The organism is Halomonas salsilacus (assembly GCF_051216275.1).
Taxonomy (GTDB): domain Bacteria; phylum Pseudomonadota; class Gammaproteobacteria; order Pseudomonadales; family Halomonadaceae; genus Halomonas.
Genome location: NZ_JBPKAQ010000013.1, coordinates 1 through 57,671 on the forward strand (window position 1 = coordinate 1; position 57,671 = coordinate 57,671).

47 protein-coding genes (1 of these 47 running past the window's edge) are annotated in these 57,671 nt (G+C 68.1%); 30 read left to right on the top strand and 17 right to left on the bottom strand.

All coding sequences use genetic code 11. From position 1 onward, the window contains the following. Positions 1-23: 23 nt before the first annotated feature. From ACR80S_RS15765 to ACR80S_RS15775, 3 genes are read right to left on the bottom strand one after another with little or no spacing between them, the layout of a single operon-like run. Positions 24-1,217 (bottom strand): SET domain-containing protein, encoded by a 1,194-nt coding sequence (locus ACR80S_RS15765; protein ID WP_435403782.1) that lies wholly within the window; start codon positions 1,215-1,217, stop codon positions 24-26. Beyond that, complete coding sequence (locus ACR80S_RS15770) at positions 1,217-1,843, bottom strand: condensin complex protein MksE (RefSeq protein ID WP_435403820.1); 627 nt, start codon at positions 1,841-1,843, stop codon at positions 1,217-1,219. Before ACR80S_RS15770 ends, ACR80S_RS15765 begins: the two co-directional genes overlap by 1 nt. A gap of 41 nt (positions 1,844-1,884) precedes the next feature. Continuing rightward, the gene (locus tag ACR80S_RS15775; protein WP_435403783.1) at positions 1,885-5,565 is read right to left on the bottom strand and encodes an ATP-binding protein; all 3,681 of its coding nucleotides are present in this window, start codon (positions 5,563-5,565) and stop codon (positions 1,885-1,887) included. A gap of 429 nt (positions 5,566-5,994) precedes the next feature. Here ACR80S_RS15775 and ACR80S_RS15780 point away from each other — a divergent pair, with 429 nt between their 5' ends. Continuing rightward, on the top strand, positions 5,995-6,954 hold the full coding sequence (locus ACR80S_RS15780; protein ID WP_435399601.1) for a zinc metalloprotease HtpX: 960 nt from the start codon (positions 5,995-5,997) through the stop codon (positions 6,952-6,954). 79 nt (positions 6,955-7,033) lie between these two features. Here the strand turns inward: ACR80S_RS15780 and ACR80S_RS15785 are convergent, their stop codons facing one another. Then, positions 7,034-7,513, bottom strand: a complete 480-nt coding sequence (locus ACR80S_RS15785) for a Spy/CpxP family protein refolding chaperone (RefSeq protein ID WP_435399600.1) — start codon at positions 7,511-7,513, stop codon at positions 7,034-7,036. Positions 7,514-7,684: 171 nt separating this feature from the next. Between ACR80S_RS15785 and nfo the strand changes: the two genes are divergently transcribed. The 6 genes from nfo to ACR80S_RS15815 all read left to right on the top strand — a co-directional run bounded on the left by nfo (position 7,685) and on the right by ACR80S_RS15815 (position 11,876). Next, positions 7,685-8,533 (top strand): deoxyribonuclease IV, encoded by an 849-nt coding sequence (gene nfo, locus ACR80S_RS15790; RefSeq protein WP_435399599.1) that lies wholly within the window; start codon positions 7,685-7,687, stop codon positions 8,531-8,533. Beyond that, a complete protein-coding gene (locus tag ACR80S_RS15795; RefSeq protein WP_435399598.1) occupies positions 8,530-8,688 on the top strand; it encodes a hypothetical protein in 159 nt (52 codons plus the stop codon). Before nfo ends, ACR80S_RS15795 begins: the two co-directional genes overlap by 4 nt. A gap of 94 nt (positions 8,689-8,782) precedes the next feature. After that, on the top strand, positions 8,783-9,778 hold the full coding sequence (locus tag ACR80S_RS15800) for a TRAP transporter substrate-binding protein (RefSeq protein ID WP_435403784.1): 996 nt from the start codon (positions 8,783-8,785) through the stop codon (positions 9,776-9,778). A gap of 66 nt (positions 9,779-9,844) precedes the next feature. Further along, on the top strand, positions 9,845-10,333 hold the full coding sequence (locus ACR80S_RS15805) for a TRAP transporter small permease (RefSeq protein ID WP_435400075.1): 489 nt from the start codon (positions 9,845-9,847) through the stop codon (positions 10,331-10,333). After that, complete coding sequence (locus tag ACR80S_RS15810; RefSeq protein WP_435403785.1) at positions 10,330-11,589, top strand: TRAP transporter large permease; 1,260 nt, start codon at positions 10,330-10,332, stop codon at positions 11,587-11,589. Before ACR80S_RS15805 ends, ACR80S_RS15810 begins: the two co-directional genes overlap by 4 nt. A gap of 89 nt (positions 11,590-11,678) precedes the next feature. Further along, positions 11,679-11,876 carry a hypothetical protein gene (locus ACR80S_RS15815; RefSeq protein WP_435403786.1) on the top strand — a complete coding sequence of 66 codons (198 nt, stop codon included), beginning with the start codon at positions 11,679-11,681 and terminating at the stop codon, positions 11,874-11,876. Positions 11,877-11,944: 68 nt separating this feature from the next. Here ACR80S_RS15815 and ACR80S_RS15820 read toward each other — a convergent pair whose 3' ends face one another. After that, positions 11,945-13,393 carry a sigma-54 interaction domain-containing protein gene (locus ACR80S_RS15820; RefSeq protein WP_435403787.1) on the bottom strand — a complete coding sequence of 483 codons (1,449 nt, stop codon included), beginning with the start codon at positions 13,391-13,393 and terminating at the stop codon, positions 11,945-11,947. A 157-nt stretch (positions 13,394-13,550) separates the two neighbouring features. On the opposite strand from ACR80S_RS15820, the gene speB reads away from it, so the two are divergent. The 4 genes from speB (at position 13,551) to ACR80S_RS15840 (ending at position 19,131) form a co-directional block, all read left to right on the top strand. Continuing rightward, complete coding sequence (gene speB / locus ACR80S_RS15825) at positions 13,551-14,501, top strand: agmatinase (protein WP_435399593.1); 951 nt, start codon at positions 13,551-13,553, stop codon at positions 14,499-14,501. Positions 14,502-14,584: 83 nt separating this feature from the next. After that, positions 14,585-15,967: a YjiH family protein gene (locus ACR80S_RS15830; protein ID WP_435399592.1), complete on the top strand. Its 1,383-nt coding sequence runs from the start codon at positions 14,585-14,587 to the stop codon at positions 15,965-15,967. Between the two features lie 9 nt (positions 15,968-15,976). After that, a complete protein-coding gene (locus tag ACR80S_RS15835) occupies positions 15,977-17,593 on the top strand; it encodes a 5-guanidino-2-oxopentanoate decarboxylase (protein WP_435403788.1) in 1,617 nt (538 codons plus the stop codon). 86 nt (positions 17,594-17,679) lie between these two features. Further along, a complete protein-coding gene (locus ACR80S_RS15840) occupies positions 17,680-19,131 on the top strand; it encodes an aldehyde dehydrogenase family protein (RefSeq protein ID WP_435403789.1) in 1,452 nt (483 codons plus the stop codon). Here the strand turns inward: ACR80S_RS15840 and ACR80S_RS15845 are convergent. The 3 genes from ACR80S_RS15845 to ACR80S_RS15855 all read right to left on the bottom strand — a co-directional run bounded on the left by ACR80S_RS15845 (position 19,128) and on the right by ACR80S_RS15855 (position 20,982). Then, complete coding sequence (locus ACR80S_RS15845) at positions 19,128-19,733, bottom strand: DUF938 domain-containing protein (RefSeq protein ID WP_435403790.1); 606 nt, start codon at positions 19,731-19,733, stop codon at positions 19,128-19,130. The genes ACR80S_RS15840 and ACR80S_RS15845 overlap by 4 nt on opposite strands. Before the next feature lie 33 nt (positions 19,734-19,766). Then, positions 19,767-20,807: a 23S rRNA pseudouridine(2604) synthase RluF gene (rluF, locus tag ACR80S_RS15850; protein ID WP_435403791.1), complete on the bottom strand. Its 1,041-nt coding sequence runs from the start codon at positions 20,805-20,807 to the stop codon at positions 19,767-19,769. 103 nt (positions 20,808-20,910) lie between these two features. Next, positions 20,911-20,982, bottom strand: a complete 72-nt coding sequence (locus tag ACR80S_RS15855; RefSeq protein WP_435403821.1) for an SEC-C metal-binding domain-containing protein — start codon at positions 20,980-20,982, stop codon at positions 20,911-20,913. Positions 20,983-21,257: 275 nt separating this feature from the next. On the opposite strand from ACR80S_RS15855, the gene ACR80S_RS15860 reads away from it, so the two are divergent. Next, positions 21,258-24,017, top strand: a complete 2,760-nt coding sequence (locus ACR80S_RS15860) for a cation-translocating P-type ATPase (RefSeq protein ID WP_435403792.1) — start codon at positions 21,258-21,260, stop codon at positions 24,015-24,017. A gap of 4 nt (positions 24,018-24,021) precedes the next feature. On the opposite strand, the gene hrpB is transcribed toward ACR80S_RS15860, so the two are convergent. Then, a complete protein-coding gene (gene hrpB, locus ACR80S_RS15865; RefSeq protein ID WP_435403793.1) occupies positions 24,022-26,454 on the bottom strand; it encodes an ATP-dependent helicase HrpB in 2,433 nt (810 codons plus the stop codon). 114 nt (positions 26,455-26,568) lie between these two features. Between hrpB and ACR80S_RS15870 the strand changes: the two genes are divergently transcribed. Both ACR80S_RS15870 and arsJ read left to right on the top strand, forming a co-directional pair. Next, a complete protein-coding gene (locus tag ACR80S_RS15870) occupies positions 26,569-27,585 on the top strand; it encodes an ArsJ-associated glyceraldehyde-3-phosphate dehydrogenase (protein ID WP_435403794.1) in 1,017 nt (338 codons plus the stop codon). Then, positions 27,582-28,784 (top strand): organoarsenical effux MFS transporter ArsJ, encoded by a 1,203-nt coding sequence (gene arsJ / locus ACR80S_RS15875; RefSeq protein WP_435403795.1) that lies wholly within the window; start codon positions 27,582-27,584, stop codon positions 28,782-28,784. Before ACR80S_RS15870 ends, arsJ begins: the two co-directional genes overlap by 4 nt. Here arsJ and ACR80S_RS15880 read toward each other — a convergent pair. Continuing rightward, on the bottom strand, positions 28,756-29,439 hold the full coding sequence (locus ACR80S_RS15880; protein WP_435403796.1) for a TetR/AcrR family transcriptional regulator: 684 nt from the start codon (positions 29,437-29,439) through the stop codon (positions 28,756-28,758). The two genes, arsJ and ACR80S_RS15880, sit on opposite strands and share 29 nt — an antisense overlap. On the opposite strand from ACR80S_RS15880, the gene ACR80S_RS15885 reads away from it, so the two are divergent. The 5 genes from ACR80S_RS15885 to guaD all read left to right on the top strand — a co-directional run bounded on the left by ACR80S_RS15885 (position 29,438) and on the right by guaD (position 35,922). Further along, positions 29,438-29,608, top strand: coding sequence for a hypothetical protein (locus tag ACR80S_RS15885; protein WP_435399577.1), 171 nt, complete (start codon positions 29,438-29,440; stop codon positions 29,606-29,608). The genes ACR80S_RS15880 and ACR80S_RS15885 overlap by 2 nt on opposite strands. A gap of 3 nt (positions 29,609-29,611) precedes the next feature. Further along, a complete protein-coding gene (gene xdhA / locus ACR80S_RS15890) occupies positions 29,612-31,129 on the top strand; it encodes a xanthine dehydrogenase small subunit (RefSeq protein WP_435403797.1) in 1,518 nt (505 codons plus the stop codon). Further along, positions 31,113-33,524, top strand: coding sequence for a xanthine dehydrogenase molybdopterin binding subunit (gene xdhB, locus ACR80S_RS15895; RefSeq protein WP_435403798.1), 2,412 nt, complete (start codon positions 31,113-31,115; stop codon positions 33,522-33,524). The genes xdhA and xdhB overlap by 17 nt, the downstream gene beginning before the upstream one ends. Next, a complete protein-coding gene (xdhC, locus tag ACR80S_RS15900) occupies positions 33,524-34,396 on the top strand; it encodes a xanthine dehydrogenase accessory protein XdhC (RefSeq protein WP_435403799.1) in 873 nt (290 codons plus the stop codon). The genes xdhB and xdhC overlap by 1 nt, the downstream gene beginning before the upstream one ends. 188 nt (positions 34,397-34,584) lie before the next feature. Next, positions 34,585-35,922 carry a guanine deaminase gene (gene guaD, locus ACR80S_RS15905; protein ID WP_435403800.1) on the top strand — a complete coding sequence of 446 codons (1,338 nt, stop codon included), beginning with the start codon at positions 34,585-34,587 and terminating at the stop codon, positions 35,920-35,922. Positions 35,923-35,925: 3 nt separating this feature from the next. Here guaD and ACR80S_RS15910 read toward each other — a convergent pair whose 3' ends face one another. Next, positions 35,926-36,267: a c-type cytochrome gene (locus tag ACR80S_RS15910; protein ID WP_435403801.1), complete on the bottom strand. Its 342-nt coding sequence runs from the start codon at positions 36,265-36,267 to the stop codon at positions 35,926-35,928. A gap of 409 nt (positions 36,268-36,676) precedes the next feature. On the opposite strand from ACR80S_RS15910, the gene ACR80S_RS15915 reads away from it, so the two are divergent. Then, positions 36,677-37,630 (top strand): cytochrome-c peroxidase, encoded by a 954-nt coding sequence (locus ACR80S_RS15915; RefSeq protein WP_435400073.1) that lies wholly within the window; start codon positions 36,677-36,679, stop codon positions 37,628-37,630. Between the two features lie 90 nt (positions 37,631-37,720). Here the strand turns inward: ACR80S_RS15915 and ACR80S_RS15920 are convergent, their stop codons facing one another. From ACR80S_RS15920 to ACR80S_RS15945, 6 genes are all read right to left on the bottom strand, one after another. Beyond that, positions 37,721-38,716, bottom strand: coding sequence for an adenosine deaminase (locus tag ACR80S_RS15920; protein ID WP_435399571.1), 996 nt, complete (start codon positions 38,714-38,716; stop codon positions 37,721-37,723). 99 nt (positions 38,717-38,815) lie between these two features. After that, entirely contained in the window at positions 38,816-40,597 is a 1,782-nt protein-coding gene (gene cydC, locus ACR80S_RS15925; RefSeq protein WP_435399570.1) for a thiol reductant ABC exporter subunit CydC, read from the bottom strand. Continuing rightward, complete coding sequence (gene cydD / locus ACR80S_RS15930; protein ID WP_435399569.1) at positions 40,590-42,275, bottom strand: thiol reductant ABC exporter subunit CydD; 1,686 nt, start codon at positions 42,273-42,275, stop codon at positions 40,590-40,592. Before cydD ends, cydC begins: the two co-directional genes overlap by 8 nt. 3 nt (positions 42,276-42,278) lie before the next feature. Beyond that, complete coding sequence (cydB, locus tag ACR80S_RS15935) at positions 42,279-43,280, bottom strand: cytochrome d ubiquinol oxidase subunit II (protein WP_435399568.1); 1,002 nt, start codon at positions 43,278-43,280, stop codon at positions 42,279-42,281. 3 nt (positions 43,281-43,283) lie between these two features. Continuing rightward, the gene (locus ACR80S_RS15940) at positions 43,284-44,702 is read right to left on the bottom strand and encodes a cytochrome ubiquinol oxidase subunit I (RefSeq protein WP_435403802.1); all 1,419 of its coding nucleotides are present in this window, start codon (positions 44,700-44,702) and stop codon (positions 43,284-43,286) included. A 227-nt stretch (positions 44,703-44,929) separates the two neighbouring features. Next, positions 44,930-45,913 carry a calcium/sodium antiporter gene (locus ACR80S_RS15945; protein ID WP_435399566.1) on the bottom strand — a complete coding sequence of 328 codons (984 nt, stop codon included), beginning with the start codon at positions 45,911-45,913 and terminating at the stop codon, positions 44,930-44,932. Between the two features lie 201 nt (positions 45,914-46,114). Here ACR80S_RS15945 and ACR80S_RS15950 point away from each other — a divergent pair, with 201 nt between their 5' ends. The 10 genes from ACR80S_RS15950 to ACR80S_RS15995 all read left to right on the top strand — a co-directional run. Then, on the top strand, positions 46,115-47,530 hold the full coding sequence (locus ACR80S_RS15950) for a PqiA/YebS family transporter subunit (protein WP_435400072.1): 1,416 nt from the start codon (positions 46,115-46,117) through the stop codon (positions 47,528-47,530). Continuing rightward, on the top strand, positions 47,527-49,200 hold the full coding sequence (pqiB, locus tag ACR80S_RS15955; protein ID WP_435403803.1) for an intermembrane transport protein PqiB: 1,674 nt from the start codon (positions 47,527-47,529) through the stop codon (positions 49,198-49,200). Before ACR80S_RS15950 ends, pqiB begins: the two co-directional genes overlap by 4 nt. Before the next feature lie 50 nt (positions 49,201-49,250). Beyond that, positions 49,251-49,841, top strand: a complete 591-nt coding sequence (locus ACR80S_RS15960; RefSeq protein ID WP_435399564.1) for a PqiC family protein — start codon at positions 49,251-49,253, stop codon at positions 49,839-49,841. Between the two features lie 85 nt (positions 49,842-49,926). After that, positions 49,927-50,481, top strand: coding sequence for a helix-hairpin-helix domain-containing protein (locus tag ACR80S_RS15965; protein WP_435399563.1), 555 nt, complete (start codon positions 49,927-49,929; stop codon positions 50,479-50,481). 152 nt (positions 50,482-50,633) lie between these two features. Then, complete coding sequence (locus tag ACR80S_RS15970) at positions 50,634-51,938, top strand: DEAD/DEAH box helicase (RefSeq protein WP_435399562.1); 1,305 nt, start codon at positions 50,634-50,636, stop codon at positions 51,936-51,938. Between the two features lie 94 nt (positions 51,939-52,032). After that, the gene (locus ACR80S_RS15975; RefSeq protein WP_435399561.1) at positions 52,033-52,584 is read left to right on the top strand and encodes a hypothetical protein; all 552 of its coding nucleotides are present in this window, start codon (positions 52,033-52,035) and stop codon (positions 52,582-52,584) included. A 55-nt stretch (positions 52,585-52,639) separates the two neighbouring features. Then, on the top strand, positions 52,640-53,797 hold the full coding sequence (locus tag ACR80S_RS15980) for an MFS transporter (RefSeq protein ID WP_435403822.1): 1,158 nt from the start codon (positions 52,640-52,642) through the stop codon (positions 53,795-53,797). Between the two features lie 91 nt (positions 53,798-53,888). After that, positions 53,889-54,620, top strand: coding sequence for an ABC transporter ATP-binding protein (locus ACR80S_RS15985; protein WP_435403804.1), 732 nt, complete (start codon positions 53,889-53,891; stop codon positions 54,618-54,620). Positions 54,621-54,624: 4 nt separating this feature from the next. Further along, entirely contained in the window at positions 54,625-56,988 is a 2,364-nt protein-coding gene (locus tag ACR80S_RS15990; RefSeq protein ID WP_435403805.1) for an ABC transporter permease, read from the top strand. 58 nt (positions 56,989-57,046) lie between these two features. Continuing rightward, positions 57,047-57,671: the 5' portion of an efflux RND transporter periplasmic adaptor subunit gene (locus ACR80S_RS15995; RefSeq protein WP_435403806.1), read on the top strand. 587 nt of this gene lie beyond the right edge of the window; the window shows 625 of its 1,212 coding nt (coding positions 1-625); it begins with the start codon at positions 57,047-57,049; its stop codon lies off the right edge, out of view.

Genomic DNA, 57,671 nt, shown 5'->3' on the forward strand with positions numbered 1-57,671 from the left:
ACGCTTGGCGAGGATGACGACCTCTACACGCTGCTGCCCTGGCGCTGGAAAGATACTCTACCGGCCTGATTCAGGCCGGAACAGATGGGGTTAGTGGACCGTTTACGGAACAGCCAGATCTCCTCGCCCCACTCAAACTCGCCCTGCTGCAGGTACTCAAGCGCACTGAGCGGCTCACCTCCACCATCCACCACCGAAAGATAGAAGCGTTCCACATCCTCCTTGAGCGCCTGATGGCGGGCGGCCACCAGGGTGTTCTCCTGCGGCGCGGCGGCGCCGGCGGCGGTGACCGGCTCCGGGCGCGGCACGGGCCGGGGCAAGCGATGAAGAAGCCCGGTCAGGGTGCGGCTGTCGGCGTCGTGATCCAGGGCCGCGGCGCCGGCGGCGACCAGCGGCGCGGCACGGTTGACCAGCGCCGGCACCTCGCTGCGCCGGGCGTAGTTGCCGGGCACGAAACCGGGGTGCTCGCGCAGGAAGGCGGCCATGCCGGCCACCAGGCGGCTGCGCGACTGCTGCTGACGGAAACGCGCCAGCAGTTCGATCATCCGCCGCTGCACCTCGCGCAGGCTGGTGTAGTGGCGGGTGAGCTGGTGCTGCAGGCCGCTGACCAGCAGTTTGCGCAGGGCGCCGTCGCCCCCCACCAGTTCAATCAACTCGGTGAAATCGATCAGCTCAAGGCCGTCGAGCAGGCGCACGATCTGCTTCTGAGCGCGCTCGTTCTCGCGAATCTTGTCGCCTAGCCGGCTGACGAAACCGAAGTCACTGTTGAGGCGGCGCCACAGGCTGTCGATGGCATCGGCGAAGCGGCCGTTGAGGTCGTCCACCGCCTGTCGTAAACGCAGCAGCTGCTGCTCCTGGCGCCAGTATTCGCCGGCGTCGCGGGTCTCGCGGTAGCTCTGCACCAGGCTGCGCAGGAGCTCCAGGGTCTCGGCCACGTCGGCGTTCACATGGCGGCGGGTCTCGTCGGCGAGCATCTCGGCGATTAGCTCACGCACCTTGGGGGCGAGCTTTACCCCACCTTGCTCGTCCGGGCGCCACAGGATGCGTGCGGCCAGCAGCCGGTTGAGCGCCGTCTTGCTCAGCCCGGCCAGCGGCACCTCGTCCCGGGCGTAGCCGGCCATCAGCGCCTCGGCGTGCTTGCCGAGCAGCGCCAGACGCTCGGCGCCGGTGCTGATCAGGCGGCTCTCCAGGGCGTGGGGGTCGCTGGCGCCGTCCATCACAGCAGGCTCTCCTGGCTGGCCGGTGGCTGGTCGTCGATGGGCAGGTTCTCCTCATCGCGGATGAAGCGCACCAGGTCGATCAGGTAGTCGATCTTCGCGGTCACCACGAAGTACTGCCGGTCGGCGTGGGGCTGGAGCAGATAGCCGTGCTCCTTGAGGCGCTTGAAGACCTGCTTGATCTGGGCGTCGAGCTGATCGCTCTGGGAGCCGAAGAAGGGATCGGTCGCCAGGCGCTCCAGACGCTCGCGCAAGCCCTGGATGTCCTCGCAGCGGGAGCTGAAGTCGGCGGGCTTGAGCACGTCACCGGGGGCGGCCAGGCCGTCGCGACCCAGGGTCTCCTGCACCAGCTGCAGCCACTCCAGCATCGGCAGCAGGCTCGCGACCGTCTCGGCCAGCTGGCGCGAGAGCTGCTCCCGGGCGGCCTCATCGAGCGTTCGCCAGGCCAGGAAATAGACGCTGCCCTCGTCGTTGGTGGCCAGGCGGCGGTTCAACGGACGCAGATAGGTATCGAGCTGCTCGCGGGTCGCGTCGTCCGCGAGCCGGCGAAAGGCGCTCTCGTCGCTCACCGCACAGATGAACTCCCCGGCCAGCAGGCGTTCCAGCAGGGGGCCCAGCTCGACCATAGAGCGCTCGACCATCGAGTGTTCAACCATGGAGCGTTCAATCATGAGGCGGCCCCCTCGGCGCGGACCTGCAGGCGCTGGGCCAGGCGGCTCAGGCGCGGTTCGATGCGCTTCAGGACGCGCTTGTCGGGGGCGGCCTCGTCGCGGTCGATCAGATAGCGATTGTGGAACAGTAGCAGCACGTCCGACTCCGGGTTGGGAAAGGCGCCGACGATATGGATGCGGTTGTTGTCACAGGCGTCGAACAGCTTCTCGACGTTGTGGTAGGCCAGGGTACCGATCTCATCGATGGGCCAGTGGATGGCGATCTCGGCCTGGCCCCGCAGCAGCCGGGTGAAAGCGAGCAGGAACTTGCACAGGATCAGGTAGGCCATGCCGTGGCTGGAGGACTCCAGCAACTGACGGTCGTTCTTGATCACGAGATCCGTGCCGCCCTCGTTGAGGTGCAGTTCCAGGCGTAGCAGGCTCTCGAAACTATACTGCTGGTCGCTGCGCAGCAGCTCCACCACGTCGCCCAGGGCGTCGAGATAGTCGTCGCTGGGCAGCGGCTGCCCGGACTCGCGCCACTCCCGGTAGCGCTGGGCGAAGCGCTTGAGCGGCTCCCAGAAGCCCAGCTCGTCGATGGTGGACTGGATCTTGACCTCGGCGCGGCCGATGCCCTCGAGCTTCAGGTCGTCGGCCACCTCGTCGGAGAGCCGCCGGCTCTGGGCGTTGATGCGCCGGTTGAGGTCGCGGAACACGGTGAAGAACTTGTCCAGATCGTCGCTGAGGTTACGCCCCTCCTGCAGCAGCTGCTGCTGCTGGCCCTCCAGCAGCTGGAGCATGTCGCGCAGCACGTCGAGCAGGCGGCGCGGGCTTGGATCCTCGAGCTTGGCACGCTCGGACTCCAGCGCATCCTGGAAGTCGGCGCTGGCACCCTTCACCAGCTCGACCTCGATCTTCTCGCAGCCGCGACGCAGCACATCGAGCTGTCGGGCGTGGTCGGCCAGCGCCTGGCGGGCGCGATCGATACGCTCAGCGGCATCGCCCGGGGCCTCGCCGCGGGGCTCGGGGGACGGCGCCAGCGAGAGATCGGCGAGCTTGTCGAGCAGCGGGGCCAGGGTCTCGACCAGCGCCTGCTCGGCGTCGCGCTTGGCCTTGAGGTCGCGGGCCGCCGCCTGGTACTCCTGGCTGGCCGCATGGAAATCGGCCTTGTGCTGTTCGCGCTCGCGCTCGGCCGCCTGGCGCTCGCGGGCGAGCGACGCCTCCTTCTCCACCAGACGCGGCTTGCGCTCGCCCCACTCCACCCGCATGAAGCGGCGATAGGCATCCAGCTCATCCTGACGATCGACCGTCTGGCGAATCCGCTGCTCCAGATCCTTGAGGCGACGCCGGGTCTCGTTGAGGCGAACGGTGTCCACGCCCTGCTCGGCCAGTTCGCTGTCGAAGGCGGCCTCGAGCTCCTCGCGCTGCCGGCGGTTCTCCTCCTTGAGCTCGCCGAGCTGCCGGCGCCGCTGCTGGATCTTCTGCTCGAAGCTGGCCAGCCGGCCCTGATAGTCGGCGGTCACTTCCAGGCGCTGGCCGCGGTGGCTATCCGCCAGCGCCGCAAGCGCCCGCTCGCGCTCCTCGATTAACGCCTGCTGGATCTCCTGTTGCTCCTCCAGGGCCGCCCGGCAGGCGGCCTGACGAGCCTGCTGGGCGGCGGCATGGCGCTCCTGGTACTGCCGACGGGCCTGCAGGGCGTACTCCACCTCCTCGCCGGCGCGGCGGCTCGCGCTGCGCGCACGATCGAGCCGTGCCGACGCCTCCTGTACCTTGTCATGGCGCGCCTTGAGGGCCTTCTCCGCCGCCTGCACCGCGGCCTGGGCCTCACTGAATGCCTGCTCGGCGGCGGCGATCTCGGCCACCAGGCTGGCGCCCTCCTGGGCATAGTCGGGCAGCGCGATCGCGGCCAGGTCCATCGCCAGCCCGAAGAGGTCGTCGCTGGCGTCGTCGTTGAACTGGGGGGCCAGGTCGCGGCGCTCAAGCAGCCCCGGGGCGATCACCTTCCCCAGGGTCTGCTCCCAGCCCGGGCGGTGGTGGCGCAGGAAGTGGCGCAGGCTGCCCTGGGCGGGGTCACGCTGGATCCGCAGCGTCTCCAGGTGCGCCTCGGCCCGGGAGCGCTGCCCTCGGGCCAGCTCCAGGTCGCGTTCGGCGGTATCACGCTCCTGCTTACGCTCATCGAGTTCGCCGCGCAGGCTGTCGACCGCCGAGGCGGCGGCCTGCTGTGCCGCCTGGGCCTGATCGAGCCGGGCCTGGGCCTGCTCGGCCTCGCGGACCTCCTCCGCGGTCTGCGCGGGGTGGGCCAGTTGCGCCTTGAGTTCGGAGAGTCTGGCGGTGCCCTGCTCCAGGCGGACGCGGTAGTCATCATCCAGGGCCTGGCGGCGAGACTGATAGTCCGCCTCCAGGCGATTCTCGCCCTCGCGCTGCGCTTCGCGGCAGGCCTCCTTCTCATCGCCCAGGGCGTCGATCAGCGCCTGGATCTCGTCGCGGCGCTGCTCAAGCAGGTCGCCCAACTCCACCAGGCGAGCCTCGAGTCGCGCCTTGCTCTCCTTGAAGGCCTGCTCCATGAGCTCGAGGTGGTCGCGCAGCTGTTGCTGCTGCTCACGCCACTGGGGCAGCGCCTTGAGGTTTTGCTCGAGACCGGGCATGTCGGCCTCCTCGTATTCCTCGAAGCGGCGCTGCAGGTCGTCGAGGTCGGCGCGGGTCCTGTTCAGCTCGCTGTCGAGTTCAGCGAAGCGGTCGTTGAGGGCGATGCCGGCCTCGCGGTAGGCCTGTTCGCGGGCCTGAAAGTCACGCTGACGCTGGCTCAGCTGCGCCTCCAGATCAGCCTGGGTGCGTACGGCGCGATGGCGGTCGGCCTCGAGCTGGGGCCTGAGCTGCCACAGCGAGGACTCGAGGTCGGCCAGCTCGCGATCGAGGCTCTCCAGGGCGGCCAGCGAGTGCTGCAGGGGCGCCAGGCGCATAGACTGTCGCATGCGGTCGATCCACTCTCGCGCCTTGGTGTTGCGGATGCGAGTGACCGGCAGTTCGACGCCATCCTCCTCGAAGATCGCCGCCAGCATGGTCTTGAGGGTGTCCATCTTGCCCTCCTTGGCGTGCACCGCCGAGACCAACTTCTCCATATGGCGGATGCGCTGCCCGGGGCGCACCAGGCTGAAGCGGGCGGCCACCTGGCGCAGGCGCAGCCCATCGCGGCTATTGCCCCGGGGTTGGGAGGGACCGAGCTGGGTGAAATCATTCTGGATCACCGAGCGGTACTCGGAGGTGGCGCCGAGCTTGGCTGAGGGTGGAATGCCCTGTCGGCGCATGCCGTTGGCCCAGTGGGCGTAGTCCAGGGCGGTGACGCCGGCCTCGCTCTCCACCAGGTAGTCCTCGGGGCGATAGGGGGCGCCCACGAAGCGGTACTCCACGCCGCCCTCGCTCCGGCGGGTCAGCACCGCCTGGCAGACGTCACCCTCCTCGCGGCGATACTCGTAAACCAGGTAGCTGTTGCGGTGGGGCAGGTAGAACGCATCGAACTTGAGCCGCGTGCGCGGGACTACCTTGTTGGGCAGCTCCCCATAGAACACCGGCACCAGGCGCTGCAGGGTGGTCTTGCCCGAGGCGTTGGTGCCGCAGATATTGGTGTGGCCATCCACACTGAGTTCGACCACGCCCTCGAGGTGGCCGTGGATCATCACGATGCGTAACAAGTGAGCCATGTCGCGTCCTTGGTCATTGGCGGGTCGCTCCCGGCGAGCGAACATAGTGCCGGAGGGGCGAGGCCATCTCAATTGGTCGACGCCGGCGAGTGTCGCTTGTGCTGAATCTGAGCGTATCGGGTGCTAACGAAGTCTGGGAACGTTGGGGAAGTAGAGTGACGAGACAGGGCGGGTACAGAGGGGACGATAAGCAGGAAGCGGCCTTCCCTGGCCGGGGATATTACTGTCAGGCGATATAGGCTTCGATGGCGTCGCGCGCGGCCAGCTGGGCCAGGGCCTGGTTGATCAGGTGCTCGAGAACTTCATGAGTCTGGGTAGGGATTGACATGGTGACCTCCGAGTTAGTTACCACACTAATAAACCGCATTTCCATGCAGCTTTCAATACTCGGTAATGATTTCCATAACCTCTTTCTCATCCGGAGGAGTGATGATCTCTCGCTTGACCGCCCAGCGCCTGCGCAACACAGTCCAGCACCTGCTGATCCTGGCCGGTCTCGCGCTGCTGCTGACGGTGCCCGGCTATCTGTTGGCAGGCAGCCTGGGCGTGGTATGGGCCTTCGGGTTAGTGGCGCTGACGCTCTATATGGGGGGACGCATCCCGCCACGCCTGGCGCTCGCCCGCGCCAGTGCAGGGCGGTTGCGCCGTCACCAGGCGCCGGAACTCTACCGGGTGCTGGACATCCTCTATCGACGCGCCGGGCTCTCCCGTGAGCCCCAGCTGTTCTTCGTGCCGGCAACCGACCTGAACGCCTTCGCCGTAGGCGACGCCCGGGAGGGCGGGATCGCCATCACCGACGGCCTGCTGCACACCCTGGGCCTGCGCCAGCTGGCCGGCGTGCTGGCCCACGAGGTGAGCCACCTACGTCACGGCGATACGCGGGTAATGTCCATGGCGGCGACCATGACACGCCTGACCATCTGGGGGGCCTTCCTGGTGCAATTGGGGCTGCTGGTGATGCTGCCCATGGTGGTGGCGGGAGAGGTTCGCATGCCCTGGCTGGAACTGCTGGCGGTGGCCCTGGCGCCCTCGGCCAGCACGCTGCTGCAGCTGGCACTGTCGCGCAACCGGGAGTTCACCGCGGATCTGGAGGCCGCCGCCCTGACCCGGGACCCCAAGGGTCTGGCCGCGGCGCTCCAGGAGCTGGAGCGCCACCAGGGGCTGTGGCTCTCGGCACTGCTGCCGGGAGGCCGCCCGCCGGGCTGGTTCTGGCTGCTGCAGACCCATCCGCCCACCGGCGAGCGCATCCGCCGACTGCTCGCCCTCTCGGACCGCCAGGGGCCGCGGCCGCCCTCCCCTCGGCCCTATCGGCCGCGGGATGAGCTGGTGGTCGATCGGCCAGCGCCCCAGGGGCACCGCTACTGGTTCGGCCGGCGGCCCAGGCGGTAACGCCAGAGGCGACCCCGAAGGGCCGCCTCTGGCTCAAGCGAGGCCCCGCCAACCGGGGCGCTGTCGCTTACTGAGTCACTTACTGAGAGGGCATCTGCTGCTGTTGCATCTGCTCCTGCATCTGGCGCATCTGCTGCTCCTGCTCCTGGGCCAGGCGATCGAGCTCGTCGCGCTGCTCCGCGGTCAGGGTGGACTGGATGCGCGCCTGCATCAGGGCACTTTCGGCGGTCATGTCGCCGGTGAGCTGGCCGAGGCGCTCGGCGTCGCGACGGATGGAGGCTTCATCAAAATCCGGGCCGATCTGCTCGTGGATCTGCATCTGCACGCCTTGGGCCTCGCCCTGCAGAGACTGCAGGCGCTCCTGGCCCTGGGTGAGCAGCGACACCAGCTCCTGTTCCTGGCCGGCATCCAGGTTGACCAGCTCATCGAGCTGGGCCACCTGCTGTTCGGCACTGGGCGCGCCCTGGGGCATCTGCTGGGCCACCGCGGGGGCGGTCAAAGCGAAGGTCAGGGCAAGGGCACTGCCGGTAATCACGGCGAGGGGTTTGGCAAATGACATGCAATCTCCTGAAAAATCATTGATATCCAGTGACCCTAGCACGCAGCCCGAGGAGATGACACCCCGGCCCGCTGACATAGGCGCCCTTCTTCCCGCGGCATCGTGCGCTAGAATCGCAGACCATTCCCGAGTCTGAGCCTTTCGAACAACAGCGGAGCCTGCCCTTTCATCATGAAATATATCGGAGCCCACGTCAGCGCCGCGGGCGGCGTCGATCAGGCGGTGCACCGTGCCGCAGAAATTGGCGCCAATGCCTTTGCGCTGTTCACCAAGAACCAGCGCCAGTGGAACGCCAAGCCGCTGGAAGAAACCGCCATCGCAGCGTTTCGTTCCGCCTGCGAAACGCACGGCTTCGGGCCGGGGCAGATCCTTCCCCATGACAGCTACCTGATCAACCTGGGCCACCCGGAGGCCGAGGGCCTGGCCAAGTCACGAGCCGCCTTCCTCGACGAGATGCAACGCTGCGAGCAGCTTGGCATCGACCTGCTCAATTTCCACCCGGGCAGCCATCTCAGGAAGATCAGCGAGTCCGAGTGCCTTGCGCGCATCGCCGAGTCGATCAACGAGGCGCTGACCCATACCCGGGGCGTCACCGCAGTGATCGAGAATACCGCCGGCCAGGGCAGCAACCTGGGCTGGCGCTTCGAGCAGCTGGCCGAGATCATCGAGCAGGTGGAGGACAAGGTGCGGGTCGGGGTCTGCCTGGACACCTGCCACGCCTTCGCCGCTGGCTACGACCTGCGCACGGCCGAGGCCACCAACGCGATGCTGGATGAATTCGCCGCCGTGGTGGGCATCGAGTATTTGCGCGGCATGCACCTCAACGACGCCAAGAGCGAGCTGGGCAGCCGGGTCGACCGACACCACAGCCTGGGCCAGGGCAATATCGGCCTGGCCTGCTTCACTGCGCTGATGCGCGATGCGCGCACCGACGGCATCCCCCTGGTGCTGGAGACCATCGAACCGGCCATCTGGGCCGAGGAGATCGCTTGGTTGCGCAGCCAGCAGGTGGCCAGATGATCGATTCATCGCAGATCAGCGTTCGCCCCTATGAGCCCGACGACTGGCCGGCCCTCTGGGCCATGCTCGGGCCGGTGTTCTGCGCTGGCGAGACCTACGCCGTGCCCCGCGAGATCACCGCACAGGACGTTCACGTGATGTATCGGCTGCTGTGAGTAGGCGCCAAGGCGATTGACCGCCCTCCCCGGGCCGGTGCATGCTCAGCAGACAATGATTCGCAAGACGCTGACACAACAAAGGAAACCAACAATGAAAGGCTTTTCACGCAGTACGCTCGCCGTGGGCATTTCCCTGGCCATGATGGCCTCCGCCAACGCCTCCGAGTTCGCCGACATGGACCCGGTCACCCTGCGCCTGGCCCATGTGGTCAACGAGCAGGACGGCTTCCATATCGCCGCCATGAAGTTCGAGGAGCTCGTGGAGGAGCGCACCGACGGCAAGGTGACCGTGGATCTCTACCCCAACGCCAGCCTGGGCGACGAACGCACCCTGCTCGAGGGCATGCAGATCGGCACCGTGGACATGGGGGTGATCACCAACGGGCCGGTGGCCAACTTCGTCGAGGAGATGGCGGTGTTCGAGCTGCCTTTCCTCTTCCCCAGCCCCGAGGCCGCCTATGAGGTGCTCGACGGCCCCATCGGCCAGGAACTGCTCGACAAGCTGGCCGAGGTCAACCTCAAGGGGCTGGCCTACGCCGAGCGCGGCTTTCGCAACCTGACCAATAGCGAACGGTCGGTCGCCACCCCCGAGGATATGGATGGCCTGCGCATTCGCGTGATGGAAAACCCGGTCTACGTGGACACCTTCCGCGAGCTCGGCGCCAATGCAATCCCCATGGCCTGGACCGAGGCGCTGACCGCCATGCAGCAGGGCACCATCGACGGCCAGGAAAACCCGGTCAACGTCATCCACTCCTTCAAGCTCAACGAGACCCAGGCGCACATGACGCTGACCCGACACACCTACGCGCCGGCGATCTTCGTGATGGGCATGCCGAGCTGGAACCAGCTGCCCGTGGCCGCCCAGGAGGTGCTGGTGCAGGCCGCGCAGGAGGCCGCCGAGCACGAGCGGCGGGTGAACGCGGAGATGGAAGCCGAGCAGCTGGCTGACCTTCGCGAGGCCGGCATGCAGATCATCGATGATGCCGACCTGGAGGCCTTCCAGGCCGCCGTGGCGCCGGTTTACGAGAAGTACGGCGAGCAGTTCGGCGACACCCTGGTGCGCATCCGGGAGGCGCTGAAATAAGTGAGCCTGCTTGCGCGCTACCTGCTGAGACCCCTGCAGTTCAGTGAGCGCGCCATCGACGCCGTCATGCAGCCCGTGGTCTTCGCGGGCATGGCGGCGTTGATCGGCGTGATCACCCTGCAGATCGTCTCGCGGGTCTTCTTCACGGCGGTGGGCTGGACCGAGGAGGTCGCCCGCTTCCTGCTGGTGTGGATCACCTTCCTTGCCGCCACCCTGGCCTTCCAGCGCGGCCGCCATATCGCCGTGACCTTCGTGGTGAACGCCCTGCCCGGGCGCCTGCGCCAGCTCGCACGCATCGCCGCGGTGCTGGTGGCGCTGGGCTTCATGGTGGCGCTGGTGGTGATCGGCTATCGCTACATGCAGGTGCAGAGCTTCCAGAAGTCCGCCTCGCTGCGCCTCTCCATGACCTACGTCTATGCGGTCATCCCGATCGCTGCCGCGATCATGGCCTGGTATGCCCTGGTCGACCTGCTGGAGCTGCTGGTCCGGGGTCCGGACGCCGCCCAAGGTGATGACAAGCGCGGCAGCGGCAGCGCCGAGGAGCCCCCCGCATGACCGGCGTGCTGTTCCTGCTCTTCTTCCTCTTCATGCTGCTGGGGGTGCCCATCGCCCTGGCCATCGGCGCCAGCACCCTGCTGGCCCTTAACGCCCAGGGCGTGCCGCTGATGGTGGTCACCCAGCAGATGTTCCAGGGCATCAACTCCTTCGCCCTGGTGGCGGTGCCAATGTTCATCCTCGCCGGGGACCTGATGGCCCAGGGCAAGGTCAGCGCGAAACTGGTGGACTTCGCCGATTCCCTGTTCGGCTTTCTCAAGGGCGGGCTCTCCATCGTCTCGGTGGGGGCCGGCATGTTCTTCGCCGCCATCTCCGGCTCCGGCGCCGCCACCACCGCCGCGGTGGGCTCGAGCCTGGTGCCGGAGCTGCGCAAGAAGGGCTACGACCCCGCCTCGGCGGCCAGCCTGATCGCCGCCAGCGGCACCATCGGCGTGGTGATTCCGCCCTCGGTGCCGATGATCATCTACGCGGTGATCGCCCAGCAGTCGGTCTCGAAGCTGTTCCTGAGCGGCATCATACCGGGCATCACCATGGGCCTGGGGCTCGGGGCCATCGCCATCGTCCAGGCCTACCGCCGCAACTACCCCCGCGGCACCGCACTCTCGCTCGCCACCATCTGGCGCACCTTCAAGAGCGCCAGCTGGGGCCTGATGACACCGGTGATCATCCTCGGCGGGATCTTCTCGGGGATCTTTACCCCGAGCGAGGCGGCGGTGGTGGCGGTTAACTACGCCCTGCTGGTGTCGCTGTTCGTCTACCGCGACCTGGGCCTGGCCGACGTCTACCGCATCCTCATCCGCTCGGCGATCACCACCTCGGTGATCATGCTGGTGATCGCCACCTCGGCGGTGCTGAGCTGGACGCTCTCCAGCTGGCAAGTGCCCGGCGCCATCGCCGAGTCGGTGCTGTCGCTCTCCACCGACCCGCTGGTGATCATGCTGCTGGTGGTGGCGGTGATCCTGCTCACAGGGGTGTTCATCGAGACAGCCAGCGCCCTGATCATCCTCACCCCGGTGCTGCTGCCGCTGGTGACCCAGCTCGGCATCGACCCGATCCACTTCGGCATCATCATCGTAATGGGGCTGGCCATCGGCATGATCACCCCGCCGGTGGCGATCAACCTCTACGTGGCCTCCTCGGTCACCCAGCTGCCGCTGGAGCGCATCACCCGCGCTATCGTGCCCTACCTGCTGGGGCTGATCGGGGTGCTGCTGCTGGTGGTCTACGTGCCAATCCTGGCGGGCTGGTCGGGATAAGGCCAGCGCCCCTTGACCCACCCACGACCAGCCAGCAGGCTGGCCTCTTCTGCCCTGTGCCATGAAGGCATGTCATCAAGGAAAGCCCCGTGATTCGATCCCGATACCTGCTGCAGCCCACCGCCGGCCTGACCCTCGCCCTGCTCGCCGGCTGCACGACCTACACCTTTCCGGACGGCAGGCAGGAAACCCTGTGGGGCGTACCCACCGAGGATGAGACCAAGACCCGCGAGGAACGCCAGGCCGAACCGCTCCGGTACCGGGTGCCCGGCGAGATGCCGGAGTGATGGCGAAATGACGTATCCTTGGCGCGTCGCCCGGAGCCTGACCGCTGGCCCCCGCGGTCAGGCTTCGTCTAACTGGATTTATTGATGACCAGGCCATGTCGCCGAAGCTTGCGCACCACGCTCGGCTGGCTGATGCCGAGTCGTTCGGCGATGGCATAGGTGCTGGACATCCTTTGACAAAGATCGTCCAGCACCCCCCGCTCGACCCGGCCGAGATAGTCGGGCAGTGTCTCCCGATGTCCCAGCATGAAAGATGAGGACTCCGACCAGTCGGCCTCACCGTCTTCCACTTGCACCAACCGATGATCTGCATGCGAGGCCGGGGCATCGATCAGATCGCCGACCGATGAGAGCCAGGCCCTCTCGAGCCAATTCTCCAGCTCCCGGACGTTGCCGGGCCAGTCACGGCTCATCAGCTCCGACCAGACACTGGAGTGCAGCAGTTTCTTGCGCCCGTAACGGCAGTTGAGCTCGTCCAGGCACTGCTCCACCAGCCCCGGAATATCCTCGCGGCGGTCGCGCAGCGGCGGAAGGGTCACGGGGATCACGTTGACTCGGTAGTAGAGGTCCAGCCGGAAGGTTCCCTCTTCGACCTTTTCGGCCAACGCCTTGTTGGTGGCGACCACCAGCCTGAAATCCACGCGGCGTGATCGAGTATCGCCCAGACGAGTCAAGGTGCCATCCTGGATCACCTTGAGCAGCTTGGTCTGCATGGTCATCGGCAGTTCGCCGATCTCGTCCAGAAAGAGCGTGCCTCCCTCGGCCTGTTCGAGCAGCCCCGCCTTGCCCTGTCGCGCTGCGCCGCTGAAGGCCCCTGGCTGATAGCCGAACATCTCCGACTCGAACAGGTTGTCAGGAATCGCCCCACAGTTGACCTCGACGAAGGGCCCCTCGCTGCGACGGCTCCAGCGATGAAGCTGACGCGCGAAAGCCGTCTTGCCAACCCCGGATTCGCCCAGCATCAATACCGTGGCGTCCGCCGGCGCCACCCGCTTCAGCAGTAGCGCCACCTCACGCATCACCCGGCTTCGCACCTGCAGCGTATCCAGATCCGCTTCCAGGTCGCCATCTTCCGAGGGTCCCACATGGCTGCGTTTCAGGTGCTCGCTGAAACGACGCTGCAGGAGGGCATACTCGTCCTGCAGCAACTGCAGGTCAGTGAGGTCACGTGACCGGCTCACGATGCGTTCTATACGGCCATTGACCTCGACCGGGTGAGCTTCGGCAATGACCCGGCGACCCGTCCCGGTCACCTGCATCAGCTGAGCAGGCCGCCCGGTTCGCAGCACCTCGAGGCTGATCGATGGCTTGAGAACCCCCTGCGCTTCCAGTTCCTGCACCGTGGCGGCCTTTAGGGCCTCTCGCGACATGCCGTAGACGGCGGCAGCACCCGGACTGACATCCAGTACCCGGCCCGTGCCATCGACGATGAAAAAGTGGTCGTTGGCGGTAAGTACGATGGTTTCCAGCACCCGGCTGTCGATATGCATGGTGTCGAGCCTGTATCGGCGATTCATTGATGAATCAATGATACACAACTGCATCATTATTATCCCGGGAGTGATCCAGAAATGGATCACCTCGAACGCAATTCTTGGCAAAATCAACAGTCTGATACCTGGCACGATTCCTGCTTAATCTCAAATGACCAACCCGTCACCTGCAGGAGAGACCATGAGCACCTTCAACCAGCCCCTGGGGGGCAATGAAATGCCGCGCTTCGGTGGCCCCGCCACCATGATGCGCCTTCCCACCCAGGAGAGTGCCGCGGGCCTGGATGCTGCCTTCATCGGCGTCCCACTGGACATCGCCACGTCCAACAGGCCCGGTACGCGCCTCGGTCCCCGGCAGATCCGAGATGAATCGCGCATGCTGCGCCCCTACAACATGGCCACCCGCGCCGCCCCCTTCGACAGCCTGCAGGTGGCCGACATCGGCGATGTGCCGATCAACACCTTCCACCTTCCCAAGACGGTGGACATCATCACCGCCTTCTACGATGAGGTGTTACAACATGACTGCGCCCCGCTGACTCTCGGGGGCGACCATGTCATCACCCTGCCGATCCTGCGAGCCATCGCCAGGAAGCATGGCCCGGTCGGGCTTATCCACATCGACGCCCATGCCGATGTCAACGATCACATGTTCGGGGAACCCATCGCCCACGGCACCCCCTTCCGGCGAGCCCAGGAAGAGGGGCTGCTGGCCCATGGCAAGGTGGTTCAGATCGGCCTGCGCGGCACCGGCTACGCCGCCGAGGATTTCGACTGGTGTCGCAAGCAGGGCTTCCGCGTGGTCACCGCGGAGGAGTGCTGGTATCGCTCACTCGAACCGCTGATGGTCGAAGTGCGCGAGCAGATGGGCGACATCCCGGTCTACATCTCCTTCGACATCGATGGCCTGGACCCCTCGGTGGCACCGGGCACCGGCACCGTGGAAATGGGAGGCCTGACCGCCAGCCAGGGTCTCGAGATCCTGCGCGGCTCGGCGGGCCTTAACATAATCGGCGGTGACCTGGTCGAGGTCTCGCCCCCCTACGACACCAGCGGCAACACCGCGTTGATGGGCGCCACCCTGCTCTACGAGATGCTCTGCGTGCTACCCGGCGTCAAGCGCCGCGACTAATCACATCACGACTCTTCACGAGCCTTTGTCCGGGCTCGACAACGACACGATGCCACTCACAACAATCCGTGGGGTTATCCATAATGTCCTCTCTCGAATCCACCGGCAGCGACGCTGCCACCGGCGGCACCTTCAAGCGCCGGGACCTGCTCAAGTTCCTGATTCCCTCATTGATCGGGATGAGCCTGTTCCTCGTCCCCTTCAAGGTCGGAGATACCATCAACATCGGCATGGGGCTGATGGCCGATGGCCTGAAAGCCCTGCTAGGCGACGCCCTGCCTGCCATCGCGGTGATCGTGCTGTGTGTGTCTGTTGCGGCAACGCTGCTGGTCAAGGTCGCCAAACCAGGCTGGGCGGAGAAGGGCGTGATCCACGACATGTTCCATGTCGGCCCCGTCTGGTTCGGCATGCGCATTCTGGGTGCCGCCTTTGCGCTGATGACCTTCTTCCAGTTCGGCCCCGAGTTCGTCACCGCCCCCTTTACCGGCGGCGTGATGCTCAATGATTTGGCCCCCGTCCTGCTCACCTTCTTTTTCTTCGCCGCCCTGCTGCTCCCCTTTCTGGTCGAATTCGGCTTCATGGAGTTTATCGGCAGCCTGGTACGCAAGCCCTTTCGGATCATCTTCCGGCTACCGGGCCGCAGCGCCATCGATGCCACCGCCTCGTGGATGGGGTCCGGCACGGTCGGGGTGCTGATCACCACCCAGCAGTACGAGAAGGGCTTCTACAACCGTCGCGAAGCCTCGGTGATCGCCACCAACTTCTCGGTCGTCTCCATCGCCTTCGCCCTGCTGATCACCAGCTTCGTTGAGCTGAACCATATGTTCGTTCAATTCTACCTCACCGTGGTGGTCGCCGGCCTGATCGCCGCCGTCATCGTGCCCAGGCTGCCCCCGCTGTCGCGCAAACCCGACACCTACTACGAACCGGTGGGCTGCCAGTTGGCAGAAAAGCGCACGGAGAACATCGGCCTGTTTCGCTACAGCCTGCTGCAGGCAGTACGGCGTGCCGAGAAGGCGCCCGGCCCCCGCGAGATGATGCGCATCGCACTCTTCAACGTCGCCGACATCTTCCTGGCACTGCTGCCACTGGTCTTCGCCATTGGCACCGTGGCGCTGATCCTGGCCGAATTCACTCCCCTCTTTACCTGGCTTTCCTACCCCATGGTGCCCGTGCTGGAACTGCTGGGCGTACCCGAGGCAGAGGCCGCCGCCCCGGCGACGCTGGTGGGTTTCGCCGATATGTTCCTGCCCGCCGTCCTGGCCAGCAACATCGAGAGTGAACTGACCCGATTCGTGATCGCCTGCCTGTCCCTGACCCAACTGATCTACATGTCGGAGATCGGGGCACTGCTGATGAAGTCGAAGATCCCGCTCAAGCTCTGGGAACTGGCGGCCATCTTCCTGCTGCGCACGGCCATCACCCTGCCGATCATTACCTTCATGGCCCATACGTTCTTCTTCTGAGGTATCACCATGGCAACCCAGAGCATGACCTGCGCCGACCTGCTGCTGCACCTGCTGCGCGACACCTATGGCGTTGACAGCGTGTTCGGTATCCCCGGGGTGCATACCGTGGAGCTCTATCGCGGCCTGACCGGAAGCGGCATCCAGCACGTGTCTCCGCGCCACGAGCAGGGCGCCGGTTTCATGGCCGACGGCTATGCCCGGGCCACCGGCAAGCCCGGCGTCTGCCTGATCATCACCGGCCCCGGCATGACCAACATCGCCACCGCCATGGGTCAGGCGCTGGCCGACTCCATCCCCATGCTGGTGATCTCGAGCGTCAATCGTCGAGACACCCTGGGTCGCGGCCAGGGCCGGCTCCACGAGCTGGCGAGTCAGCAACAGCTGATGAGTGGGGTCTCACGCTTCAGCCATACCCTTCTCGACCCGAGCGCGCTGCCTGAGGTACTGGCGCGTGCCTTTGCGGTATTTCACGGCGAGCGGCCGGGGCCCGTGCACATCGAGATTCCCATCGATCTGTTCGCCGCCCCCGTCGCGGCCCCGATGCCGAGCACACCGCCACGCCTGTTCCGGGCCAGCCCCGATCCTCAGGGAGTATCGCTCGCCGCCGAATGGCTGCGCCAAGCCGAGTGTCCCCTGGTGCTGCTGGGCGGCGGTTGCGCGGACGCACCCACCTTGGCCAGGAGTCTCGTCGAGCACCTCGATGCCCCGACGGTGACCACGATCAACGCCAAGGGAGTACTGGGTCGCGACCACCCGCTCGATCTCGGCGCCAATGCCGCCCTGCCTACCGTGAGGCGGCTGGCAGCCGAGGCCGATGTGATCCTCGCCGTGGGCACCGAGCTCGGTGAGACCGACTACGACGTCGTGTTCGATGACGGCTTCACCCTGAACGGCAAACTGATCCGTATCGACATCGATGCTCAGCAGCTGGTGCGCAACCAGTCCCTGGCACTGGGACTGGTGAGTGACGCCGGGCGCAGCCTGGCATGCCTGCTCGAGCATTTCCCAGACCCCATCACCAGGGGCGGCGCCGAACGCACATCGCAGGTCCTGACCGAGCTGGGCCTCCACCGCGATCCCGCTTTCACCCCCTTCGTGCCCCTCTACGGCGTGCTGCGTGAGGCGCTGCCAGAGGCGATCCTGGTCGGTGATTCCACCGCGCCGGTCTACGCCGGCAACCACCTGGTGACTCAGCCCGAACCCCGACGCTACTTCAATGCCTCTACCGGCTACGGGACCCTCGGTTACGGGTTGCCGGCGGCAATGGGCGCACAACTCGGAAGACCCGACCTGCCGGTGGTGGCCCTGGTCGGCGATGGGGGCATCATGTTCACTCTATCCGAGCTTGCCACCGCCGTGGAGGCTCGCTTGCCGGTGGTGATCCTCCTCTGGCACAACGCCGGGTACGAGGAGATCCGTCGCTTCATGGACGCCGAGGGTGTCGAACGACTCGGCGTGGATATCCAGGCCCCGGACTTTCTCACCGTGGCTGCCGGATTCGGCTGCCTGGCCACCCGTGTCGGAACGCCCGCCGACCTGGCCCTCGCCCTTCAGCGGCGACCGCTGGATGGCCCCATCCTGATCGAGATCAATGCCGACGCCTGGCAGCAGGCCCTGGCATAGCAATATCAACCTAGCCCCCGACGCCACTCCCAGCCGGACATGAAGGCAAGCACGCCTCCCCCGCACCGATCAACGAGAGAGTTCACATGCATCGACTCGAGCAGCAATTCATCGACAACCAGTGGGTGCGGTCTCGAGGCGCCCGATACCTGCCGGTGATGAACCCCTACCGGGAGGAGGTACTCGCCGAGGTGACCGCCGGCGCGCCCCAGGACGTGGATGACGCCGTGAAAACCGCACAGCGCGCCCTGCCGGCCTGGCGCTCGCTCGGCGGTGCCAAGCGAGCCACCTATCTCGAGGGTTTCGCCGCCGCCTTGACTCGCCGACGCGAGGCCCTGGTTCGCCTCTCGTCCACCAACAACGGCAAGGTACTCGCTGAGGCCGCTATCGACCTCGACGATGCCATCGCCTGCTACCGCTATTATGCCGACCAGGCGCGGCGTCTGGATGAACGCCAGGGGGCAGCGGTGTCCGTCGAGATGGCCAACGTCGAGGCGCGGTGCTACCACGACCCGGTGGGCGTCGTCGGCCTGATCACCCCCTGGAATTTCCCGTTGGTGACCAGCGCCTGGAAGCTTGCGCCTGCGCTGGCGGCGGGCTGCACCGCGGTGCTGAAACCGTCCGAGGTGACCCCACTGCCCGAGCAGGCGCTGGCCGAGATCGCCCTGGAGATCGGCCTGCCCAGCGGTGTCCTCAATCTGTTGAACGGCGATGGCGAAGGCATCGGGGCGCCCTTGAGCCGGCATGCCGGGATCGACAAGGTCTCCTTTACCGGCAGCAACCGGGTGGGCGAAGCGGTGATGGCCGCCGCCGCCGAGCGGACGGTCGGCGTCTCACTGGAATTGGGCGGCAAGTCGCCGATCCTGGTCATGGAGGATGCCGATCCAGAACAGGCCGCCGATTGGGTGATGGCAGGCATCTATTTCAATGCGGGGCAGATCTGTTCAGCCACCTCGCGGTTGCTGGTCCACGAGGCGGTTGCCGATTCTCTATATGCGGCTTTGGAAATGCGCATAGATGCCCTCGTTCTGGGAAATCCGCTGGCAGAACAGACCGACATGGGACCGCTGGCCAATGCACGCCAGCGCGAAACGGTGAACGGGTATCTGGCCACGGCCGAGCAGGAGGGATTGCGGGTGGTACGAGACGGCCGCCATCGCCAACTGCCTCCCCGCGGCTACTTCGTCGCCCCCACCCTCTATCGTGACGTCCCCCTGACGAGCCGCCTATGGAAGGAAGAGATCTTTGGACCGGTGCTGTGCGGGCATAGCGTGGCGAATGAGCAGGAGGCCATCGCACTGGCCAACGACAGTGATTTCGGGCTGGCCGCCACGGTCATCAGTGGCGACGGTGACCGGGCCCGGCGCATCGGGCGTGAACTCAGGGCCGGGAGCATCTGGTTCAACACTGAGCAACTGGTGCTACCGGAAACCGGCTGGGGGGGATTCAAGCGCAGCGGTATCGGCCGTGAGCTGGGCCCCTGGGGCCTCGCCAGCTACCTGGAGGTCAAGCACGTGGTTGGCCCTGCACACGACTAGTCGGACTGGCGACGCAGTATCAGGATGAGGTTGTTGGCGGGCATGGGGACTACCCGCGCGAGGAGGAAGGCGTATCGCTGTGCTTCCTCCTCGACCTCAGCCAGGTCGCGGATGCCCCATTGGGGGTCCCGTCGCCTCAGGTCGGCGTCGAAGGCCGCGTTGCTGGCCGCCGTATGGCACCCCTCCCGCCGAAACGGGCCGTACAGCACTACCACGCCTTCCGGCCCCAGGCAGCCTGCCGCCCCCGCCATCAGCGCCTCGCTGGCCGTCCAGGGTGAGATATGCAGCAGGTTGATGGCCACCACGGCGTCGAATCGCTCCGCTGGCCACTCGCCGGTCACGTCAAGCCGCAGCGGCTTACGCAGGTTGTCCAGGCGCACGGCCTCGCTCCAGGCGGTGATGGAGGCCAGCGCACGGGAATGGGGGTCGCTGGGCTGCCAGATCCAGCCCGGCATGGCGGCGGCGCAGTGCAGGGCGTGTTCGCCGCTGCCGCTGGCCACCTCCAGCACGCGCGCGCTGACGGGCAATACCTCCCTCAGGACCTCGAGGATCGGCTGTCGGTTGCGGGCCGCGGCGGGGCTCTGCAGGCGAGAATCGGTCATAGTGCTCCTCATGGCCATTGCCTCGGCGGGTGGCTACCTCCTGCCCCGGGGCTTGCCGGCCAGGCCGCCGGTCTTCGCGCGTGACCCCGAGGGCCGCCCGCCCTTGGCCGGCTTGGCCCCCGCCGTCTTCGTGCCCGGTTTCGGCGCGGCCGTCTTCTTCGCGCTCCCCTTCTTCGGACCAGGCGTCTTCCCGGGTGCCGCGCCCTTCTCGGCCGCCCTGGGCCTCGCGGGCTTGCCGCTGGCAGACTTGACGCCTTCGCCACGGCGAGGGGTGTTGCGTTGCTGGCCCCCCGCCTTGCTGCTGCCTTTGCGTCGGGCTACTCGACGGCTCGGCGCCTGGGCCTCGGAGGAGGAGCGCTCGGTCATGGCGAGGATCGTCGACACCTCGTTGGGTGTCAGGTCCCGCCAATCCCCCGTTGCGAGCCCCTTGATAGAGACGTTCATGATGCGGATCCTTTCGAGCTTCACCACCTCATAGCCGAACACCTCGCACATGCGCCGAATCTGACGGTTCAGCCCCTGAACCAGGGTGATATTGAAGACAAACCGGGACTCCTTGACCACCGGGCACTTCCTGGTGACCTCACCAAGGATCGGCACGCCGCCGCCCATGCCGACAATGAACTCATCGGTGATCGGCTTGTTGACGGTGACCCGATACTCCTTCTCGTGCTGGTTGCTGGCCCGCAGGATGCGATTGACCAGGTCGCCGTTATTGGTCAGGAAGATCAGCCCCTGGGAATCCTTGTCCAGCCGGCCGATCGGGAAGATGCGTGCACCGTGCCCGACGAAGTCGACGATGTTGGCCTTTTCGGTGGGCTCGGTGGTACTGACGATGCCCACTGGCTTGTTGAGGGCGATGAATACCAGATCCTCTTCATCCAGTGCCAGCGGCTCGACGAGCTGGCCGTTGAGCTTGACCACGCTTCCCGGGAAGACCTGGTCGCCGGGGGTAGCACGCCGGCCATCGATCCTGACGTTACCCTGCTCGATATAGCGGTCGGCTTCTCGCCTCGAGCACATGCCGCTCTCGCTGATGTACTTGTTGATTCGCTTCGAGAGGGTCTGGGCCATGGGACGCGTCCGGGACAGGGGAATGTGGGCCGAGATGGCACGGCACGTTGCCGCGCAGTGTAAGGGCTGACCCACTCGTGGGCCAACTGCACGGAGCTCACGGCTACGCTAATGCACAGCACGCCTTGAACTTGCGACCGCTGCCGCAGGGGCAGGCATCGGCGGTTGAAGACATGACAACTCCCGGTCAAGTGACGATAGAATCACGGCTCATGTACAACGTCGGATATCGCCCATGATACCTCTCGATACCCCCGCCCTGCCTGATCGCCTGACCCTGGAAGAGACGGCATGCCTGGCCCACGGCACACGAATCGCCTTCATGACCACGGGGTAACAGCCACTTGGCATCGGCTCTTGTCCTGGGTCACTGCACTGCAGCATGCTGTGTGGTAATCATGAGCCTGACCATTGCCTCACCAGCCGCCCCCGATGCGCCGGAGGAGAAGGATGACCGATCCCAACACCACCGCCTGGCATGCCCTGGCCGGGGATGACGCCCTGGAGCGCCTTTCCAGCACCGCCGAGGGACTCGACGACCAGGAGGCAGAGCGCCGGCTGGCCGAGCACGGCCCCAACCAGCTCCAGCAGGCCGAGGCGCGACCCTGGTGGAAGCGGCTGCTGGCGCAGTTCAACAACGTCCTGATGCTCGTCTTGATCGTCGCCGCCATCGCCAGCCTGGGGCTGGGCCATACCCTGGACGCGGGGGCGATCTTCGGCGTGGTATTGATCATCGCTATGATCGGCTTCATCCAGGAGGGCAAGGCCGAAGAGGCGCTGGAGAGCATCCGCCAGATGCTCTCGCCCCGAGCCAACGTGCTGCGCAATGGCAAACGAGAGACCGTCCCCGCCGAAGAGCTGGTGCCTGGGGATATCGTGCTGGTGGAGAGCGGCGACCGGGTGCCAGCCGACCTGCGCCTGCTGGAGGCGCGACGCTTTCGCACCGAGGAGGCCTCGCTGACCGGGGAGTCCACCCCGGTGGACAAGGAGACCACCGAGGTGGCCGAGGACGCCGACTTGGGGGACCGCATCGGCATGGCCTACGCCAGCACCATCGTGGTCCAGGGCAACGCCCGCGGGCTGGTGGTGGAGACCGCGGCGCGCACCGAGATCGGGCGCATCTCCGAAATGCTGCGCGGCGTCGAGCAGCTCAAGACCCCCCTGCTGCGCCAGATCGACCGCGCCGGCCAGGTGCTGGCCTTTGTCATTCTTGCCACCGCGGTGCTGACCGGCGCCTTCGGGGTGCTGGTGCACGATCAGCCCCTGGTCGAGATGTTCATGGCCGCGGTGGGCCTCGCTGTGGCCGCCATCCCCGAGGGCATGCCGGCCATCGTCACCATCGGCCTGGCGCTGGGCGTGCAGTCCATGGCGAAGCAGAACGCCATCATCCGCCGCCTGCCCGCGGTGGAGACACTGGGCTCCATCTCCACCATCTTCTCCGACAAGACCGGCACCCTGACCCGCAACGAGATGACCGCCCAGGCGATCTGGCTCCCCCGGGGCGAGGTTCGTATCGAGGGCATCGGCTTCGCCCCACAGGGCAGCTTCCACCGGGTCAGCGACGGCGAGCCCGAGGAGGCCGAACTCGACCTGGACGAGGACCACGCCCTGCGCCACTTCCTCAAGGTGGGGGTACTGTGCAACGACGCCGAACTGGCCGAGGAGGAGGGTCGCTGGACGATCCATGGCGACCCCACCGAGGGCGCCCTGGTGGTGGCCGCCGCCAAGGCCGGGCTGACCACCGAAAAGCTGCGCGGGGATCATGATCGTAAGGACGCCATCCCCTTCGAATCCGAGCGCAAATACATGGCCACCCTCCACGAGCTCGACGGCGAACCGCTGCTGCTGGTCAAGGGCGCCCCGGACCGCCTGCTGGAGATGTGCCACCGAGTCCGCGAGGAGGATGAGGAGATCGAGCTCGACGTCGAACTCTGGGAGAAGCGTATCCATGACCTCTCGTCGCGCGGCCTGCGCGTGCTGGCGCTGGCCGAGAGGTCGATCCAGGACGTCCACGAACTGGCCGACGAGCACGCCGAACAGGAGCTGGTGCTGCTCGGGCTCGTGGGGCTCCTCGACCCGCCCCGGGACGAGGCCATCGAGGCGGTCAAGGACTGCCTGGCCGCGGGCATCCGCCCGGTGATGATCACCGGCGACCATGCGGTAACGGCGCTGGCCATCGCTAAGGAGCTGGGCTTCGCCCACACCGAGCGGGCCATCAGCGGCCGCGAGATCGAGAAAATGTCAGACGAGGAGCTTGAGGCGATCATCCTCGAGGTGGACGTCTTCGCCCGCGCCGCGCCGGAGCACAAGCTGCGGCTGGTAAAAGCGATGCAGGCCCGGGGCGGCATCTGCGCCATGACTGGCGACGGAGTCAACGATGGCCCGGCACTGAAGCGCGCCGACGTCGGCGTGGCCATGGGCATCCAGGGCACCGAGGCCGCCAAGGAGGCTGCCGAGATGGTGCTGGCCGACGACAACTTCGCCACCATCGTCGGGGCCATCCGCGAGGGCCGCAAGGTCTACGACAATATCCGCAAGACCATCACCTTCCTGCTGCCCACCAACGGCGGCCAGGGCCTGGCGATCATGCTGGCGGTGCTGGCCGGCACCACCCTGCCGGTGACGCCGCTGCAGGCTCTTTGGGTCAACATGGTGGTGGCGGTGACGCTGGGCCTGGCGCTGGCCTTCGAGAATGCAGAGCAGGACATCATGACCCGCCAGCCGCGGGACCCGGACGCCTCTCTGCTCGATCTCTTCCTGCTGTGGCGGGTCTTCTTCGTGTCCATGCTGTTGCTGGTGGGGGTGTTCGGCATGTTCAGCTGGCTGCAGGCCCAGGGCGGCAGCATCGAGCTCGCCCGCACCGGCGCGGTCAACATGCTGGTGATGGGCAGCGCCGCCTACCTGATCAACAGCCGCTACCTGCTGCGCAGCACCCTCTCCATGGCAGGCCTGTTCGGCAGCCGCCCGGTATGGGCTTCCATCGGCATCATCGTGGTCCTGCAACTGGGCTGGACCTACCTGCCCTTCATGCAGGTAATCTTCGACAGCGAGGGCCTGGCACCAAGCCACTGGGGCGTGATCCTGGCCGGCAGTCTGGCCATCTATCTTATCGTCGAGGTCGAGAAACGCGTGCTGCGTGCCCGGGGCGTCCGGGAGCAGCCAGCGGCCAACCACGGTGGCCAGGATCGCAAGGGGGTGAAGTCGTCCTGACGCGCTATCTGCGCTTGGTGCGGGCGGTGGCCTCGGCGGTCATCGGGTCTTCGGGCCAGGGGTGCTTGGGATAGCGACCCCGCATCTCGCGGCGCACCTCCGGGTAGCCGTTGGCCCAGAAACTCGCCAGGTCCGCGGTGACCTGCAGCGGCCGGCGTGCCGGCGAGAGCAGGTGCAGCAGTACCGCCTCGCGGCCGTTGGCGACCCGCGGCGAGGCCTGCCAGCCGAAGCACTCCTGCAGCTTCACCGCCAGCACCGGCGGTTTGCCCTCGAGGCAGGGCGCGTAATCCAGCCGATGGCTGGCGCCGCTGGGCACCGCCAGGCGCAGCGGCGCCAGCGCGTCGAGCCGCGAGCGCAGCGGCCAGTCGAGGCCGTCGAGCAGGATGCGCGCCAACGGCAGGCGTTCCACGGCCTCGAGGCGGGTGATGCCGTCGAGGTGTGGGCCCAGCCAGTCCTCCAGGGTGTCGAGCAGCGCCGACTCGGACCCGTCGGGCCACGCCTCCCCGAGCGTACGGCGCAGCAGCGCCAACCTGCCCTGCAGCTGCCTCAGGTCGTCGTCCCGGGGCAGACCGCGCCGGCGAAACGCCTCGAGCAGTGCCGCCCTGACCGCCTCCGGTGGCAACTCGGCCAGCGGCTTTCTCTCCAGCACCACGGCCCCCAGGCCGCGCACCTGCTCACCCACCAGCCGGCCCTGCTCGTCGGACCACTCGAGACTGGCCCGCCACCTGGCGCACTCGGAGTAGAGGGCTTCCAACCGGTCACGCGTCAGCGCCACGGCGCGGAAGATGCGCGCCCCGCTGGCCTGGCCGTCGAGTTCCACCGCCACCAGCAGCTCGGCATGGGCCAGAGAGTGATCCTCGGGGAGGGTCGCCAAGCCCCCGCCAGCCAGGCGAAAGCGGCCCGGGGCCATTCGTTGGGCGACGCGCTCCGGGTAGGCCAGCGCCAGCAGCTCGGCCAACGGAGCCAGGCTGGTCACCTTGAGGCTAACGCCGGCAAGGAGAGTGAGGCGTTCGGCGTCGCGCTGCCACTGGCGATGCTCACGAGGCGCTGTAATCCGCGCCTGAAGCGCTCGTTCCAGGTCTCGTTCGTCATCGAGGCCGCGCCCCTCGAGCAACGCCACCAGGGCGCAGGCCAACGGCTGGGCGTCCAGCGTGCCGGCGCGTACCAGCATCGCCGCCAGGCGCGGGTGGGTGGGCCACCGGGCAGCGGCGCGACCCGGCTCGGTGAGGTGATAGGCCTCGTCCAGCAGGCCGAGTCGACGCAGCAGGTCGCGCCCCGCCGCCAGGGCTCCGGTGGGCGGCGGCGTGATCCAGGCCAGGCTATCCGGCTCGGTGATTCCCCAGCGGGCCAGCTCGAAGGCCAGAGGCGCGAGATCCGCCTGGCGAATTTCCGGCTCACCGTGGGGCACCAGGGGCTGCTCCTCGGCCCACAGCCTGACGCAGAGGCCGGGGCCCTGGCGGCCGGCGCGGCCGCGGCGCTGGTCGGCGCTGGCGCGGTTGACCCGGCGCGTCTCCAGACGCGTCAGGCCACTGCGCGGTTGGAACACCGGCACCCGCTCCTGGCCCGCGTCCATGACCAGGCGTACGCCGTCCACGGTGACGCTGGACTCGGCGATAGCGGTGGAAAGCACCACCCGACGGCGGCCGTCGGGGTCGGGGCGCAGTGCCCGGCGCTGTGCCTCGAGGGGCAGGCGGCCATGCAGCTCCATGACGACAAGCTCGGGAGCACGGGCGGCCAGCGCCCGGGCCAGGCGGCGTATCTCCGCCACCCCGGGCAGGATCACCAGGGCATCGCCTTCCTGCTGTTCCATCGCCTCGAGCAGCACCCGAGCCTGTTGGGCCGCACTGTCATCACGGGCATTCAGCGAGCGGTAGCGGGTCTCGACGGGAAAGGTGCGTCCCGGACAGTCGATCACCGGGGTGTCGTCGCCCAGCACGCCGAGCAGCGCATCCACGTCCAGAGTCGCCGACATCACCAGCAGGCGCAGGTCGTCGCGCACCGATTGGGCGTCCAGAGCCAGCGCCAGGCCGAGGTCCGCCTCCAGGCTGCGCTCATGGAACTCGTCGAAGATCACCCCGGCCACCCCGTCGAGCAGCGGGTCCTCCTGGAGCATCCGGGTGAGCACCCCCTGGGTGACCACCTCCAGGCGGGTGCGCTTGCCTACCCGGCTCTCGCCGCGCATCCGGTAGCCCACGGTCTCGCCGACCGTCTCCCCCAGGCTTTCGGCCATGAACCCAGCGGCCAGCCGCGCCGCCACCCGCCGCGGCTCCAGCAGCAGCAGCTTGCCACCGGCACACCAGGACGCCTCGAGCAGCGCCAGGGGCACGCGAGTGGTCTTGCCGGTGCCGGGCTCGGCCACCAGCAGGGCGCGGGAACATTCCGCCAGCGCCGCCTGAACGGCATCGAGGCGCGCCTCGATGGGCAGCGCGACTGTCATCGATCTGTCATGTGTATTCATGTACGCTTTTGGTTCATATACGATTTGCCAGATATCTCCGCTGAGCCCCGGGCACCTTCGCCTGCACTCTCGATATTCCCACAGGAGTTTCCCATGACGGTCAGAATCGGCATCAACGGCTTCGGCCGCATCGGACGCCTGGCGCTGCGCGCCGGCTGGACGAACCCGGACCTGGAGTTCGTGAAGATCAACGACCCGGGCGGCGACGCCGCCACCTTCGCCCACCTGCTGCAGTTCGACTCGGTCCACGGCCAGTGGACCGGCGGCGCCGATGATATCACGGCGACCGATGACGCCCTGACGGTGGCCGGCCGACGCATTGCGTTCACGGCCAACCGCGAGATCGATGGCACCGACTGGTCCGGCTGCGACGTGGTGATCGAGGCCTCGGGCAAGATGAAGACCACCGACAAGCTCCAGGCCTACCTGGACCAGGGGGTCAAGCGCGTGGTGGTCAGCGCCCCGGTGAAGGACGAGGGGGCGCTCAACCTGGTGATGGGCGTCAACGACCACCTCTTCGACCCCGCCGAGCACCGCATCGTCACCGCGGCCAGCTGCACCACCAACTGCCTGGCGCCAGTGGTCAAGGTCATCCATGAGAAGATCGGCATCCGCCACGGCTCCATGACCACCATCCACGACATCACCAACACCCAGGTGATCCTCGATGCTCCTCACAAGGATCTCCGGCGCGCTCGGGCCTGCGGCATGAGCCTGATCCCCACCACTACCGGTTCGGCCAAGGCGATCACCGCCATCTTCCCGGAGCTCACCGGCAAGCTGAACGGCCACGCCGTGCGGGTGCCGCTGGCCAACGCTTCGCTCACCGACATGGTCTTCGAGGTGGCGCGAGAGACCACAGAGGAGGAGGTCAATGCCCTGCTCAAGGAGGCCGCCGAGGGCGAACTGGCCGGCATCCTGGGCTATGAGGAACGCCCGCTGGTCTCCATCGACTACCGCACGGATCCACGCAGCGCCATCGTCGATGCGCTCTCCACCATGGTGGTGGCCGGCACCCAGGTGAAGCTCTACGCCTGGTACGACAACGAGTACGGCTACGCCTGCCGCACCGCCGAGCTGGCCGCCAAGGTGGGGAATGCCGACGCATGATCGCCCGCGTCGCCGCCCTGCCCCGTGAGATCCGCCAGTACCTGCTGGTCACCGGCAACTACTGGGCCTTCACCCTCACCGACGGCGCCCTGCGCATGCTGGTGGTGCTCTACTTCCACAGCCTGGGCTACTCGGCGCTGGAAGTGGCCCTGCTGTTTCTCTTCTACGAGTTCTTCGGCGTGGTGACCAACCTGGTGGGCGGCTGGCTGGGGGCCCGTCTGGGACTCAATCGCACCATGAACCTGGGCCTCGGCCTGCAGGTGGTGGCGCTTGGCATGCTGCTGGTGCCGGTGGCCTGGCTCTCCGTGCCCTGGGTGATGGCCGCCCAGGCGCTCTCGGGCATTGCCAAGGACCTCAACAAGATGAGCGCCAAGAGCGCTATCAAGACCCTGGTACCGGCCGGCGACGCCGGCCATCGGTCGCTCTACCGATGGGTGGCGCTGCTCACCGGCTCGAAGAACGCACTCAAGGGAGTGGGGTTCTTTCTCGGCGGCCTGCTGCTGACGCTGATCGGTTTCCAGGGGGCGATACTCGCCATGGCGGTGATGCTCGCCGGAGTGCTCACGCTCTCGCTCATGCGCCTGGACGGCGACCTCGGCCGCGCCAAGGTCAAGCCGAAGTTTCGCGAGATGCTCTCCAAGAGTCGTGCGATCAATATCCTCTCGGCGGCGCGGATGTGCCTGTTCGGCGCCCGGGACGTGTGGTTCGTGGTGGCGCTGCCGGTGTTCCTGGCCACCCAGTTCGGCTGGGACAGCTGGCGGGTCGGGGGATTTCTGGCGCTATGGGTGATCGGCTACGGCGCGGTGCAGGCGGTCGCGCCCCGGATCACCGGGCACACCGCGGGTCGCGGCGCCGCCATCGCCTGGGCCGCGGCGCTGGCCGCGCTGCCAGCGCTGATCGCGCTCTTCCTCGAGGCAAGCCCGCATCTAGTGCTGCTGGGCGGCTTACTGCTCTTCGGCGCGATCTTCGCGGTGAATTCCAGCCTGCACAGTTTCCTGATTGTGCGCATGGCGCGCTCGGACGGGGTCTCACTCGACGTGGGCTTCTACTACATGGCCAACGCCATGGGGCGGCTGATCGGCACCCTGCTATCTGGCTGGCTCTACCTTGCCGGCGGGCTCACCGCCACCCTGTGGGTCTCCAGCGCCCTGTTAGCCGCTACCGTGCTGATCAGCCTGGCGCTGCCGAAGGAGGCCTGACGCCGCAGCCCTTGAGGATCACCCGGGTCAGGAAGGTGGTGATCTGCTCCACATCGGCGTCACTGAGCTCACCCTTGCCGGTGATACCCAGCACCTGGGCCTCGAAGTCGGCGTAGTGCTGGGTGGCGGACCAGATCAGGAAGATCAGCCAGACGGGGTCCACCGGGTCCATCAGGCCGCGCTCGGCCCACTGGCGAAAGATCCTGGCCCGCCCCTCCACCCAATCGCGCAGCTCACCGGTCAGATACTCCTGCAGGAAAGGGGCGCCGCCAAGGATCTCGGCGGCGAACAGCCGCGAGCCCTCCGGGTGGCGTCGGGAGAGCGCCATCTTGCTGCGGATGAAGGCCTCGAGGACTTCCGCGGGATCGTCCTCCGCCGAGAGATCGTCCAGCAGCGCATTCCAGCGCGCCATCATGCGCTCCAGCAGGCGCACATAGAGCCCGCGCTTGCTGCCCATGTAGTAGAGGACGTTGGACTTGGGCAGGCCCGCCGCCTCGGCGATGGCCTGGACGCTGGCGCCTCGGTAGCCATGGGCAGCGAAGACCTTCTCGGCGGCCGTCAGAATCTCGCGCTCGTTGCGCTGGCGGGTCGCCCCGTTGGCCTCTCCCCCCTCGAGGGGGCGGGGCTTACCCGAAGTGCTCGAGCCTTCTGCCATGAACCATTTCCCTGTGCCGGTGATCCTGCTGGCAGAGTGCCGCACCGGGGCGGTGCGTGCAATTACGACGGATCCACGCCCCGCCGGCATTGGCCTTGAAAAGGGTGAAGCGATTGACCATGCTGATACATGCCTGACCAACTGGTCAGTCGCCAACAAGAGAGACTAGGCGATGATCGACTTCCTGCTCAACGGGCGGCCCCGCCGGTGCGAGGCCTCGCCGGATACCAGTGTGCTCGAGTTGTTGCGCGAGACACTCGGCCAGACCGGCACCAAGGAGGGCTGCGCCTCCGGTGACTGCGGCGCCTGCACCGTCGCCATCGGCGAGGCCGGCCCCGACGGCCGGGTGCGCTACCACAGCGCCAACGCCTGTATCACACCGGCCCACCAGCTACATGACTGTCATCTTGTCACCGTGGAGGGTCTCGCCCAGGGCGAGTCGCTACACCCGGCCCAGGCCGCCATGGTCGACTGCCACGCCAGCCAGTGCGGCTTTTGCACCCCCGGCATCGTGATGTCGCTGTTTATGCTCTATGAGGACCAGCAGGCGAGTGTCTCCCCTTCCCTCCCGCTGTCCCCCGAGCGTCTCGAGGGGGCGCTGGGCGGCAACCTGTGCCGCTGCACCGGCTACCGGCCGATCCGCGATGCCGCGCTTGCCATGGTCGACGCTCTCTCTGCCTACCCTTACCCGCGCCCCAGCTGGCTGGATCTGGCTATCGACGCCGCCGCGCCGGCGCAGGATCACGCAGCCGACGCTGCCTTCGTCCAGCCCACCACCCTGGACGCGCTGATCGAAGCGCGCCGGCACGATCCCGAGGTGCCCATCGTCGCCGGTGGCACCGACCTGTGGCTGGAAGTGACCCAGCGGCTGACCCGCTTCGAACGGCTGGTGGACGTGACCCGTGTCGCCGAGCTCAACGCCATCCTGGAGGCCACTCTCGAGGACGGCCGCGAGGGCTGGTGGATCGGCGGCGCCGTCACCTATACCCGACTCGCGCCGCTGCTCGCCGAGCACTACCCGGCGTTTGCGCACCTGCTGCACCGACTGGGCTCCGCCCAGGTGCGCAACCGCGGCACCCTCGGCGGCAACATCGCCAACGCCTCGCCCATCGGCGACACCCCGCCGGTGCTGCTGGCGCTGGGCTCGCGGCTCTGGCTGGCCGGCCCCGCAGGAGAAGGAGGTGGAACGACCGAGCGCGGATTGCCCCTCGACCAATTTTTCCTCGACTACAAGCGGACCGCGCTTAACCAGAGCCAGGGCGAGGTGATCCGCGCCATCTTCCTGCCGCGGCCAGAGCCGGGACGACACCTCAGGATCTGGAAATTGTCCAAACGCAGGGAGGATGACATCTCCGCGGTGCTGGGCGCCTTTTACTGGCGGCTGGAGGAGGACCTGCTGCGCGACGTGCGCCTCGCCTTCGGCGGCATGGCGGCCATCCCCAAGCGGGCGGCCGCCGCCGAGGCGGCGCTGGAAGGCCAGCCGCCCACGGTGGCGAGCTTCCAGGCGGCACGTGCCGCCCTGAAGCAGGACTTCCAGCCCATGTCCGATGTGCGCGGCAGCGCCCACTATCGCGAGCTCGCCGCCGCCAACCTGCTCGAGCGCCTGCGTTTGGTGCTTATCGGTGAAAACCAGCCCCAGAACGCCAGCGACAGTCCCCGGGAGGTGATGCTGCATGCGTACGCTCACTAGGCTTTCGAAGGTGCCCGACGCCGCGCCAGCCAAGGCACACAACGCCGCGCCGACCAGGGCGCCCCATGCCCGTGCCCACGAAAGCGCGGTCAAGCACGTCACCGGTCGCGCCGCCTATATCGACGACCTCAAGGTCGCCGCCGACTGCCTGCACGTGGCGCTCGCCCTCTCGCCGATCGCCCATGGTCGCCTGACCCGCCTCGACCTCGACCGGGTGCGCGCCCTGCCCGGCGTGATAGACGCGGTGGGCTTTCATGACGTGCCTGGCGAAACCGATATCGGCCCGGTGTTCCCCGGGGACCCGATCTTCGTGGACGATGAGATCAGCTACGCCGGCCAGGTACTCTTCGCCCTCGCCGCCGAGAGCCACCGCGCCGCCCGGGAGGCGGTGAAGGCCGCCCTCGACGCCGGTGTCGTGGAAATCGACGAGCAACCCGCCCGTCTGGATGCCCCGGCCGCCGCCGAGCGGGGCGAGTTCGTGCGCCCTCCCCACGTCCAGCAGCGTGGCGACTGGGAGGCCGCCCTGGCCGCCGCCCCGCTGGTGGTCGAGGGTAAGCAGTTCGTGGGCGGCCAGGAGCACTTCTATCTGGAGGGCCAGGCCTGCCTGGTGATGCCCACCGAGGACGAGGGCGTGGTGGTCCACACCTCCAACCAGCACCCCAGCGAGACCCAGAAGCTGGTCGCCGAGGTGCTGGGCATCCCCTTCCATGCGGTCACCGTGGAGGTCCGGCGCATGGGCGGCGGCTTCGGCGGCAAGGAGACCCAGGCCTCGCCCTGCGCCTGCATCGCCGCGCTGATCAGTCGGCGCACCGGCCGTGCCGCCCGGCTGCGACTCTCCCGGGGCGACGACATGCACGTCACCGGCAAGCGCCACCCCTTCCACAACCGCTACCGGCTGGGCGTGGACGAGTACGGCGTGATCCAGGGCGGCGAGATCACCCTGATCGGCGACTGCGGCTACTCGCCGGATCTGTCGGATGCCATCGTCGACCGCGCCATGTTCCACGCCGACAACGCCTACTCGCTGGGGGCCGCGCGGGTGACCGGCCAGCGCGCCCGCACCCATACCGCCTCCAATACCGCCTTTCGCGGCTTCGGCGGGCCCCAGGGGATGATGGCGATCGAGGCGGCCATGGACGACATCGCCCGCCGGGTGGACGAGGATCCGCTGACGGTGCGCAAGCGCAACCTCTACCGGGAGGGTCGCGACGTCACCCACTACGGCCAGACCGTGGAGCAGGTCGGCCTGCTGCATGAGCTGATCGAGCGGCTGGAGGCGAGCAGCAACTACTGGGCACGGCGCAGGTCGATCACTGAGTTCAATGCGAAGAACCCCATCATCAGGAAGGGGCTGGCGCTGACGCCGGTGAAGTTCGGCATTTCCTTTACTGCCAAGCACCTCAACCAGGCGGGTGCCCTGGTGCACGTCTATACCGACGGCAGCGTGCAGATCAACCACGGCGGCACCGAGATGGGCCAGGGCCTGCATACCAAGATCTGCCAGGTGGTGGCCCGGGAGCTTGCCCTGGACATGGAAGCAGTACGCATCACCGCCACCCGCACCGACAAGGTGCCCAACACCTCACCCACCGCCGCCTCCAGCGGCGCGGACCTCAACGGCATGGCCGCTCGCGACGCCTGCCTGACGCTCAAGGTGCGCTTATTTGACTTCGCCGCCGAACACTATGAGATAGACCGCGAGGCGATGCGCCTGGAGGCCGGCCACCTGGTGGCAGGCGACGGCGAGAGCGAGCGGCGCATTCCCTGGGGCGAGCTGGTGCAGACGGCCTATCTGGGCCGCGTCTCGCTCTCCGAGAAGGGCTTCTATGCCACTCCGCTGATCCACTACGACCGCGGCACCGGCCAGGGGCGCCCCTTCTACTACTTCGCCTTCGGGGCCGCCGTCGCCGAGGTCAGCGTCGATACGCTCACCGGCGAATACCAGGTGGACCGGGTCGACATCCTCCACGACGTCGGCGACTCCCTGAACCCCGCCATCGACCTCGGCCAGGTGGAGGGCGGCTTCATCCAGGGGATGGGCTGGCTGACCAGCGAGGAGCTCAAGTGGAACGAGGCCGGCCGGCTGATCTCGGATGGCCCGGCCACCTACAAGATCCCCACTTACGGCGACCTGCCGCCGATCTTCAACGTCGAACTGATGGAGGGCCACCCCAACTCCATGGCCAGCATCTACCGCTCCAAGGCGGTGGGCGAGCCGCCCTTCATGCTGGGCATCTCGGTGTGGTCGGCGCTGCGTGATGCCCTGGCGAGTCTCGCCGACTACCGCGAGGCACCACGCCTCGATACCCCGGCCACGCCGGAGCGGGTTCTGCTGGCCGCCGAGGCGCTGCGCGCCCGCCATAGTGCCTGGCCGCCGACGTTCGGAGACCCGTGATGGCGCCCGAAGACACTCGCCCCGAGAGCTGGCACGCCGCCCTGCATCGCCTGCAGCGCGAGGGACTGCCCCACGCCCTGGCTACCCTGGTGACCAGCGCCGGCGCCACGCCCCGCGAGCCCGGCGCGCGGATGGTGATCACCACGGACTCGGCCTACGACACCCTCGGCGGCGGCACCTTCGAGTACCAGGTGATCGAGGCGGCCAGGGCGCGACTCGCCGGGGCGAATGGCAATACCGAGAGTGGCATGAGCCTCGAGGCCTTCTCGCTGGGCGGGCGCAGCGGCCAGTGCTGCGGCGGCTTCGTCAACGTGCTGCTGGAGGTCTTCCCGGGCAGCGCGCCCACCCTGGCGATCTTCGGCGCGGGCCACGTGGGCACGGAACTGGTGCGCCTGGCCGCCCCGCTGCCCTGGCGACTGCGCTGGCACGACAGCCGGGAGGGCATCTTCCCGGACTGGGCCGCAAACCAGCCTCGCCTCGCGTGCCGCCATGCCCCCGACCCGGCCGCCGCCGTGGCCGAGCTGCCTACCGGCACTCATGCCCTGGTGCTGACCCACGACCACGCCGAGGACCGCGCCCTGGTGGATGCGCTTTTGCGCCGAAGTAAAGCGTGCGCTTCCCTCGGACTGATCGGATCCAGGAGCAAGTGGGCCAGCTTTCGCTCGCGGCTGGTGGAGGCCGGCCACAGCGACGCGGCGCTCGATCAGGTGCGCTGCCCTATCGGCAACTCAGGAGGCGACAAGACCCCCTATGCCATCGCGCTGGCCACCATCGCCGAGCTGCTGCCCATGGTGGAAGGCGCCAAGCGAACGGATCAGCGCGGCCTAGCACCGGACGAGCTGCGGGCCCTGTTCCGCGAGCCTGCAACGTAAATGCATCCCGCACGCCGACAAGCCGCCAAGCAAGGGGTGACGGGGACAGGCCGAAGAGGAGGTCCGATTCCAGGGAAGGAATCGGTAGCGTACAGGGAAGTATTCACAGCGCCTCCTCGATGGTCCGGCACCCCGGGGCCTGTCGCCGGGAAAGCCCCGGTGACATCGATCGAGACGAATCCGAAACCATGACCAAGACCGACTCGCGCGTGCTGCGCGCCGAACTGCTGAGCTTCGACGCCGACCCCGGAGAGGCCGACAGCCCCGTCCCGGGCAGCGTCCGCCACTACCCGGACGGCGCCCTCTGGGTCGAGAACGGCCGCATTCGCGCCCTAGATGACTATGCGAGCCTGGCATCGCGGCTGCCCGAAGGCGTGGAGATTTTCGATTATCGGGGAAAGTTGATCACCCCCGGCTTTATCGACAGCCACGTGCACTACGTGCAGCTCGAGATCATGGCCTCCTGGGGGCGCCAGCTGCTCGACTGGCTCAACGACTACACCTTCCCCGAAGAGCTCAAGTTCGCCAACCGCGAGCACGCCGAGGCCCTCTCCGAGGCCTTCCTCGACGAGATGCTGCGGGTGGGCACCACCACCGCCCAGGTGTTCTGCTCGAGCCACGCGACGTCGGTGGACGCCTTCTTCGCGGCCAGCCATAGGCGCGGGCTCTGCATGCTGGCCGGCAAGGTGCTGATGGACCGCCACGCCCCCGAGGAGCTCACTGACGATACTCTGGGCGGCATCCGCGACAGCGAACGGCTGATTGCTGACTGGCACGGCAAGAGGCGGCTCGGCTACAGCCTCACGCCGCGCTTCGCGCCCACCTCCACCCGCGCCCAGCTCGACGCCACCGGCGCCATTTTGCGCAACGACCCGAGCCTGTGGCTGCAGACCCACCTGGCCGAGAATACCGGCGAGCTGGACTGGGTGGCGGCGCTCTTCCCCGGCAGCCGCGACTATCTCGAGGTCTACGAGCAGTCCGGCCTGGTGGGCCCGCGCAGCACCTTCGCCCACGGCATTCACCTGGACCAGGCAATGCGCGGCCGGCTCGCCGAGCGCGGGGCCAATCTGGCCTTCTGCCCGAGTTCGAACCTGTTCCTGGGCAGCGGGCTCTTCGACCGCAAGGCAGCTCGGGAGGCGGGCCTCAACGTCACCTACGCCAGCGACGTGGGCGGCGGCACCGACCTCTCGGGGCTAGCCACGCTCAAGGCCGCCTACCAGGTGGGGCAGCTGCGCGGCCAGCCGCTCACCGCCTGGCAGGGCTTCTACGGGCTGACCTTGGGCAACGCTCGAGCGCTGTCGCTGGATGACCGCATCGGCCGCCTGGCCCCGGGAATGGACGCCGACTTCGTCATACTCGACCCGGCGGCCACACCGCTGCTGGCCCGGCGAACCGCGCGCTGCCGCAGTCTGGGCGAGACGCTCTTCGCGCTGATGATGATGGGCGACGACCGCAGCGTAGCCGAGACCTGGGCCGCCGGCCGCTGCCAGCATCGTCGTGACCATCAGCCAATCGCGTCAGGCTGAGCGTCAGTCATTGGCCGGAGACAGGCTCAGCAGCCAACTCACCAGGCGCTCGATATCCTCTTCTGCGACGCGGCGGTTGGGGGTCATCCGCTCATCGCCCCAGTTGCCGCTGCCGCCGTCGCGGACCGTGATCACCAGCCGTTTTAGCGCCGTGTCGTCGTCACGATAGCGCTCGGCCACGTCCCGCCAGGCGGGTCCACGCAGGGTGGCATCCAGGTCGTGGCAGTTGAAGCAACCGCTGTCCCAGGCCAGGTCGATCGTGGCCTCGTCCTCCGCGGCACTGTTAGCCTGGGCCATCCCCGAGGCCAGCGCGGCCACCAGCAGGCCTGTGGTCAGACCACTCATCATCTTCCTGCACATCTCCCTTTCCTCCCAGCAAGGCACCCGCCACGCGGGATCGAGAAAACGCCGACGCTGCTCGAAGCGCTCTCGAGGCGTCACCTCGGACTCGGGGGGGGGTGGCGAGATTGCGACAGCGTGACATGACGAACATCCCCGACTCAAGGATCTCGGGGCCCCAGCTTCTCTGATGAAGGAAGGGGCGTCCAGCCACAGGCTTGCTGAGGGCGTCAAACTTGACCTGGCTCAAGAGTGGCCGTATTCCGACGGTTTTACTGGGTTGATCGGCATCAAGTGACCCCGCTAGGGTCCTGACTCAAGGTCAAGCGCAGGTGATCGCCAGCGACTGACCCGCATCATAACCACGAGGGGAACGACCATGATCAAACAACGCCTGCTGGTCTCGGCCATCGCCATGGGCTCTGCCATCGCCATCGCCGCACCGGCCCTGGCCGACGACGGTCTCGGCGACTACCGTGACCGCTTCGAACCGCTGCCCCACTTCCCGCCGATTCCCGCCGGCAACTCCCTGACCCCGGAGAAGGTCGAACTCGGTAACATGCTGTTCTTCGAACCGCGCATCTCCTCCAGCGGCGTGATCAGCTGCGCCACCTGCCACAACCCGGCCTTGGGCTGGGCGGACCGCATTCCACGCGCCACCGGCCACGACGGCCAGATCGGCGAGCGCAACACGCCCACCGTGCTGAACTCCGGCTTCCTGGGCGCCCAGTTCTGGGACGGACGCGAGCCTGACCTGGAGGGCCAGGCCCTGGGTCCCATCGAGGCCGACGTGGAAATGGCCATGGACCTCGAGACGGCCCTGGAGCGCCTCAACGACTTCGATCTCTATCAGGAAAAATTCGCCGAGGCCTATCCGGACGACGCCGATCCGATCAACGCCGACAACCTGGCCCAGGCGCTTGCCAGCTTCCAACGCACCCTGAACACCCCGAATTCACCCTTCGACCGCTACCTGCGTGGCGACGAGAACGCGCTGAATCAGCAGGAAAAAGACGGCATGGTGGCCTTCGTGGACAACGGCTGTATTGCTTGCCACAGCGGCCCGGCGATGACCGACAGCAACTTCCATCGCATTCAGGTGCCAGGCTCCACCGACGTGGGCCGTTATGAGGTCACCGAGGACGAGGCCGACAAGTACAAGTTCCGCACCCCGACCCTGCGCAACGTGGGCGTGACCTACCCCTACATGAACAATGGCGCCACCGAGACCCTTGAGGAGGCCGTTGCCATCATGGGCACCGAGATGCTGGGACGCGACTTCGAGGAGCAGACCATCGAGGATATCACCGCCTTCCTGCACACCCTGACCGGTGAGATGCCCGACTTCGAGGTACCGGCCCTGCCGTAACCCGTGCGCCCGACGGGCATGTCCCGGAAATGCCGACCCCCGGTCACACCGGGGGTCGGTTTTTTGTTGCCCCAGCGCCAGACCGAGCCGTCAGACGCTGTCGGCGAGTTGGCGGTGCAGCGCCAGGCGCCGTCGGTCACTGACGAAGGCCGCCTCGATGGCGGTGCCGGCGAGTTGGATGAGGGTCGCCTCGTCCCAGCCGAAGGCGCGCTGGCAGGCCAGGTAGTTGTCGAGCACCCCACCGCCGAAGTAGGCCGGATCGTCAGAGTTGAGGGTGACCCGCAGGCCGGCCTCCAGCAGTTGCGGCAGCGGATGATCCTCGAGGCGTTCCACCACCTTGAGGCGCACGTTGGAAAGCGGGCAGACGGTGAGCACCATGCCCTCGTCGCGCAGCCGCGCCACCAGGTCCGGGTCCTCCAGGCATCGCACCCCATGGTCGATACGGCAGACGTCGAGCAGATCCAGCGCCTCGCGAATGTACTCCGGCGGCCCCTCCTCCCCGGCGTGAGCCACCCGGGGGATACCCAGCCGTGCGGCCCGCTCGAACACCTCGGTGAACTTCGAGGGCGGATGGCCGCGCTCGGCGCTGTCGAGCCCCACGGCGTCGAGCATCTCCCAGTAGGGGGCGGCCTCCTCCAGCAGCGCCATCGCCTCGGCGGCGTGACGATCGCGCAGGAAAGCCATGATCAGCGCCGTGGAGAGCCCCAGTTCGCGCTCGGCGTGGCGCCGGGCCAGGGAGAGCCCCTCCATGACCACGGGCAGCTCGATGCCGCGCACCCGGTGGGCCTGGGGGTCGAAATGCATCTCCACATGGACCACTCCCTCGGCGTGGGCGCGACGGAAGTAGTCCATGGCCAGGTCGTAAAAGTCCTCGGCGGTGTGCAACACGCTCATGCCCCGATAGTAGAGATCGAGGAAGGACTGCAGGTCAGTGAACGCATAGGCGGCGCGGGCCTCCTCCACCGAGGCGTAGGGCAGCGCGACACCGTTGCGCTCGGCCAGCGCGAACATCAGCTCGGGCTTCAGGGAGCCTTCGATATGCAGGTGCAGCTCGGCCTTGGGCAGGCGCGTGAGGAAGTCGCGCATGGGTCGCTCTCCGATTCGTTTATCTCATCCTGATAGAGACAGTGGCTCAGCGCAAAGCCTGAGCTTACACGCCGGGTTCCACCCACACGATCCCCTGATCTATCCACCCGTCACCTGCCGTGGTGTCACCGCACTCCCCTTGACAAGCTTTCCCTCCACCAGCGTCAGGGTCCGGTCGATGCCAGGCGGCTGGAAGGGCCCGCCCTCGAGCTGGTGCACCAGGAAGAGCACGCTGCGCCCGGCAAGCCAGGGATCCAGGCGCGAGGCGAGCCCCGCCGCGGTGTCGGCGTCCAGGCCGGCGAAAGGTTCGTCGAGGATCACCAGTGACGGATCGCGCAGGTGCAGCCGGGCCAGCGCCAGGCGTCGTGCCTGGCCCCCCGAGAGACGCTGACCGCCTTCGCCTACCCGGGTCGCCAGCCCCTCGGCCAGGCCCTCACTCACCCCCTGCGCCCAGTCATCGAGGCCCACCCAGGCCAGCGCCCGCCACAGCGCGTCTTCCTCGGCCTCGGGCGCGGCCAGGCGCAGGTTGGCGGCCAGGCTGTCATCGAGCAGGTCGATGCGCTGGGTCAGCGCGGCCACCCGCTGGCGTAGCGCCCCCTCGGGCCATTCCGCGAGGGCCACGCCCCCCAGTCGCAGTGCGCCGGCCTCCGGGGTGAGCTGGCGCAGCAGCAGGTCAGCCACACTGGACTTGCCGGCCCCGGAGACGCCGCAGAGCGCCATCCGCTCGCCGGGAGCAATATGCAAGGTGACATCATCCAGGGCCGGCGTCAGGGCGCCGGGGTAGCGCAGGGTGACCCCCTCGAGCGCAACGGTCAGGGGACCGGCCTCGAGCGCGGAAATTTCCCCATCGGCGGCAGCCGACCGCGCCGGTCTCCCCGACCGTACCTCCAGCTCGTTGAGCCGCTCGGCGGCCCCCCAGGTGGCGCCCAGCCAGGTGAAGGCCGCCGACAGGGCTGACAGCGCCTCGCCCATGGCCAGCAGGGCGAGCGGCATCATCACCATCAGCGGCCCGGAGAGCTGGCCCGCCGCCCAGGCCTGGGCGGAAAGCCACAGCGTCAACAGCATGGCGAGCCCCACTAGCAGGCTGGCCAGAGCGTTGCCCAGGGCCACCCACGCACCCAGGCGGCGCTGGCCGCGATAGAGCCGCGATTCGATGGCGTCAAGCTCACGGCGCCGGCTGGCCAGGCTGGCGTAGGCTTCCAGCTCCGCCATGCCTTGTAGCCGCTCCACCAGGCGTCCGCGCAGGGTCTCCAACTCGGTCACCTGAGCCCGGCTCGCGGCCAGCCCCAGCCGTGCCTGGCCCAGGGTCAGCCAGAGCCAGCCGACCAGCAGCAGGGTGCCGGCGGCCAGGCCGACCCGCGGTGCGAAGAGCGCCAGGAAGGCCGAGAGCCCGAGGATCGCCAGGAGCCCCACCCCTGCGGGTGCCAGCAGGCGCAGGTAGAGGCTGTCCAGGGTGTCGATATCTGCGGTCAGGCGGTTGAGCCAGTCGCTGGCCCGGCGCCGGGAGAGGGCCTGGCCGTCGAGGCCCGCCAGCACGCCGAACAGCCGGGCTCGCAGGTCGGCGAGCAGGCGCAGCACAGTATCGTGGTTGTAGAGCCGCTCCAGGTAGCGCGACAGGGTCCGCGACACGGCGAAGAAGCGGATGCCACCACCGGGGACGTAGACCTCCAGGCTAGCGGCCACCCCCGCCGCCAGCAGCAACCCGGTGAGGCCCGTGGCGGTGATGAACCAGCCGGAGAGCGCCAGCAGGCCGATGGCGGAGGCCAGGGTCATCGCCATCAGCGCGACGCCGGCCACCAGCCGCCCACGGCGTCGGGTCAGCAGCCTGAGCCAGGGGCGCAGCGCGCCGAGCAGCGAGGAAGCGGTGCGCGATTCAGGCATGATCAACCTCCGTAACGCTGCCGGCATCGAGCGCCAGGCGCCGGCTCGCCATGGCGATGAGCGCCGGGTGATGGGTGGCGATCACCAGGGTACGTCCATCCAGGGCCAAGGCCTGAAGCGCCTCGATCACCCGGGCCTCGGTCTCGGCATCCAGGCTGGCGGTGGGCTCATCCAGCAGTACCAGGGGGGCCTCGGAGAGAAACACCCGCGCCAGCGCCAGGCGCTGGGCCTGGCCGCCGGAGAGCCCGACCCCGCGCTCACCAATCGGCGTCTCCAGCCCCGCGGGCAGCACTGCGACCAGCTCCCCCAGGCCGGCCTTGCCCAGCGCCTCGTTCATGGCCCGGGCCGAGGCCTCGGGGGCGGCCAGTTGCAGGTTATCGGCCAGGCTGCCCTGGATCAGCAGCGGTCGTTGATCCATCCAGGCGAAGGCGGTATCCGCGGCCAGGCGACGCTCTCCGGCGCCCGAGCCGACGAAGCCCGCCAGTAGCTGCAGCAGGGTCGACTTGCCGGCGCCGGAGGGTCCGGTCAGCGCCACCACCTCGCCGGGCCTTAGCCGAAGGTCGACCGGCCCCAGCACTCGGCCGCGACCGGAGCGGATCACGCTGGCGTCCACGAGTTCCAGCAGGGCACCCGGCGCCTGCGGAGGACGCGCCTTGGCGTCACGCACCGGGTCGGGCGTCGCCTCGAGGATCGCCAGCAGGCCATCGGCGGCTCCCAGGGCGGCAGCCCGGTCGTGATAGTGCTGGGCCAGGGTGCGCAGCGGCTGGAAGAACTCGGGCGCCAGCAGCAGCACCAGCAATCCGCTGAAGAGGGTGAGCTGTGGCGAGGGACCGTAGGTGATATAGCCGAGCAGCCCGAAGCCCACGTAGATGGCCACCACGGCGATGGCCACCGAGGCGAAGAACTCCAGCACCGCCGAGGAGAGAAAGGCGATGCGCAGGGTGCGCATGCTGCGGCGGCGGTAGTCGTCGGCGGCGGCCTGGACCTCGGCAGTGGCACCACGCGCCCGGCCGAACAGCTGGAGGGTGGTGATGGCACGCACCCGGTCGATGAAGTGGCCGGAGAGCCGGGCCACCGCCTCAAACTGCTCGCGATTGAGCCGCTCCGCGCCTATGCCGACCAGCGCCATGAACAGCGGGACCAGCGGCGCGGCCAGCAGCAGGAAGAGCGCCGCCAGCCAGTCCAGCCACAGCGCCACAAGCAGCACCAGAATCGGCGAGATCACCGAGAGCGCAAGCGATGGGCGAAAGCGGGCGAAGTACCCGTCCAGCGCCTCCACCTGCTCCACCAGCTGGCTGGCCAGCCCCGCGGAGTGGCGCCCGGCGAGCCAGCCCGGCCCAAGCCTTTCCATGTGATCGAGCAGCTTCTCGCGCACTCGGGAGCGGATGGCGAGGCTTGCCGCCTGACCCAGCCGTTCCTGGCCGTAGAGCGCCAGGGCCCGGACCAGCAGCAGGCCGACCATGGCGGCCAGGGCCGACAACACCGACGCCGGAGCGGCCTGGGTCACCAGCAGCTGACCGATCACCCTGGCCAGCAGGGCCAGCTGCCCCAGGGTGGCCAGGGTGGCGATCACCCCGGCGACCACGGCCAGGCCCAGGCGACACCGCTCCCCGGCGGAGAGCGCATCGAGCCAGCGGCGGACATCGCGTCGGCCGCCGGCGGCGTCAGGAGCGGCCATGGGTCAGTGGTAGCCTTCGCCCACCTTGACCTTGCCGCGGAAGACCCAGTAGGTCCAGGCGGTGTAGGCCAGCACGATGGGAATCACGAACAGTACCCCGATCAGCAGGAAGAGTTGGGATTCCGGGGCCGAGGCGGCATCCCAGATGGTGTAGTTGGGCGGCACGATCACCGGCCACTTGCTGGTCACCAGCCCCAGGTAGGTGAAGATGAACATGCCGAGGGTCGCGACGAAGGGTTGGCCCTCCTGACGGCGGCGCACCGCGCTCCACAGCCAGACGGCGCTGGCCAGCGCCAGGGCCGGGAAGATCCAGATCAGCTGGATGCGATCGAACCAGCGCGCCCACACATCGGGGTTCACGAAGGGGGTCCAGAGGCTGATGATAACGAACACCACCATCACCGCCGCCAGCAGCGCCGGGGTGATGCGGTAGGCCCACGCCTGGACATGCCCCTCGGACTTGAGGATCAGCCAGGTGGCACCCAGCAGCGCATAGCCGGTCATCAACCCCAGGCCCGTCAGGAGGGTGAAGGGGGTAAGCCAGTCCAGGGCACCGCCCACATAGACGAACTCCTCCACGGCGAAGCCCTGGATGTAGGCGCCCACCACGGCCCCCTGGGCGAAGGCCGCCACGGCCGAGCCCCAGCAGAAGGCGCGGTTCCACCAGCGGCGATTCCTGCGCGACTTGAAGCGGAACTCGAAGGCCACGCCGCGGAAGATCAGCCCCGCCAGCATCAGGAAGACGCCGATGTAGAGGGCGGGCAGGAACACCGAATAGACCAGCGGGAAGGCGCCCAGCAGGCCCGCCCCGCCCAGCACCAGCCAGGTCTCGTTGCCGTCCCACACCGGCGCCACCGAGTTCATCATCACGTCGCGGGCGTCCTCATCCGGAGCGAAGGGGTAGAGGATCCCCAGGCCCAGGTCGAAGCCGTCCATGACCACATACATGATCACCCCGAAACCGATGATCAGCGCCCAGATCACTGAAAGATCGAACATCTCCATGGCTTATCTCTCCCAGGTCGGGGCCGAATCGTTGTCAAAGGAGGCGTGCGCCGCGGAGAGCGGCCGTTTGGGGCGGTGTACCGCACCATCCACGGTGTCGCGCTCGTCCTCGGGCAGCATGCCCTGGCGCACCACCCGGGTCAGGTAGTAGACCCCCGCGCAGAACACCACCGCGTAGACCGCGACGTAGCCGATCAGCGTGAAGAGTGCCATCCCGCCGGTCAGCGAAGGCGTCAGCCCCTGGGCATGGCTCATCATCCCGTAGACCAGCCAGGGCGCGCGGCCCACCTCGGTGACGATCCAGCCGGCCAGCACCGCGATGAAGGGCGTCACGCTCATGACCCGCAGCAGTTGCAGAAAGCCGCGCTGCTCATAGATTCGCCCGCCGCGGCGCAGCCAGAGACCGGCAACGGAGACGGCAATCATGAGAAGCCCGAGGCCCACCATCACGCGGAAGGCCCAGAAGACGATCCACACCGGCGGCTGCTCCTCCCGGGGCACCTCGCTGATGCCAGGCACCACGCCGGCGGGATCATGCTTGAGGATCACGCTGGCCAGGCTCGGGATGCCGATCTCGAAGCGGTTGGTCTGGGCCTCCTGATCGGGAATTGCGAAGAGCAGCAGCGGCACGTTGCCACGGGTCTCCCAGTTGCCCTCCATGGCCGCCACTTTGGTGGGCTGGTGCTCCAGGGTGTTCAGGCCGTGGAAGTCGCCGATCACCGCCTGGGTCGGGGTCAGCACCAGCAGCAGCCACAGGCACATGGAGAGGGCACGTCGATTGGCCTCCACGTCGCGCTTGATCAGCAGGTACCAGGCGCTGACCCCGGCCACCACGAAGCCACCGGTCAGGAAGGAGGCCATCACCATATGGGCGAAACGCCAGCCGAAGGAGGGGTTGAAGATCGCCTCGCCCCAGGAGAGCACCCGAAAGCTGCCCTCGACCAGCTCTACCCCCGCCGGGGTATGCATCCAGCTGTTGGCCGAGAGGATCCAGAACGATGAGATGAAGGTGCCGAAGGCCACCATGCAGGCAGCGAAGAGGTGGACCCCCTGGGGTACCTTACCGCGGCCGAACAGCAGCACGCCGAGGAAGGCCGCCTCCAGGAAGAAGGCCGTGACCACCTCGTAGCTGAGCATGGGCCCCAGGAAGTTGGCCGAGGCGTAGGAGAAGTTGCTCCAGTTGGTGCCGAACTGGAAGGACATCACGATGCCCGACACCACCCCCATGCCGAATACCACGGCAAAGACCCGGGTCCAGAACAGGGCCAGGCGATCCCAGGCAGGGTTCTCGGTTTTATAGAAGAGCCCGTGCAGCAGGGCGATATAGGACGCCAGCCCGATGGTGAAGACCGGGAAGATGGCGTGAAAGGAGACCACGAAGGCGAATTGCAGTCGTGACAGCAGGAGAGGATCCAGTTCCATGACGCTTGCCTCGATACCACGAGTGAGTCGAGAACGTCGCAAGGGATGCGGGTGCACGCTCCGGTGCGTGTTGTGCCTTCGGCCGGCCCGGGTCGGACCCGCCGTGACGCATTCCACCTGGACACCAGTAACAGGTCGAGACTATAAGGACCCGCCAATGGGAGGAAAGTTGATCCGGGTCAGTGTGTCCTCTTGTCGCAGCCTGCTTGTCGCACTCCCTCCCCGCGTCAGCTACCGCCTCCGCTGAGCACCAGGCGCACTAGCCAGGCCGTATAAGTGAGGTACATGACCAGCAGTACCCCGCCCTCCAGCCGGTTGATGCGCCCCGCCCGGCCGCGCCAGCCCAGGGCGAAGACCGCCAGCATCAGGGTCATCGCCGCCATCAGGCTCCAGTCGCGCAGCAATACCTCGGCGCCCACCTGGATGGGGTGGATCACCGCGGCGAGGCCCACCACTCCCAGGGTATTGAAGAGGTTCGAGCCCACCACGTTGCCCAGCACCAGGTCGTGCTCGCGCCGACGCAGGGCGCTGATCGATGACGCCAGCTCCGGCAGCGAGGTGCCCACCGCCACCACGGTCAGGCCGATGATCAGATCGCTGACGCCGAACCCCTGGGCGATGGCCACCGCCCCCCACACCAGGATCCGCGAGCTGATCACCAGCAGCACCAGGCCGATGCCCGTCCAGGCCAGCCCCGCGGCCATCGACATCGGTCGTGCCTCGAGGCTCTCCTCGGTATCGGTGCCCAGGGGGTCGGCACCCTCGCGGCGAGCACGCCAGATGCTGAAGCCGATGAAGGCGGCCAGCAGCACCAGCAGCAGCGTCCCCTCCAGGCGACCCACCACCCCGCCCCACATCAGCAGCGCCGAGAGCAGGGTCGCACCGCCGAGGATAGGCATCTCGCGACGCACCACCGTGGAGTGCACCGCCAGGGGCGAGATCAGCGCCACCAGCCCCAGGATCAGGCCGATGTTGGCAATGTTGGAGCCGTAGGCGTTGCCCAATGCCAGGCCGGGATTGCCCTGCCCCGCCGCCAGCGCCGACACCACCAGCTCCGGCGCCGAGGTGCCGAAGCCGATCACCAGCATGCCGATCAGCAGCGGCGAAATACCGAAGCGCGCGGAAGTCGCCGCCGCACCGTCGACGAAGCGCTCGGCGCTCCACACCAGCAGGACCAGGCCCACCACCACCGCTACCGCAGGAAGGATCATCGTGTTGCCTCGGCGACATTCAGTAGTGCATGTTTATCTATGGTGCCCGCTGGGCCAACGTGTCACACTTTTGTCCGAGACCCGTTGGGCACGGCCGGGAGTGTAGGCCGCTCTTCGCCTCGGGTGAAGCCCCCGGAACCGACCCGCCAGCAAGGAGTGACGTCGCCCTTGGCCCAGCGCCCCTTCCGCCTTCTGGAACGCATGCCCTCGCTGCCCACCGAGTCACCGAGGGTCGATCGCACGCCGCCCGAATCCCGCGCGCGGCGGCGCCTGCGCGCCTGCCAGGAGTGCGACTGGGTGGTCGCCCTCCCTCCGCTGCGCGGCGGCGAACAGGCCGATTGCCCGCGCTGCGGCCATCCCCTGGTCAAGCGCCACCTGCGCCCGGCTCAGCGCAGCATGGCGCTGGCGCTCTCGGCGCTGCTGGCGCTGGCCATGGCGCTCTCCTTCCCCTTCATCAGCTTCAGCGTAGGCGGGGTGGGCAACCGCATCGAGCTCTCCCAGACCGCCACCACCCTCATCGGCTTCCATCAGCCGGTGGTGGCCGGGGCGGTGATCCTCACCATCATCGTGCTGCCGGGGGTCTACCTGCTCGGGGTGATCTGGCTGCAGCTGGGCCTGCTGCGCGATGATCCGCTACCGGCCAGCCGCGCCATCGCCCGCTCCCTGGCCCAGCTCAACCCCTGGATGATGGCCGATGTCTTCATCATTGGCGCCCTGGTCAGCCTGATCAAGGTGGCCGGCATGGCGCAGATCGAGCTGGGCGCCTCCTTCTGGGCCTTCTGCGTCTTCGCCCTGTTGCTGCTGATCACCACCCAGTCCATCGACGCCGACTGGATGTGGTTCTCCCTGGCCGGCGAGCCCCGGGCCCCCGTGGGCACCCGCACCGGCGAGACCGCCGCCCCCCAGGGACTGGCCGGCTGCACCACCTGTGGCCTGATCAATCGGCTCGACCCCGGGGGGCGGGGGCGCTGCCGACGCTGCGGCGATCGTCTGCGCAGCCGCCTGCCCCACAGCTTGCAGCGCACCTGGGCGCTGCTCGTCGCCGCCACGGTGATGTACGTTCCCGCCAATATCTACCCGATCATGACCACCACCAGCCTCGGCCACACGAGCCCCTCCACCATCATCGGCGGCGTGGTGGAGCTGGTCCAGATGGGCTCCTGGCCGGTGGCCGCGGTGATCTTCATCGCCAGCGTCATCGTGCCGGTGGGCAAGCTGGTGGCGCTGGCCTGGCTCTGCCTGGTGGTCAGCCGCAGCAACGAGCTCAATGCCGCGGTCCGCACCCGGCTCTACCGGCTCACCGAATTCATCGGCCGCTGGTCGATGATCGATATCTTCGTGGTGGCCACCCTGGTGGCACTGATCCGCGCCGGCTCGCTGATGTCGATTACCCCCGGACCCGCCGCCCTCGCCTTCGGCGCCGTGGTGGTAATCACCATGCTGGCGGCCATGACCTTCGACCCGCGGTTGCTCTGGGATGCACCGCTGCCGCGCCCTGACAAAAGGCGTGTTAGACGCGGAGCGGTTCAGGACCCACAGGGAACGCGCCAGGCATCACAAGGCTCAGGCCAGGATTTATCGAGAACAAGACAGGATTCACAAGGAACCCCCGGATGAGCGATGCACCCCGCGGCGAGGCCGCGACCGAGCAGGACCTGCACCGGGCCAAGCCCTCCCCCCAGGCCCGCTTCTCACCGATCTGGATCGTGCCCATCGTGGCCATGCTGATCGGCGTGTGGCTGGTCTATGACAACTACCGCAGCCGCGGCCCCCAGGTGACCCTGGTGATGGCCAACGCTGAGGGGATCGAGGCCGGCAGCACCCTGATCAAGACCCGCAACGTCCAGGTAGGACGCGTCGAGCGGGTCAACCTCTCGGAGGATCTCTCCACCGCGGTGATCACCGCCCGGATGAGCCCCGACACCGAGGCCATGCTGGTGGAGGACAGCCGCTTCTGGGTGGTCAAACCACGGGTGGGCCGCGAGGGGATCAGCGGCCTGGGCACGGTGCTCTCCGGGGCCTTCATCCAGCTCGAGCCGGGCGGCAGCGAGGTCACCTCCCGAGAGTTTCGGGTCAGCGACCAGCCGCCGGTGGCCCCGGCGGGGGCCGCCGGCCTGCGCATCAATCTGGTCAGCCAGCTCGGCAACTCCCTGCGCGTCGGCGACCCGGTCACCTATCAGGGCTATACCGTGGGCCGGGTCGAGGACGCTACCTTCGATGCCCAGACCCGACGCATGCAGCATCGCATCTTCATCGAGGCGCCCTACGATACCCTGGTCACCGACAGCACCCGCTTCTGGTCGGCCAGCGGCATCGACCTGCGCCTCGACTCCGAGGGCTTCCGGGTCAACGTGGAGTCCTTTGAGGCGTTGCTGGGCGGTGGCGTCACCTTCGGGGTGCCTGAAGACCTGCCCCTGGGCAGCCCAGTGGAACCGGACGTCACCTTCAACCTCTACCCGGACGAGGACAGCGCCCGCCAGGGCACCTTCAACCGCTACCTGGAGTACGTGCTCATGGTGGACGATTCGGTGCGTGGCCTCTCTCGGGGGGCCCCGGTGGAGTTCCGCGGCGTCCGCATCGGGACCGTGGCGGCGGTGCCCTGGAACTTCAATGCGCCCCAGCCCGAGGGCCGCACGGGCTTCTCCATCCCGGTGCTGATTCGCATCGAGCCCCAGCGGCTGGGCATCGAGAACCAGGACGTAGATCTTGCCGAGTGGCGGGAGCGCTTCGACCGCCTGTTCGGCGCGGGCCTGCGCGCCAGCCTCAAGAGCGGCAACCTGCTCACCGGGGCGCTGTTCGTCGACCTCAACTTCAACAGCGACCTGGCCGGCCAGCACGTGGCGGAGACCTTCGCCGAGAAGTCGGTCTTCCCCACGGTCGCGGGCGGCTTCGCACTGATCGAGGCCCAGGTGACCGACCTGCTGGCCAAGCTCAACGCTCTTGAGATCGAGCCGCTCCTGGCAGGGCTGGACCGCAATCTGGCCTCTTCGGAGGCGATGCTCGGCGAGGTGCGCGAGCTCTCCACATCGCTCCAGGGGATGCTCGACGACCCGGGCACCCGGGAGGTGCCGGCCAACCTCAACGCCACCCTGGCAGAGCTGCGCGAGACCCTTCAGGGGCTTTCGCCCGGCTCCACGGCCTACCAGGAGCTTACCGGGGCCGTGGAGCGGCTGGACCGGCTGATGCGCGACCTCCAGCCGGTGGCGCGCACACTGTCCGAGAACCCCCGCGCCCTGCTCTTCGAGAGCCTGGAGAGCGAGGACCCCATGCCCCGGGCCCCACGGTGACACAGACGGCGAAAGATGACGAAAGACGGCCCGCGAAAGGAGACGAAACGATGACGAGGCGATGGATGCTGGCGGCCCTGGCTGCCCTGACAATGACGGCTTGGCTCGCCGGCTGCGCCACCTCGAGCCCGGCACCGGCGCGCTACACCCTCCCCGAGGCGGCTGGCAGCGCGGCCGGCGCCGAGGCCGACCACCTGCTGCTGCTGCGTCCGCCGCGCCTGGCCCACTACCTGGACGTGGACGGACTGGTGATGCAGGTGGACGACATCACCCTGGTGGAGGCCCGTGGCCACCAGTGGGCCGAGCCCCTGGCCCGCCAGCTCGAGCGCGGCCTGCGCCTGCGCCTGGCCGCCCGGCTGCCCGACACCCGTGTGATGCGGGATGAGGCCGGCGTTCGCGAACCCGGGGCCCTCGACCTGCGCCTGGAGCTTGACCGCTTCCAGGGCCGCCACGACGGCCTGGCCGTGATCGGGGGCCAGTGGCAGCTGCGCGACGACCAGGGACGACTGCTGGCCATGGAGTCCCTGCGCGTGGAGACCGCGCTCGACGATGACGGTTACCCGGCGCTGGTGCGTGCCCTGGGCCGCGGCTGGGACGGCGCGGCCGATGCGCTTGCAGAGGCAGTGCGCCGCGCACGGTGAGCCCGGCCGGGCAGGCCAGTCCACCTTGGGCTATGGTCATCACAGGCGCGCCCGAGCGCATCACCTCACCACAGGGACGACCCCCATGCACGACGACTCCAGCCACGACGACGCCATTCCCCAGCACGAGACCGCCCCTCGTGAGGCGCAGCATGCCATTGCCCTGCAGCTTCAGGAGCTGGCCCGACGGGCGCGCCGGGCCCTGCTGGTCGCCCTCGCCAGCGACACCCACAGCCAGGACGCCATGGGCGAGCTCCAGGTGGCCGACGCGACCCTGACCGAGATCGCCGATCTTGCCGCCGAGCACAGCTTCGTCGCCCTGCCCGAACTCGACGACGTACGCCACGGCGTGGACCGCCTGGCCTGTCAGCTCTACCAGGACGGCGCCTGCGACGGCCTCGGCGAGGCCGAGCACGAGGCCTTCCTGGATCGCCACGCCCGTGCCCTCACCGCCCTGGACGGCATCGGGCCGGTCACGGCCCGGCGGCTATTCGCCCACGGCATCAGCGATCTCGACCAGCTGCGCGAACTCGGCCCCGAGGCGCTAGACGACGTCACCGGGCTCAATGCCGCCACCCTGGCCCGCATCCGCGCGAGTCTTGCCGTGGAAGACAAGGCGACAGACGCGAACGCGAAGTAGCTGCGCCGGCGCCGGCGATCTGGCATAATACTGCCACGCGGCATCTTTGTAGTCCCTCTTGCCGCCCCCTCTACTCGAATTTTTCTCGCCCCGGCCCGGGACTGCCCACGCGCGTTTGCGTGGCACGGCCGTGGCGTTTCTGCGGAGACCGCATGACCTTTTCCGACCTCGGCCTGCGTGCCGAACTGCTGCGTGCCGTTGAGGCACAGGGCTACACCGTTCCGACCCCGATCCAGCGCCAGGCGATTCCTGCCGTGCTCGAGGGCGGCGACCTGCTGGCCAGTGCCCAGACCGGCACCGGCAAGACCGCCGGCTTTACCCTGCCGATGCTCCAGCGCCTGGCTGATGGCCCCCGCCCTGGCCGCCGTGAGGTGCGCGCCCTTGTGCTCACCCCGACCCGCGAATTGGCCGCCCAGGTGGGCGAGAGCGTGGCCGACTACGGCCGCCACCTGACCCTGAAGAGCCACGTGATATTCGGCGGCGTCGGCCAGCAGCCCCAGGTAGACGCCATCCGCCCGGGCCTCGACGTCCTCGTCGCCACCCCGGGCCGTCTGCTCGACCTGCAGCAGCAGAAGCACGTGGACCTCACCAAGGTGGAGATCCTGGTGCTCGACGAAGCCGATCGCATGCTGGACATGGGCTTCATCCACGACATCAAGAAGATCCTCCGGGTCCTCCCCCCGAAGCGCCAGAATCTGCTCTTCTCGGCGACCTTCTCCGACGAGATCCAGGCGCTGGCCAACAAGCTGCTCGACCGCCCGGCGATGATCGAGGTGGCGCGGCGCAACACCACTGCCGAACTCGTCGACCAGGCGATCTATCGCGTGGACCGCGAGAAGAAGCGCGAGCTGCTGGCCCACCTGATCAGCCAGCACAACTGGCAGCAGGTGCTGGTGTTCACCCGGACCAAGCACGGTGCCAACCGCCTGGCCGAGCAGCTCTCCAAGCAGGAGATTCCGGCCATGGCGATCCATGGCAACAAGAGCCAGTCGGCGCGCACCAAGGCGCTGGCCGCTTTCAAGGGCGGGGACCTGCAGGTGCTGGTGGCCACCGACATCGCCGCTCGCGGCCTGGACATCAGCGAGTTGCCCCACGTGGTCAACTTCGAACTGCCCAACGTGGCCGAGGACTATGTGCACCGCATCGGCCGCACCGGCCGCGCCGGCAGCGAGGGCCAGGCGGTGTCGCTGGTCTGCGTCGATGAGCATGGCCTGCTGAAGGGCATCGAGCGGCTGATCAAGCGCGACCTCGAAAAGCGCATCGAACCCGGCTTCGAGCCCGACCCCAATGCCAAGCCCGAGCCCATCGAGAACGGCCGCAACCGCGGTGGCGGTGGCCGCAGCAACGGCCAGGGGCGTGGCAACGCCCAGGGCCAGGGCCAGCGTGGCCGCAACGAGCAGTCCCAGGCCCCCCGTCGCCGTCGCAGCGGCGGTGGCGGTGGTCGCCGGCAGGCCTGAGGCGGCTCGCCGGGGCGACTGGCCAGGGCTGCTGGCATAGTTGATTTGAATATGCGAATGTAGCCACCCTTTCGATCCCTGAAGCCTGAACACCATGCTGAAGCGACTACTGGGCAAGACCCCCATCGACGTCTGGGTGATCAAGCAGGTCGACATCGACCTGCTCCACCTGTGCGGCCGTGCCACCCTGGAGGCAAGACCCAACCGCAAGGCGGTGCTGGCGGCCCTCGAGGAGGGCCGCTTCGCCGGGGCCGTAAAGATGGCTACCGGCGGTGTGGTGCTCAACGCCAAGCTCTTCCAGGCGCTGGTGCCCGTGGAGCAGTGCGAACTGCTCCACGACAACCAGGCCCGCTGGCGAGGCCGGGACTGGAGCCTCTCGCAAGTGCCACAGCGCTGCTGGACCTTTCCGGGCCGACTGATCGCCCAGCCCGACCCGACGTCCGCCTCCGACGCCCTGATCAGCGCCGAGGATGTCGCCGGCATTCGGCAGCGGGTAGCGCAGTCCACGCCGCAACACCCCGGCGAGGTGGTCTTCCGGCCCGAGAATGCCAACGAGGACCACCCCTTGGTGGCGGCAAAGGACGACGGGGCTCTCGCGCCATCCCGTCCCAGGACGGGCAGAGAGTGGCGTCGTGACAGCCACTGATAGTCGCTTGACTGATTCCCCCTCTCGACGCACCCTGCTGGTGTTCATCGGGCTGATGGTGCTGGTTGGGCTCAACCTGCGTCCCGCCCTATCCAGCCTCGCCCCGGTGTTGAACCGCATCCAGCAGGATACCGGCCTGTCACCGCTTGCTATCGGCGCCCTCACCACCCTGCCGGTGCTCTGCCTGGGGCTCTTTGCGCCCATGGCGCCGTGGCTGGCCAAGCGGCTCGGGGCCGAACGGGCGCTTGCCTCTGGCTTGTTGCTGCTTGCCGGCGGACTTGCGCTACGTGGCGTCCCGCTGGTGGCGGCCCTGTTCCTTGGCACCCTGATGGTGGGTGCCGCTATCGGTGTGGCCGGCACCCTGCTGCCTGCCTTGGTCAAGCGCGAGCTGCCCGCCGGCGCCGACCTGATGACCGGCGTCTACACCATGGCGCTGTGTCTCGGCGGTGCCCTGGGCGCGGGGCTTAGCGTTCCCCTGGCCGACCACCTGGGCGGCTGGCATCTGGGGCTGGCCAGCTGGTCGACCCTTGCCGCCCTGGCGCTGGTCGCCTGGCTGGCGCTGGCCCCGCGCCGCGCCGAGGCGGCACTTCCCAGCCGGGCAGGCTCGATGCGTTCGGTGCTCGGCCAGCCGCTGGCCTGGCAGGTGATGCTGTTCATGGGCCTGCAGTCGTCATTGGCCTATATCGTCTTCGGCTGGCTGCCGACGCTGCTGATGGAGCGAGGCTACGGCGAGGGTGAGGCCGGCTGGATGATGGCCGCCTCGGTGATGGTGCAGCTTCCCGCGGCGCTCGCTGCCCCCTGGCTGGCCCGAATGGGCCGCGACCAGCGACCAGCACTGCTCAGCGTCCTGGCGATGATCGCCGCCGGATTCTGGCTGCTGCTCGTCGGGCCGGTGTCCCTGCGCTGGCTCGGCATCGTGCTCCTGGGCCTGGGCCAAGGCGGCGGCTTCAGCCTGGCGCTGACGTTGATCGTGCTGCGCAGCGGCAATTCCCGGTTGGCCGGCAAGCTCTCCGGCCTGGTCCAGGGCGGCGGCTATACGCTGGCCGCCATGGGGCCCCTGGGCGTAGGCGTGATGCTGCAGCTCGACCTGGGGCTTGTCACCATCACCGCGGTGCTGCTGGCGATCTGTGCCTCGGCCGCCGCCTTCGCCCTGTTCGCCGGGCGCAACCGCCGCCTGGAGATCGACGCCGAGGGCCGGCTGGTCACCCGCTGACCCCGTCTCACTCACGCCTGGCCCACCCTGCATGGCGGCCCCCCAGCCGGCCGGTTAGACTCACAGCACATCCTCCGGCGGCATTGTCAGCATGCGCAACGACAAGGCAGCGGCCCTCGAGGCCCGCGGACTGACCCGCACCTACCAGATGGGTGAGGTGACCCTCCAGGCCCTGCGCGGGGTGGACCTGACCCTCTATCGCGGCGAACTGCTGGTGATGCTGGGCGCCTCCGGCTCCGGCAAGTCCACCCTGCTCAACATCCTCGGCGGCCTCGACAGTGCAACCGAGGGAGAGGTGCGCTACCTCGATGAAGGCGGCCAGCGCCAGGACCTGACCCGCGCCAGCCAGCGTGCGCTCACCCGCTTTCGCCGCCACCACGTCGGCTTCGTCTTCCAGTTCTACAACCTGATCGCAAGCCTCACCGCCCGGGAGAACGTCGCCATCGTCACCGAGATCGCCCGGGACCCCATGACCCCGGAGGCCGCCCTGACCCTGGTCGGCCTCGGCGAGCGCCTCGACCACTTCCCCTCCCAGCTCTCCGGCGGTGAGCAGCAGCGGGTGGCCATCGCCCGCGCCGTGGCCAAGCAGCCCGACCTGCTGCTCTGCGACGAACCCACCGGCGCCCTGGACTTCCGCACCGGCATCCGCGTCCTCGAGGTGCTCGAGACCGTCAACCGCGAGACCGGCACCACGGTGGCGATCATCACCCACAACGAGGTGATCGGCGAGATGGCCGACCGGGTCATCCGCCTGCGCGACGGCCGAGTCGACGAGATCCACGTCAACGCCAGCCGTCGCCCGGCCCGCGAGCTGCGCTGGTGACCCCGTGCTGACCCTGGACCGCAAGCTCGTCCGCGACCTCTGGCGCCTCAAGGGGCAGGCGCTGGCCATCGCCGTGGTGATCGCCGGCGGCGTGATGACCCTGATCCTCTCGGTGACCACCCTGGAGGCGCTCTCGGGGGCCCGAGAGCGCTTCTACGCCAGCCACCACTTCGCCGAGGTGTTCGCCGACGTCAAGCGCGCGCCGCTGGGCGTGGTCACCCGCCTGCAGGAGATCGAGGGAATCAATCTGATCGAACCCCGAGTGCAGGCCGCCATGCGCCTCTCGGTGGAGGGCTTCGACGACCCGGTGCGCGGACTGGCCCAATCGATTCCCGACGGGCGTCAGCCGACGCTCAACCGTCTGTACCTGGTGGCCGGCGGCCTGCCCGAGCCGGGCCGCGACGACCAGGTGGTGGTCTCCGACGCCTTCGCCAAGGCCCACGGCCTGGTCCCGGGCGACCGCCTGGAGGCGATCATCGACGGCCGCCGGGTGCGGCTGCGGATCAGTGGCATCGCCCTGAGCCCGGAGTTTCTCTATCAGGTCGCTCCCACCGACCTGATGCCCGACTACCACCGCTACGCCCTGCTGTGGTTGAACCTGCGCACCCTGGCCAACGCCTACGGCATGGAGGGGGCCTTCAACCAGCTTACCTTGACCCTGCAGGCCGGCGCCCGCCGCGAGGCGGTGATCGACGCCCTCGACCTGGCGCTGGCCCGCTACGGCGGCACCGGCGCCTGGACCCGCGACGACCAGCCCTCTCACCGCTTCCTCGATGAGGAGCTCAACCAGCAGCGCCTCCAGGCCACGGTTCTGCCGGCGATCTTTCTCTCGGTCTCGGCGTTCCTGCTCCACGTGGTGATGGGCCGCCTGATCCAGACCCAGCGCGAGCAGGTGGCCGTGCTCAAGGCCTTCGGCTATCGCGATGCCGAGCTGGCGCGCCATTTCGGCCTGCTGGCCGGGATGATCGTGCTGCTGGGCTGGGCGCTGGGTGTGGCCCTGGGCGCCTGGGCGGCGAGCGGCATGGCCGGGCTCTATCGCGAGTACTTCCGTTTCCCCGAGATGCCCTTCCGGGTGCCGCTCTGGGCGCTGGCGCTATCGATGGCGATCGTCGCCCTGGCCGCCCTGCTCGGCACCTGGCGGGCGGTCAGGCAGGCGGTGAGCCGCCCGCCCGCCGAGGCCATGCGCCCGCCGGCCCCGCTGCACTTTCGCCGCAGCTGGCTGGAGCGTCTCCTGCCCGGGGCGCTTATCGGGCACGAGGGGCGCATCATCCTTCGCCACCTTGCTCGCCATCCGGCCAAGGCCGGCCTCTCGGTGGCGGGCATCGCCCTTTCCGCGGGCCTGCTGCTGATGGGCGCCTACCAGCTCGACGCCGTGGAGGCGATGATCGACCAGCAGTATCGCCAGGTGCTGCGCATGGACATGGAGCTCACCTTCGTGGAGGCGACCCCGGCCCGGGCCGCCGGCGAGCTGCGCCACCAGCCCGGAGTGCTGGCGGTGGAGACCTGGCGCCGAGTGCCGGTGACCCTGATTCACGGCCACCGCGAGGAGCGCACCAGCCTGCTGGGCATGAACCCCGAGCCACGGCTGCGCCAGGTGCTGGACGGAGATGGGCGTCCCCAGCGCCTGCCCGAGGCGGGCCTGATGCTGACCCGCTACCTGGCCGAGTCGCTGGAGGCCCAGGTGGGCGACGAGCTCGAGCTGGCAATCATGGAGGGGCAGCGACGTCGGTTGACGCTGCCGCTGGCCGCCCTGGTGGACGAACCGCTCGGGGTGGGCGGCTACCTCACCCGCGAAGGGCTCAATGCGCTGATGGGCGAGGGGCCGGCGATTAGCGGCGCCTGGCTGCTGGTGGATGCAGACCGGCGCGAGGCGCTCAACGCCGCCCTGTGGGAGATGCCCGGCGTGGCCGCCATCAGCCGGCTCGACCAGGCCGAGCGCGGCATCCGCGACTACCTGGACGAGACGATCCTGCTCTTTGCGGCGATCTTCGTGGCCATCGCCACCTCGATCAGCTTCGGCGTGGTCTACAACAACGCCCGCATCACCTTCTCCGAACGCGCCCGGGAGCTCGCCACCCTGCAAGTGCTGGGGTACTCCCGGGCCGAGGTATCGCGCATCCTGCTCGGCGAGATCGCCCTGCTGACGCTGGCCGCCATCCCGCCGGGCTGGGCCATCGGCATCGTCTTCAGCCGCCTGCTCAACCAGGCCTTCAGCAGCGACCTGTTCCGCGTCCCGCTGGTGCTCACTCCCCAGGCCTTCGGCATCGCCGCCAGCGGCGTCCTGGCCGCCTCGCTGGTGGTGGCGCTGCTGGTGGTGCGGCGCCTCGGCCGGCTGGACAAGCTGCGGGTGCTCAAGGCCGTGGAGTGACCAACCATGACGGACGCCAGGCTCAAGAGGCGTCCCTGTAGCACAAGGAGACCGACCGATGAGATCACATCACCCCTGGGTCCGCCTACTGCTATGGAGCCTGACCGGCCTCGTCCTGCTGGCGCTGCTGGCCTGGGCGCTGCGCCCGGCGCCGGTGCCGGTCAGCGTGGCCCGGGTCGGCGCCGCCCCCTTCGTCGACTCGGTGATCGAGGAGGGGCGCACCCGGCTGCGCGACACCTGGAACATCTCGGTGCCCATCGCCGGCTACCTGCAGCGGGTGATGTTGGAAGTCGGTGACGAGGTGGAGCAGGGCCAACCCCTGTTTCTCCTCGAACCCAGCCCCGCCCCGGCCCTGGACCCGCGTTCGCGCCAGCAGGCCGAGGACACCCTGCAGGCAGCCGAGGCGCGCTTGCGGGCCGTCCGGGCCAACCTGGAGACCGCCCGGGCCGAGCGGCGCTTCGCCGAGGCCGAGTTCGAGCGCTACCGCACCCTGCACCAGCGCAACCTGGTCTCCACCGCCGATCTGGACCAGCGCCGCAGCCAGCGCGACCGCCAGCGCGCCATCGAGAGCGCGGCGGTCGCCAGCGTCGAGGCGGCCCGCTTCGAGGTGGAGAGCGCCCGGGCGGTGTTGGCGGTGGCCAGCGGCCAACGCGACGACGTCGACCACCCCGCCCTGGAGGTGC

Bases quoted from the DNA above. Each gene is read 5' to 3' on its own strand.
- ACR80S_RS15980 (WP_435403822.1), top strand. From the start codon at position 52,640: ATGGTGCTGGTTGGGCTCAACCTGCGTCCCGCCCTATCCAGCCTCGCC.
- ACR80S_RS15770 (WP_435403820.1), bottom strand. From the start codon at position 1,843: ATGGTCGAGCTGGGCCCCCTGCTGGAACGCCTGCTGGCCGGGGAGTTC.
- rluF (WP_435403791.1), bottom strand. From the start codon at position 20,807: ATGGCCCAGACCCTCTCGAAGCGAATCAACAAGTACATCAGCGAGAGC.
- ACR80S_RS15800 (WP_435403784.1), top strand. From the start codon at position 8,783: ATGAAAGGCTTTTCACGCAGTACGCTCGCCGTGGGCATTTCCCTGGCC.
- ACR80S_RS15945 (WP_435399566.1), bottom strand. From the start codon at position 45,913: ATGATCCTTCCTGCGGTAGCGGTGGTGGTGGGCCTGGTCCTGCTGGTG.
- hrpB (WP_435403793.1), bottom strand. From the start codon at position 26,454: ATGACAGTCGCGCTGCCCATCGAGGCGCGCCTCGATGCCGTTCAGGCG.
- guaD (WP_435403800.1), top strand. From the start codon at position 34,585: ATGACCAAGACCGACTCGCGCGTGCTGCGCGCCGAACTGCTGAGCTTC.
- xdhA (WP_435403797.1), top strand. From the start codon at position 29,612: ATGATCGACTTCCTGCTCAACGGGCGGCCCCGCCGGTGCGAGGCCTCG.
- ACR80S_RS15910 (WP_435403801.1), bottom strand. From the start codon at position 36,267: ATGAGTGGTCTGACCACAGGCCTGCTGGTGGCCGCGCTGGCCTCGGGG.
- xdhC (WP_435403799.1), top strand. From the start codon at position 33,524: ATGGCGCCCGAAGACACTCGCCCCGAGAGCTGGCACGCCGCCCTGCAT.
- ACR80S_RS15785 (WP_435399600.1), bottom strand. From the start codon at position 7,513: ATGTCATTTGCCAAACCCCTCGCCGTGATTACCGGCAGTGCCCTTGCC.
- ACR80S_RS15775 (WP_435403783.1), bottom strand. From the start codon at position 5,565: ATGGCTCACTTGTTACGCATCGTGATGATCCACGGCCACCTCGAGGGC.
- ACR80S_RS15970 (WP_435399562.1), top strand. From the start codon at position 50,634: ATGACCTTTTCCGACCTCGGCCTGCGTGCCGAACTGCTGCGTGCCGTT.
- ACR80S_RS15765 (WP_435403782.1), bottom strand. From the start codon at position 1,217: ATGGACGGCGCCAGCGACCCCCACGCCCTGGAGAGCCGCCTGATCAGC.
- cydC (WP_435399570.1), bottom strand. From the start codon at position 40,597: ATGCCTGAATCGCGCACCGCTTCCTCGCTGCTCGGCGCGCTGCGCCCC.
- ACR80S_RS15950 (WP_435400072.1), top strand. From the start codon at position 46,115: ATGCCCTCGCTGCCCACCGAGTCACCGAGGGTCGATCGCACGCCGCCC.
- ACR80S_RS15940 (WP_435403802.1), bottom strand. From the start codon at position 44,702: ATGGAACTGGATCCTCTCCTGCTGTCACGACTGCAATTCGCCTTCGTG.
- ACR80S_RS15915 (WP_435400073.1), top strand. From the start codon at position 36,677: ATGGGCTCTGCCATCGCCATCGCCGCACCGGCCCTGGCCGACGACGGT.
- ACR80S_RS15885 (WP_435399577.1), top strand. From the start codon at position 29,438: ATGAACCATTTCCCTGTGCCGGTGATCCTGCTGGCAGAGTGCCGCACC.
- ACR80S_RS15985 (WP_435403804.1), top strand. From the start codon at position 53,889: ATGCGCAACGACAAGGCAGCGGCCCTCGAGGCCCGCGGACTGACCCGC.
- ACR80S_RS15805 (WP_435400075.1), top strand. From the start codon at position 9,845: ATGCAGCCCGTGGTCTTCGCGGGCATGGCGGCGTTGATCGGCGTGATC.
- nfo (WP_435399599.1), top strand. From the start codon at position 7,685: ATGAAATATATCGGAGCCCACGTCAGCGCCGCGGGCGGCGTCGATCAG.
- ACR80S_RS15820 (WP_435403787.1), bottom strand. From the start codon at position 13,393: ATGAATCGCCGATACAGGCTCGACACCATGCATATCGACAGCCGGGTG.
- xdhB (WP_435403798.1), top strand. From the start codon at position 31,113: ATGCGTACGCTCACTAGGCTTTCGAAGGTGCCCGACGCCGCGCCAGCC.
- pqiB (WP_435403803.1), top strand. From the start codon at position 47,527: ATGAGCGATGCACCCCGCGGCGAGGCCGCGACCGAGCAGGACCTGCAC.
- ACR80S_RS15975 (WP_435399561.1), top strand. From the start codon at position 52,033: ATGCTGAAGCGACTACTGGGCAAGACCCCCATCGACGTCTGGGTGATC.
- ACR80S_RS15965 (WP_435399563.1), top strand. From the start codon at position 49,927: ATGCACGACGACTCCAGCCACGACGACGCCATTCCCCAGCACGAGACC.
- ACR80S_RS15840 (WP_435403789.1), top strand. From the start codon at position 17,680: ATGCATCGACTCGAGCAGCAATTCATCGACAACCAGTGGGTGCGGTCT.
- ACR80S_RS15860 (WP_435403792.1), top strand. From the start codon at position 21,258: ATGACCGATCCCAACACCACCGCCTGGCATGCCCTGGCCGGGGATGAC.
- ACR80S_RS15780 (WP_435399601.1), top strand. From the start codon at position 5,995: ATGATCTCTCGCTTGACCGCCCAGCGCCTGCGCAACACAGTCCAGCAC.
- ACR80S_RS15880 (WP_435403796.1), bottom strand. From the start codon at position 29,439: ATGGCAGAAGGCTCGAGCACTTCGGGTAAGCCCCGCCCCCTCGAGGGG.
- ACR80S_RS15845 (WP_435403790.1), bottom strand. From the start codon at position 19,733: ATGACCGATTCTCGCCTGCAGAGCCCCGCCGCGGCCCGCAACCGACAG.
- arsJ (WP_435403795.1), top strand. From the start codon at position 27,582: ATGATCGCCCGCGTCGCCGCCCTGCCCCGTGAGATCCGCCAGTACCTG.
- cydD (WP_435399569.1), bottom strand. From the start codon at position 42,275: ATGGCCGCTCCTGACGCCGCCGGCGGCCGACGCGATGTCCGCCGCTGG.
- ACR80S_RS15960 (WP_435399564.1), top strand. From the start codon at position 49,251: ATGACGAGGCGATGGATGCTGGCGGCCCTGGCTGCCCTGACAATGACG.
- ACR80S_RS15920 (WP_435399571.1), bottom strand. From the start codon at position 38,716: ATGCGCGACTTCCTCACGCGCCTGCCCAAGGCCGAGCTGCACCTGCAT.
- ACR80S_RS15870 (WP_435403794.1), top strand. From the start codon at position 26,569: ATGACGGTCAGAATCGGCATCAACGGCTTCGGCCGCATCGGACGCCTG.
- ACR80S_RS15835 (WP_435403788.1), top strand. From the start codon at position 15,977: ATGGCAACCCAGAGCATGACCTGCGCCGACCTGCTGCTGCACCTGCTG.
- ACR80S_RS15830 (WP_435399592.1), top strand. From the start codon at position 14,585: ATGTCCTCTCTCGAATCCACCGGCAGCGACGCTGCCACCGGCGGCACC.
- speB (WP_435399593.1), top strand. From the start codon at position 13,551: ATGAGCACCTTCAACCAGCCCCTGGGGGGCAATGAAATGCCGCGCTTC.
- cydB (WP_435399568.1), bottom strand. From the start codon at position 43,280: ATGGAGATGTTCGATCTTTCAGTGATCTGGGCGCTGATCATCGGTTTC.
- ACR80S_RS15810 (WP_435403785.1), top strand. From the start codon at position 10,330: ATGACCGGCGTGCTGTTCCTGCTCTTCTTCCTCTTCATGCTGCTGGGG.
- ACR80S_RS15795 (WP_435399598.1), top strand. From the start codon at position 8,530: ATGATCGATTCATCGCAGATCAGCGTTCGCCCCTATGAGCCCGACGAC.